Source organism: Streptomyces sp. NPDC033131 (genome assembly GCF_055578365.1).
On sequence record NZ_JBVIPA010000005.1, the window covers coordinates 115344 to 171392 of the forward strand.

Here is a 56049-nt window from a genome sequence, read left to right on the forward strand (position 1 = left end):
CACAGCACGGTCTGGGTCTCGGCCATGTTGTGCCCGTACAGGGCGATGACGTCGGCGTGGTCGATGTCCTCGTAGGAGCCGGGCTGCCCGTCACAGCCGAACGTCTGTTCGAGGGCTTCGGCGGCGGTGGCGGTGCACAGGCGGGTGTTGCCGTCCAGGTGGTTGGTGCCGATGCCGGCCCGGGCGAGCACCGCGAGCGTGTAGTACTCCTCCAGGAACAGCTGCCCGGTGGTGTAGAAGCCGATCGAGCCCGGCCCGTGCCGCCCCAGCAGATCCTTCGAGCGGGCCACTATCCGGCCCATCGCGGTGTCCCAGTCGGATTCGACGAGCCGGCCGCCCTCGCGCACCAGCGGCCGGGTCAGCCGGTCCGGCGAGGCGTTCGCCTGCCATCCGTAGAGGTCCTTCGGGCCGAGGCGGCCGCGGTTGACCCGGTCGCCGGCACGGCCGCGTACACCCACGATCCGGCCGTGCCGCACGGCGATGTCCATGGCGTCACCGTTGGAGTGCAGCAGCGAGGCGGACGGCACCCACCGCTCCACCTCGTCCTCGGCGACTGTGTCCGCCAGATGGGCGTCGGTGCGTGGGGGCCACGGAGCGCCCGGGCCGTAGGGGGTACGTGCGCCCCACGGGTTCCTGATCCGATCAGCCTCGTCCACCACGATCACACCTCCACCGGGCAAGCCGCTGGACCAACTGCTGGACCCCTGAGTACCCCGCACGCACGACTCGCACCACGGGGCGCCCGCGCCGTCACGAGCCGGCACGTCCGGGAACCGCCACGTCCGGGAACGTCCGAGGACGGCGGAAGGGATCCCGCCCGGATGCCGGGCAGGATCCCCCTGTACGAGCGGCTACTTGTCGGGCGTCTCCCGCCACACCTGTGCCGCCATCACTTCCGCTTCGGCCTGTGGCGTACCGGCCCTGACCAGGATGATTCCCCGAGACCCGTCCGGAAACGTCACCGCGCGCATCGCCGTGCCCAGCGGGCCCGGCGTCGACTGCTCCGACATGACGACCCCAATCATTGGACGAACCGTCAGCGTAACGGAACCGCCCCGCCGAGCCGCTGGACGTCTCCGGCCGGGGCCGTTGTCAGGGCAGCTCGTTCACACGGTCGGTGCCGGGCGGGGCGACCGGGCTGTGGGCGGTGAGGTAGTCGGTGAGTGCCGCGAGGTCGTCCCCGCCGCCGACGGTTTCGGTGCCCTCGGCGAAGGTGGTGAATCCGTCGCCGCCCGCGGCGAGGAAGGTGTTCGCGGTCACCCGGTAGGTGGCGTCCGGCTTCAGCGGGTCGCCGTCGAGCGTGATCGACGCCGGGTCGATGCGGTCCCCGACCGGGGCGCCGCGTGAGAAGGAGTACGTCAGGCCCTTGGAGACGCCGAGCATGAGGGTGGGTGCCCGGGTGCCGGAGTCGTTGAACTGCTCCTCCAGGATCTTCTCGATCTGCGCCCCCGTCAGGTTCACGGAGACCAGCGACCCGGCGAAGGGCTGCACGGCGAAGGCCTCCGCGTAGGTGATCTCGCCGGGCGCCTCCCCTCCCGTCGACGACGCCTGCACCAGGTCCGCCCGTACCCCGCCCGGGTTCATCAGGGCGATCCGGGCCCCGCCGCGCTCCGGTGCCGAGGTCGCGGCGAGTTGGGCGTCGGCGACGAGGTTGGCCAGGTCGGATTCGGCGTCGCGGGTCTCGGAGCGGGTGATGTCCGCGGTGACGCTGCCGACGACCCGGTTGGCCAGCGGGGCGGACAGGGCCTTCCACTTGTCGATGACGGCGCTCTGGTCGGCGTCCTTGGCGCCGGTGCGGGTGACGAGGTGGTTCATCGCGGCGACCCGGTCCCGTACGACGTCCCCGGTACGGCGGTCGACCGGCAGCCGGGTCTCGGTGACCACCCGGCCGAACGACGACGCCGAGGTGACCAGGCGGGGGTTGCCGGCCGGGTCGGGCAGGGAGCAGATGTACGGCTGGTGGGTGTGACCGGTCACCACGGTGTCGATCGCAGGGTCGAGGTGCTTGGCGATGTCGACGATCGGCCCGGAGATGCCGTCGCACTGGCCGTACGATCCGGCCTGCACGCCGCCCTCGTGCAGCAGCACGACGATCGCCTCCACGCCTTGCCGGCGCAGTTCGCGGGCGGAGGCGTTGGCGGTCTCGACCTCGTCGAGGAAGCGCACGGCCTTGATGCCGGACTGGCCGGTGACCTCGGGCGTGCCCTCCAGGGTCATGCCGATGAAGCCGACCTTCACCCCGTCCGCCTTCTTCACCCAGGTGGGCGCCAGCAGGGGCTTGCCGGAGACGCGGTCGATGACATTGGCGGCCAGCCAGGGGAACTCGGCGCCGTCGTACGGCTCGTCCTTGATGAAGCAGCCGTCCTCGGGGTGGCAGCCGCCGTGCTGCATGCGCAGCAGTTCCTCGGTGCCCTCGTCGAACTCGTGGTTGCCGACGCTGGTGACGTCCAGGTGCAGCTTCTCCATGGCTTCGACGGTGGGTTCGTCGTGGAAGAGGCCGGACAGGAAGGGACTGGCGCCGATGATGTCGCCGGCGGCGACGGTCAGCGAGGTGTCGGTGCCCTGTCTCAGCTGGCCCAGCCGGGCCGCGAGGTGTTCCGCGCCGCCGACCGGGGTGGACTTCGGGTCGAGTTTGGAGCCGAGGTTGGCGTCGCGTCCGGTGGGCGGCTCCAGGTTGCCGTGGAAGTCGTTGAAGGACAGCAGCTGGACGTCGACGGTGGACGGCGGCTTCAGCGCCGTGGGGAAGGCGCGGGTGTACGAGATCCAGAGTTTCACGTCGGCGGAGTCCGTACGGCCGTCGCCGTCGAGGTCTCCGGCCGGGCCGGCGGTCGGGACGGCCGCCAGGTCCCTTGCGTCGACGGCACCGTCACCGTCGACGTCCGGCGTGCGGTGGGCCAGCAGCCCTGAACGAAGGGACAGCAGATGGAACTTGGTGACGCTGCCGTTGAAGCCGAAGTTGTCGTCGGCGACGAGGACGAGCGAGCGGGAGCCGTCGGGCAGCCTCGGTCCCCAGGTGATGCCCTCGACGTTGTCGGCGTCGGTGCCGGAGGTGGTGAAGTCGTACAGGAGCTTCTTGGGCATGGGCTTCTCGGTGCCGGACAGGGCTTCCTTGCCGCCCACGTCCGTCGCGCCGATGGTGCTGGTCCAGTAGAGGCGGATGGAGAAGCCGACACCGGAGGCGAAGGACCGTTCGACGGTGAGGTAGTCGGTCTCGTTGACCGCGAGGATCTCGGAGACTCCCCGGTCCGCCGAGTACGTGCCGACGGGGGCGGGCAGCGGCGCGGTGGGCGCGTCGGAGATCGGGTCGACCTCGTAGACGTGCTCGGCCTCCGCCTTCCCCGTCCGGCGGTCCATCAGCAGCAGGCGGGACGGGCTCTTGACCGTCAGGCCGGCCGCGGGGCCGTCCTGGACGAGGGCGTTCTCGGTGATGGTGGCCACCGTGCGCCCGTCCGGGGAGAGGGTGAGCCCTTCCAGCGCCTGGTTGTTGCGCACCCCGGCGGTGAGGGTGCCCGAGGCCGAGCGGACGGGGGCGTACGCCTGGGGCAGCGGCAGTTCGCGGACGTAGCCGCCTGAGGTGGCCGCCTCACGGACGAAGGCGGGCTGCCCGGCGGAGGAGGCGCCCTCGCTGGTCCACAGCAGGCTCTCGCCGCCGGGCGTCCAGCGGATCGCCTCGGGGTCGACCGCCTTGGGGGCGAAGGGTTCGCCGGTGGTGTCGGCGAGCACGTTCAGGGTGTCGAGGTCGGGCTTGTCACCGGCGAAGGCCGCCCCGTCGAGCGGGAGCCGGAGGCGGTAGAAGCGGGCCTTGCCGTTCTCCGAGCGGTCGTCGCTGACGGCGACGTACTCGCCGGACTTCTGGTCGTAGTCGATGCCGGACAAGCCGCCGAACGGCATGCCGAACTCCGTCGTCCCGGCGGGCACCGTGAGGGTGTCCAGGAGCCGGACGTCCGGTGCCTTCCCGGAGGCATCCGCCTCCGGTTCCGCCGCGAAGCCGTTCGTCAGGGCCAGGCTGCCGAGGAGTCCGGTCGCGGCGAGGGAGGCGAGGAGCGCACGTCTGCGGCGGCGCGAGGGTGGTCTGTGTCGCATGGGTGTCCTTCCAAGGGGAGGCACAGGGGCGTGCGGGCACGGCTCGCCGACCCGCACGCCCGGCGAGGGCGGGCGGGTGGGAGAGCCCGGAGAGGGGTGACGAGGCGTCAGAGTGAGGCGGCGGCCGGCACCGCTCGGCCCCGGCGCTTGCGGCGCCACGCGTACAGGGCGAGGGCGACCAGCGTCATCGCGTACGGGATCGTCGACACCAGCTGCGGTGGTACGTCGAGCGAGCCGAGCTGCACGGCCAGGGCCTCCGCCGCGCCGAAGCCGAGCGCGGCGAGGAACACGCCCCACGGCCGCAGGCCGCCGAGGAACACCGCGGCGAGGGCGATGAAGCCGCGGCCGGCCGTCATGTCCCGTACGAAGAAGGAGACGTAGCCCATGCTGAGGAAGACCCCGGCGAGTCCGGCGAGGGCCCCGCTGAGGGCGAGTCCGGTGTACTGGACGCGCCGTACGGCGATGCCGACCGAGGCCGCCGCGTCGGGCATCTCGCCGACCGCGCGCAGGTGGAAGCCGAAGCGGGTGCGGTAGAAGAGCCAGGCGACGAACGGCGCGGCCAGGAAGGCCAGCCAGGTGATCATGTTCTGGCCGCTCAGCACGTCGCCGACCACCGGGATGTGCTCGACGCCCGGCAGGGTGACCGTGGGCAGGCTGCCGCTCTTCAGGCCGGAGGTGCCGCCCTTGTCGTCGAGAAGGCTGTAGACGGCGTAGGCGGTGCCGCCGGAGGCGAGGAGGTTGAGGCCGATGCCGGCGATGATCGCGTCGGCGCCCAGTTCCAGGTGCAGGGCGGCGAGCAGCAGGCCCAGGAGCGTCGCCATCGCGACGCCGCTGACCGCGCCCAGCGCGACGGAGCCGCTGTACCCGGCGACCAGCGCTCCGGTGCAGGCCGCGCTCAGCATCTGGCCTTCCAGGGCGATGTTGCTGATGCCGGCGCGTTCGGCGACAAGGCCGCCGAACGCGGCGAGCAGGTACGGCGTGGCGATCCGCAGCGCGGCGGCCAGGAAGGCGCTGCTGAGGACGACGTCGAGCACGGAGCTCATCGGACGCCCACCTGCCTGCGCGCGATCCGCCGCTTGAGGAGGTCGGGCAGGGCCTGGGCGGTGACCAGCAGCACGATGACCGCCTGGATGACCACCACGATCTCGGTGCCGACGTCCGTCTGCTGTTCCATGATGTCGCCCCCGGCGCGCAGGTAGGAGTAGAAGAGCCCGGCGACCACGACGACCAGCGGGTTGTTCCGGGCCAGCAGGGCGACCACGATCCCTTCGAAGGCGAGGCTTCCGGCGAGTCCTGGTTCGAGCCGTCCGTACACGCCCTGGACCAGGTGGGCTCCGGCCAGGCCCGCGACGGCGCCGCCGATGACGAAGCTCCACTCGATGACGCGGGGCACGCGGATGCCGCCGTAGGCCGCGAAGTCGGGGTTGGCGCCGGTCATGCGGATGCGGTAGCCGAGCGGGGTGCGGGTGATGAGCAGCCACAGCGCGACGGCGGTCAGCAGCATCACCCCGAAGCCGATGTTGGCCCGGCCCAGCGGCACGCCGAACCAGTCGGTCAGGGGCGTGAGCACGGAGTCCTGCTGGATGTTCTTCGAGTGCACGGCACTGCTGCCCGGCTCCTTCAGCGGGCCGTTGACCAGGTAGTCGTAGACGCGGACGACGATCGCGTTGAGCATCAGCGTGGCCACGATCTCGTTGGCGCCGAGGCGCGCCTTCATCGATCCCGGAACCAGGCCCATCCCGGCGCCCGCCGCGGCGGCCGCGGCCATCGGCACGATCACGGCGACGACGGGCGGCAGCGGCAGGAAGACCGCGACGGTCGCGGCGGCCAGCGCCCCGGCGTAGACCTGGCTCTCGGCGCCGAGGCTGATCTGCCGGGCGCGGAAGGGGATCGCGACCGACAGCCCGAGCAGGGTGAGCGTGGTGGCGTCCTCCAGCCAGCGGCCGACGCGGAAGGAGCGGTCCAGCGGGCCGGTGAGCATCACCTCGTAGGCGCGGACCGGGTCGTTGCCGGTGGCGAGCATGACGAGGAAGCCGATCGCCAGGGCGGCCAGGATGGTGGCCAGGGCCATGCTGAGGTCGACGGCGAGGTCGCGGCGCCGGGTCGCCCGGTACTCGCGGCGGTCCTCGGTTTCGATCGCCGTCATCGGGGCGGTGGTCACGGGGCCTCCTCCCCCACGGTGTCCAGACCGGCCGTGAGCCGGTCGCGTTCGTGTTCCTCGACGCCGAGCATGTACAGCCCGACCCGCTTCTCGGTGAGGCCGGTCGTGTCGTCGAACCGGGCGACCAGGCGGCCCTCCTTGAGGACGAGCAACCGGTCGGAGAGGGCGAGGAGTTCGGTGAGGTCGGCGGAGATCAGCAGGACGGCGGCGCCCGTGTCGCGCGCGTCGACCAGGCGCTCGTACATGAAGCGCATCGCGCCGATGTCCACTCCGCGGGTGACCTGGGAGGCGATCAACAGGCTTGGCCCGGCGGAGAGTTCGCGGGCGACGATCACCTTCTGCATGTTGCCGCCGGACAGTGCCCGCACCGGGACCGACGGGTCGGGCGTGCGGATCGCGTACTGGTCGATCAGCTGCTCGGCGTGGGCGCGTACGGCGCCCGGGTGCAGGACGCCCCGGCGGGCCAGGGGCGGGCGGTCGTGGCGGTCGACGACGAGGTTGTCGGCGATGGACGCGTCGAGGGCGGCGCCGTTGTGCAGCCGGTCCTCCGGTACGTAGCCGATGCCGGCCCTGCGGTGGCCCGCCACGTCGAGACCGGCCGTGTCGGTGCCGTCGATGTGGACGGTGCCCGTGGTGGGGCGGCGCAACCCGGCGAGGATCTCGGCGAGTTCGCTCTGACCGTTGCCCTCGATGCCGGCCACGCCGACGATCTCCCCGGCGGCCACGTCGAAGTCGAGGTCGTGCAGCCACTGGCCGGTCGCGGCCTCGTGGCCGAGGCCGCGTACCCGCAGGGTGGTCTTCGTGGGACGGGCGGGGGTGCGGTCCACGTCCAGGGACATGTCCCGGCCGACCATCATGGAGGCGAGCGAGCGTTCGGTGGTGTCGGCGGTGGGGACCGTCCCCACCAGGGCGCCGGCGCGCATCACGCTCACCTGGTCGCTGATCTCCCGTACCTCGCGCAGTTTGTGCGAGATGAACAGCACGGTCATCCCGCCGTCGCGCAGCCGGCGCACGGCGGCGAACAGGTCCTCGGTCTCCTGCGGGGTGAGCACGGCGGTCGGCTCGTCGAGGATCAGGACGCGGGCCTGCCGGTGGAGTGCCTTGAGGATCTCGGCGCGCTGACGCATGCCGACCGACACCTCCTCGACGCGGGCCCTGGGGTCGACGGTGAGTCCGGACTCCTCCGCGAGCCGGGCGGTCGTCTCCACGGCCGCCTTCGGGTCGACCAGGCCGCGGCGGCCCGGTTCCACGCCGAGGACGACGTTCTGGGCGACGGTGAAGGACGGCACCAGCATGAGGTTCTGGTGCACCATGCCCACGCCCAGGGCGATCGCCGAGGCGGGGCCCCGCAGTACCCGGGGCCGTCCGCCGACCAGGATCTCGCCCGCGCTGGGCTGCTCCAGGCCGTAGAACATCTTCATCAGCGTGGACTTGCCCGCGCCGTTCTCCCCGACGACCGCCCGGATCTCGCCCCGCCGGACCTCCAGGTCCACGGCGCGGACCGCGCGCACCCCGTTGGCGTAGGTCTTGGTGACCTGGCGGGCGGCGACGGCCGGTCCGTCCTTGCCCCATGGCTCGTTCATCATCAAGGCCGTTCGATTAGAGGGCGCTGGGCACCGTGACGGAGCCGGACTTGACCTTGTCGGCGGCTTCCTGGACCTCGGTGCGGATCGTCTCGGGCACCAACTCCTTGAAGTGGTCGTCGTTCACGTAGCCGACGGCGTCCTCGGCGAGGCCGACGGTGGAGACGGCGCCGTACTTCAGGGTGTCCTTCTGGTCCTCCTGCGCGGCCTTGTACAGGGCGTTGCCGACGTTCTTGAGGATGGAGGTGACGACGGTGTTCTTCTGCGCCTGGTCGGCGAGGGTCTGGTACTGGTCGGAGTCGACGCCGAACGCGTACCGCTTGGCGCTGACGGCCGACTCGAAGGTGCCGAGCCCGGAGAGCCCGGCGACCGGCCACACCAGCGCGGCACCCTGGCCGTACATGGCGGTGCTGATCTCCTTGCCCTTGGCCGGATCGCCGAACGGCTTGTCGCCGCCCACGTACTGGACGAGGACGTCGGACTTCTTTCCGCCGGCCGCCTGGAAGCCCGACGTGAAGCCGACGACGAAGTCCTCGATCAGCGGGATCTTCACGCCGCCCATGACGCCGACCTTCTTCTGCGATTCGGTTCCCTTGAGGGCTTTCGCGGCCACCAGCTTCTCGGCCAGGAATCCCGCGAGATAAGCGCCCTCGTTCTGCTTGAAGGTGACGGAGTAGACGTTCTCGCACTTGTTGGAACAGGCGCCGTTCTTGCCGCTGTAGTCGACCGGTGCGTCGAAGACCCAGAACTTCTTGTCCGGGAATTCCGGGGCGAGTTTGCCGATGTAGTCGGTGACGTCGAAGGTGCCGGCGGCGAGGATGTCGTAGTCGTCGGCCGAGGCCGCGTCCTCGAAGCCGGGCTCCCACTTGGTGCGGTCGGAGCCGAGCTCCACGACCTTGAGCTGGTAGCCGAGGTCCTTGGCGGCCCGCTGCAGGCCGGCGTGGGCGGAGTCGAAGAACGACTTGTCGCCCAGCCCGCCGTTGATCACCAATTTGATGCGCGGCTTGCCGGAGGACGCTGCCCCGGAATCGTCCCCGCCATCCGATCCTCCGCATGCGCCGAGGGCGAGCATCCCTGTCACCGTGACCACGATGGCGGCGCTTCTTCCGTATCTCATGTTCGATCTCCTGATCATTTCTTTGCCGAGTGGGTGGCTGCGTTGACAGTAGAAAGTGCAAAACGTTTTGGCTACGTCACCCGGTTTCTGTTTCATTTCCGGTGTGGGAATTTCAGGCGTCGCTGAGCAGCGCGGTCGCGGCGATGCGCAGCGCCCGGTCGAAGTCCGCCTCGCGTTGCTCTGCGGTGAGGGCGTCACCGGTGCGGAGGTGGTCGGACACGGTCAGCACCGCCAGCGCCTCGCCGCCCTCGGCACACGCCACGGCGTAGAGTCCCGCCGCCTCCATCTCGACGGCGAACGTGCCGCGGCGCTCCAGGGCGTCGAAGAGGGCGGGGCGGTCGAGGTAGAAGTGGTCGCTGCTGAAGACCGGTCCGACGTGCACGGCCTCGCCGCCGGAGAGCTCGCGCCCGGCGGCGTCCGCGGCGGCGCGCAGCAGCCGGTAGGAGGGAGCGAGGGAGAGGGTGAGGCCGTCGACGAGGAGGCGGCTGAGGCTGGAGTCGGTGTGCGCGGCGGAAGCGATCACCACGTCCCGCAGGGACACCGAGGCGGGGATCGCGCCGGCTGTTCCGACCCGGACGATCCTGCGCACGCCGTAGTGGCGGAACAGTTCCGTGGCGTAGATCGTCACGGACGGGATGCCCATGCCGGAGGCGAGCACCGACATCGCCGCGCCCCGGTGGGTTCCGGTGTAGCCGAGGATGCCGCGTACGTCGGTGACCTGCCGCGCGTCCTGAAGGAACGTTTCGGCGATGCGTCGGGCGCGGCGCGGATCCCCTGGCATCAGGACGAGGGGCGCGAAGTCTCCCGGCCGAGCCCCGATGTGCGGTGTGCCGGTGACGGCCGTCCTCACGTCTTCGACCGTCACAGCTCCTCCCCCGCGAGCCAGCGCACCAGCCGGTCCCACAACTCGGGATACCCCTTCCAGTCCAGGAAGGGCGGCGGTGCCCAGTGCGGTGCCACGTCGGAGGTGAACGCGGCGGATCTGCCCGCGCCGTGGCCGCCGACGACGAGCAGGGGGTGCCCGGCACACTCGGCGAGCAGCGACGCCTCCGGCCGCGCGGTGACCTCGTTGAGGCCGAGCAGCGCGGGCCAGGACCGCTCCAGCCCCCGTACGACGGCGTGCTCGCCCACCACTTCGGGGAGTGCACCGGCCGGCAGCTCCACCCGGTCGTCGCGGTCCAGGATCGTCACCGGCAGGGCGGCGGCGAGCGGGGACCGTCCCCAGCGTGCGCGGGCGTCGATACCGCTGAAGGTGAGATAGCCGCCGATCATCAGCACCCCGCCGCCCCGCTCCACGAAGCCGCGCACCAGCTCGGACCGGTCGGGTGAGGGCACGGAGCTGGTGAAGGTCTCGGGCGGGAGCTGGAAGCTGTTGGCGCCCACATCGCTGATGACGACGACGTCGTACGCGTCGAACCCGTCGGCGGTGAGAGGGAGACGGGTCGGGATCTCGTGCGAGGGCACGTAGGTCACGTCGTGGCCGCGTGAGCGGAGCGCGTCCAGGAAGGCGCCTCCGCCCTCGGTGTACTCGGAGGTGTGGAAGGCGTCGAAGCCTTTCTGGTGGACCGTGTAGGTGAACCAGGACTCGCCGACAACGAGCACTCTGGGCATGGCGAACCGCCTTTCGGGGGCAGGGGGCATCGACACGGGAACTCCGTGCGGGGCGACGGCAGTTGCAGTGGGGTGAGATCAGCGGGCGGCGGGTGCCGTGCTGCCGCGGACCTTGAGTTCGACGGGAAGGGTGTGCCGGGACGCGGGCGGGACCTCGCCCCGGGTGACGTACTGGAGGAGCTGGGCCGTGGCGGTGCGGCCCACGTCGTAGGCCGGCTGGTGGACGGTGGTCAGGGGTGGATGGGCCAGCGAGGCCGCCCGGATGTCGTCGAAGCCGACCACCGAGACGTCGTCCGGCACCGAGAGCCCCGCCTCCCTCAGCGCCAGGAGGGCACCGAAGGCCATCAGGTCGTTGGCCGCGAACACGGCCGTGCAGTCCTCGAGGCGGCCGCACTCCTGGAGGAGTCCGGCGACCAGGCCGTATCCGGAGGTCTCCTTGAAGTCGCCGACGCGTTCGACGACCTCGCCCCGGAAGGCCCGGACGAACCCGTGCGCACGGGCGTTGCTGCTCTTCAGGGCGCGCGGGCCGGTCAGCATCAGGGCCCGGCGGTGGCCGAGCGCCCGCAGGTGCTCGCCGACCAGCCGCCCGCCCGCCTCGTGGTCGGCGGTGGCGATGAGGGCGCCTTCGAGGCCCTCGACCTCCTCGTCGGCGAGCGCGATGGGGAACTTGCCCATCAGTGCCTCCAGCCTTCGCCGGGACGGCGCTGACCCCGAGGCGTACACCATGCCGTCGATGAACCGGCTGCGGATCATGCCGAGGTAGCGGTCCTCGCGGTCGGCGTCGAACTCGGTGTTGCACAGGATCAGGCCGTAGCCGAGGTCGTGGGCGGCGTCCTCGGCGCCCTTGGCGAGCTCCGCGAAAAAGGTGTTGCTGATGTCCGGGATCAGCAGGCCGATCACCGAGGTGGACCCGGCCTGGAGGCTGCGGGCCAGCGACGCCGGAACGTATCCGAGCCGGTTGACGACACTGCGGACCCGGGCGGCGGTGTGCTCGTTGACCGGCCGGTTGCCGCTGAGGACGTGCGAGACGGTGGTCGCGCTGACGCCCGCCGCGGCGGCCACGTCCTTGATGGACGCGGGGCGCCTGACGGCCGCCCGGTTGTACGGCTCAGGGGTCATAGTGCTGCACCGCCCGCCCGTGGGAGGTGTCGAGGATCCGGGCCACCCGGGCGTCGGCCTCGGCCAGCAGCGCGGACTCGTCCACGGTGAGCAGCCGGCCGTCGCGCATCAGCACCCGGCCGTCGACGACGACCGTCCGGACGTCACTGGCGCGGGCGCTGTAGACCAGCGCGGCGCGCGGGTCGTGCAGCGGACGGCAGTGCAGCCCGGACAGGTCCGTCAGGACGATGTCCGCGCGCATACCCGGCTCCAGCGCCCCGATCTCCCGCTGCAACCCGAGGGCCCGGGCCCCGCCGCGCATGGCCATGCGCAGGGTGTCGGAGACGGTCATCCAGGTGGCGTCCCCCACCGCCTGCTTCTGCGTGAGGGCGACCAGCCGCAGCGCCTCCCACACGTCGAGCGTGTTGTGGCCGGCTGCGCCGTCCGTGCCGACGGCGACCGTGACGTGGGCGGCGAGCAGGTCGCGGACCGGGGTGAGCGGAGACAGCGCGTGCTTGAGGTAGACCTTCGGGCAGCAGGCCACGGCGGTCGTGTCCGCGTACTCGGCCAGCAGCGGCAGGTCGTCCTCGACGATCCCGCAGCCGTGCGCGATCAGCGCGCCGGCCTCCAGCACCCCCGTCTCGTGCAGGACCCGGACCGGGGTGATGCCGCGCCGCTCCAGGCTGGACCGGGTCTGCTCCAGGTGCTCGGCGGCGTGGACGTGCATCCGCAGGCCGAGCCGCCGGGCGTGCCCGGCGAGGGTCCGCAGGTCGCCGTCGTCGACCGTGTACGGGGCGTGCGGCCCGAGCGAGACGGTGACCCGGCCGCCGGCACCGCCGTGCCAGGTCTCGGCGAACGTCACCGTGTCCTCCAGGGCTTCCCGGCCCCGGCTGCTGAAGTACGTGGGCGCGATGTCGGCCCGCAGGCCGGTCTCGGTGACCGCCGCGGCGATCTGCTCGGGGAAGAAGTAGTGGTCGGCGAAGGTGGTGACACCGGAGCGGATCATCTCCGCGCAGGCGAGCCGGGCTCCGGCGCGTACGTCTTCGGGAGTGAGGTTGGACTCCATGGGCCAGACGCGGTCGTTGAACCAGCCCTCGACCGTCACGTCCTCGGCCGCGCCGCGCATCAGCACCATGGGACTGTGCGTGTGCGCGTTGACCAGGCCGGGAACGGCGAGCAGTCCGCGCCCGTCGATCACCTCGGCCGCGGGGTCCGAACCGGAGGGGCCGCCCGTCGGCCGTACGTCCTCGATGACGCCGTCCGCCACCACGATGTCCTGCGCCCGCAGGATCTCGCACTCGCCCTGCGGCGGGACGCGCAGCACATCGCAGCCGCTCACCAGGAGGCGGTCGGTCGGCGGAGGCGTTCTGTGGCTCATGCGGCACAAGCTAGATATCCAAAACGTTTTGCACAACAGCCACCGGCCAGGTCTCTTTCCCGGTGGCCCGGCGCTCGGCCTCGGCGCTCCGCACGCCGTCTGACATCATGGGGCTCGATCGTGCGGTCACCGGGAGACACCATGACGCGAGGAGCAGGGCGGGGCGGAAGTGCCGCCGCGCCGGCGCCACGGAGCGTGGACGTGGCCCGCCTGGCCGGGGTCTCGCAGAAGACGGTGTCGAGGGTCTTCAACGACGAACCGTACGTCTCCGCCGAGGTGCGCCGACGCGTCCTGGAAGCCGCCGAGCAGCTCGGCTACCGGCGCAACAACGCCGCCCGGGCACTGGCTTCCGGGCGGACCCGCTCGATCGGCGTGATCACACTGGGCACCGCCCTGTACGGGCCCGCCTCGCTGCTCATGGCGGTCGAGCGAAGTGTCCGGGACACGGGCTACGCGCTCCGCGTGGTCAACACCATGGAGGGCGACCCGGCGGGCCTCGCCGGAGCCGTGGACTCGCTCCTCGACCAGGGCGTGGACGGCATCTTCGTCTCCGAACCGATCGACGAAGACGGAGCGGACCCAGACGTCACCCTGCGGGCGGACGTTCCGGTCCTCGTCCTCGGTGCGCCGCCGCTCACCACCGCGACGACGATGCTCACCGCGGGGGACGGCGCCGACGCGATGGCCCGCACGGCCACCGGGCACCTGCTGGACCTCGGCCACGCGACGGTCCATCACCTGGCCGGTCCGCAGCGGTGGTTCGCCGCCCGGGGCCGCCTGGAGGGATGGCGAGCCACGCTGACGGCCCACGGCAGGGACGTGCCTCCTGTCGTCGAGGGCGACTGGTCGGCCGCCTCCGGGTACCGGGCGGGACGCCTGCTGGCCGAGGACGGTCACGTCACCGCGGTGTTCGCCGCCAACGACGACATGGCCATCGGCCTGATCCGCGCGCTGACGGAGGCGGGGCGGCGCGTGCCGGAGGACGTCAGCGTCGTCGGCTGCGACGACATCCCGGTCGCCGCCTACGTGACTCCGCCCCTCACCACGATGCGGCAGCCCTTCGACGCCGTGGCGCAGGAAGGACTCAAGCGTCTGGTGCACTCCATCGAGAACCCGGACGCGGCCCCCCTGCCGTCCAGCGACCCACCGGTCGACCTCGTCATCCGCGCCTCGACCGCGCCACCACCCGACCGGACCACCCCGGCGCGCGGACGGCGTACGCCCTCCCCTTCCGGCGAGGACCCGCCCGGTCCGCAGGTCCCGGACTGAGCGCGGCGCCTCGACCCGGAGCGGCATCCTGCCCCGCCCCGGACAGCCCGGCCGCACCTACCCGAACTCGCCCGCCGAGGCCCGCAGTTCACCGCCGGACCGCCCGTCGCCGGGCTCGAACCGGACGCGCACATCGCGATAGTCTACCAATCAGCTAAGTAGTTCAGTGGAACTCGACCCCTCGCACAGCACGGCCGGCATCCCTTGGGTACTGTCGGTCGAGCAGATTCAGAACGCCAGTGACGGAGTCCGTGTGAAGGTCAGCCGGTATGTACGCGCGGGGGGCGCCCTCGGGCACCTTCTGCTCGTCGTCGTGCTCGCCCTCGGCATCTTCGCGATGCACGGCATGGGCCACCCCGGCGAGTCGGCCCACTCCACCATGAGCGGCGCGTCCCACTCGACAGCGATGGACACGGCCGCTGCGGGCCACGCCCCGATGAGCGCTCCCACCGGCCGGGGCGCGGGCGGTCACGCCGCGGAGACGGCGGACGTGCCGTCCTCGGACGAACCCGCCATGGCCATGGACATGCTGTCGCTGTGCGTGGCGGTCCTGTTCGGCGCGTGGGCGCTCATCGCGCTCCTCAGGTCGGCGTTCACCCGTCGCCCGGGACAGCCGGCGGAGCTTCTTTCCCAGGTCACCTCGCTGCTGAGGCCCGGTCCCCCGCCACGCGGACCCGATCTCACCCGTTTGTCAGTTCTGCGGCTGTAGGCCGAACGCTCTCGTGGTGCGCGCACCAGGCGCGAACCCGCGATTCCGCGTACGCCCGAACAGCCGAAGTACCGACAACACGAGGTGAATCGACCATGACTGCCTTCACGCATGCCCCGCGCCGCGGGCCTGTCCGCCGCACCGCCGCCGTAGGCGTCGTCGCAGCCGCCGCGCTGCTTCTCTCCGCCTGCAGCGACGACGGCGACATGAGCGGCATGGACCACGGCAGCGGCAGCAGCAGCTCGGCGTCCGCGTCGGGAACCGCCGAGCCCGGCTCCGCCGGCTTCAACGACGCGGACGTCACGTTCGCGCAGATGATGATCCCGCACCACCAGCAGGCCCTGGAGATGGCCGGGCTCGCCGACCGCAGGGCCTCCGACGCGGAGCTCAAGGACGTCGCAGCGAAGATCGAGAAGGCTCAGGACCCGGAGATCAGGACGATGACGGGCTGGCTGAAGTCGTGGAACAAGCCGACGTCCGCGGGCTCCATGCCCGGAATGGACCACGGCAGCGGCGACGGCATGATGTCCGACGCGGACATGAAGCACCTCACGTCGATGAAGGGTGCCGAGTTCGACAAGATGTTCGCCGAGATGATGATCGAGCACCACAACGGCGCGATCAGCATGGCCGAGAGCGAGCAGAAGAGCGGCAAGAACGCCGACGCCGTGAAGATGGCGGGCGACATCGCCAAGGGTCAGTCCGCAGAGGTCAAGCAGTTGCAGAGCATCCTCGACCGGCTCTGAGCACGGCCGGCGCGAGCCGAGCGTCCGGCTCGCGCCGCCGCCCCGGCCGTCCGGGCTCCGCGGCGTTCGCGCCGGAGCCCGGACGGCCGCTCCCCCTGACACCCCGGCCGCTCCGCCCAACCGCGCCGGCCCGGGAGCAAGACGGCAATCCGCAGATGAGGGGAAGTCTGCGCGCGCCCCGAAACAGCGACCGACGCGGGGGATCATCTCCCTTGAGGAATACCCCTAGGGGGTATATGGTTGGTGACCGTGAAGCTCGGAGAACGGGCCACACCGGACGGGAATGGGGAAGAAGGTCATGGACCACACCGCTCACGAAACCGGCAAGGCGCACCACGCCCACGAGAGCCACCACGGCCACACCGGCCACGACACACCGGGCGGAGCATCCTGGGGAACGGCCGCCAAGGCGACACTTCACTGCCTGACCGGCTGCGCCATCGGCGAGATCCTCGGGATGGTCATCGGCACCGCCCTGATGTGGGGCAACGTGCCCACCATGGTTCTGGCGATCACACTCGCGTTCCTCTTCGGCTACTCCTTCACCCTGTTCGCGGTCCGACGGGCCGGCCTGGACCTGAAGGCGGCGATCAAGGTCGCGCTCGCCGCCGACACCGTCTCCATCGCCGTGATGGAGCTGGTCGACAACGGCATCATCGCCCTCACCCCCGGCGCGATGGACGCCCACCTGTCCGACGGACTGTTCTGGTCGGCCCTGCTGGGCGGCTTCGTGGTCGCCTTCCTGATCACCACGCCGGTCAACAAGTGGATGATCGGCCGCGGCAAGGGCCACGCGGTCGTCCACGCCTACCACTGACGCCTTCCGGACGCGCTCGGGACGCCCCGCACCCCGGGGGCGGCCCGAGCGCGTTCATGTCGCTCGACGCGCGGAATGTGACCCACACCACAACAGAAACGCCACCGTTTCGATAGACGCCAGGACTAGCCTTTTCGCATCTGAACGAAACCGTTTCGTTCAGATGATGAGAGGGGCATGCCCGGCATGACTTCCGTACTCGTGGTCAACAACCAGGCGCTGCAGCGCCACGGCTTCCGGATGCTCCTCGCGGCTCAGCCCGACCTCACGGTCGTGGGCGAGGCGTCCGGCGGATTCGAGGCGGTCCGCATGAGCGCCGAACTGCGTCCCGATGTCGTCCTGATGGACGCCCGCCTTCCGGAGAGCGGCGGCATCGAGGCCATCCGCCGCATCACCCGGCCCCCCGCCCTCCCCCACTCGTCCGATGCCGTCAGAGCCGTCCGCAACCCCCCGCAGGTCCTGACGCTGACCACTGCGGGCCGCGAAGAGCAGGCCCAAGCCGCCCTGCGCGCCGGAGCCCGCGGGTTCCTCCTCGAGGACGCCACCGCGGACGAACTGACCGCGGCCGTCCGCATCGTCGCCACCGGGGAGGCCGTCATCACGCCCGGCCTGACACGCGCCCTCATCGACGCGGTACGTCAACAACGCCCCTCGCACCCCACCAGGCGGGAGGCCGGCCTCAACCGCCTCACCGGACGCGAACGCGACGTGCTGATCGCCGTCGCCTCCGGCTGGTCCAACGCGGAGATCGCCGCACGGTTGTCGATCGCCCCCACCACGGTGAAGTCCCACGTCAGCAACATCCTCGGCAAGATCGGCGCCCGCGCCCGGGTCCAGGCCGTGGTGTTCGCCTACGAGTCCGGCCTGGTGCGGCCGGCCTGACACCGGTCCCGTTCCGGCCCGAAGCATCCCAACCATCCCCTGCCACCCACTCGTTCGGTCTGTCGGACATCGTTCGAAACCTCTTGACGCTGCGCCACACCCCGATTGACACTCTCGCAACACGACGTCACACAGCCGAAACAGCGGGGCGCCCCTGGCCGAGGCCCCTTCGTCAACCGTGTCTCAGCAGGGGAACTCCACATGACGCACATCGCACGACTGCGCGCCCGCGCGAGACGTTGGGCGGGCCCTCTCGCCGGGCTCACCGCCGCGTCACTGCTGCTGGGCCTCGCCGGTCCCGCCGGCCCCGCTCAGGCGGCACCGACAGCGGACGCCGCGGAGATCACCGACGGCCTCGCCCTCTGGTATCCGCTCGACGCCGCCTCGGGCGCCACCGCGGCCGACGCCTCCGGCAACGGCCGGAACGGCACGGTCAACGGCTCGGCCGGCTGGTCGTCCTCCGGTCAGGGGCTCGCCTTCAACGGGTCCGACACCTACATCAAGGTGCCGGACAACGTCATGCAGGGCATGAACGCGATCACCGTCTCGATGGACGTACTGATCGACTCCGCCCAGAGCACCCCGTACTTCCTCTACGGCTTCGGCAACTCCAGCGGCGGCAACGGCAACGGCTACCTGTTCACCACCGGCAACTCCTTCCGCACCTCCATCGCCACCGGCAACTGGTCGACGGAGCAGACCACCAGGCCCGCCGACTCCCACAATCTGACCCGCGCCGCGTGGAAGCACGTCACCTACACGCAGACCGGCAGCACCGGCGTCCTCTACGAGGACGGCGTCGAGGTGGCCCGCAACACCTCGGTCACCATCACCCCCGGTGCCATCGGCTCCGGCAACACCACCGCCAACTACGTCGGCAAGTCCGTGTACTCCGGCGACAAGCTGTTCAAGGGCAGGATCCGCGACTTCCGGGTGTACGACCGGGCGCTCGCCGGCACCGAGGTCGAGCAACTCTCCCTCCCCGTGGCCACCCAGGGCGTCGCCGACGACAAGGCCGCCCTCACGCTCGGCGACACCAGCGCGGTCACCGCCGACCTCGACCTGCCGAAGACCGGCCCGGCCGGCGGCTCCGCGGTCGGCTGGGCGAGCGACAACCCTGCCGTGGTGTCGGAAACCGGCAAGGTGACCCGCCCCGCCGCCGGTGAACCGGACGGCCACGCCACCCTCACGGCGACCCTCAAGAAGGGCGCCGTCACCGACACCAAGTCCTTCGACGTGACGGTCCTCGCCGCCTTCGACGACGAGTCCGCGACGCGGCAGGCCGCCGAGGCGCTGACCGTCCACAACCTCGACGACGTACGGGGCAACCTCACCCTCCCCGCGGACGGCGACCACGGCACCCGCGTCACCTGGACCTCCGCGCAGCCGGACGTCGTCGCCGCCGACGGCACGGTCCACCGCCCCGCGCACGGCGACGGCTCCACCACCGTCGACCTGACCGCGACCGTCACCAAGGGCGCGGCCACGGCGACCCGCACCTTCACCGCCAAGGTCCCCGAACTCCCCGCGAAGCAGGCCCTCAAGGGCTACATGTTCAGCTACTTCACCGGCGAGGGCACCTCCGACGGCGAGCAGCTCTACGCCGCCCTCAGCAAGGGCAACGACCCGCTCAAGTGGCGGGAGTTGAACGACGGAAAGCCCGTCCTGACCTCCACGCTCGGTGAGAAGGGCCTGCGCGACCCGTTCATCATCCGCTCCCCCGAGGGCGACAAGTTCTACCAGATCGCCACCGACCTCAGGATCTACGGCAACGGCGACTGGGACGCCTCCCAGCGCACCGGCAGCAAGTCGATCATGGTCTGGGAGTCCACGGACCTCGTGCACTGGACCGACCAGCGCCTGGTCAAGGTCTCCCCCGACAGCGCGGGCAACACCTGGGCGCCGGAGGCGTACTACGACGCGAAGCTCGGCGCGTACGTGGTCTTCTGGGCGTCGAAGCTGTACGACAACGAGGCGCACTCCGGCGACACGTACAACCGCATGATGTACGCGACCACCCGCGACTTCCACACCTTCAGCGAGCCCAAGGTGTGGATCGACCGCGGCTACTCGGTCATCGACTCCACGGTGATCCAGCACGACGAAACGTACTTCCGCCTGTCGAAGGACGAGCGGAACAACACCTCCTCCACGCCGAACAGCAAGTTCATCTTCGAGGAGAAGAGCGACTCGCTCCTCGACACGTCCTGGACGGCGGTCGCCGAGGGCATCGGCAAGGGCGCGATGAGCGCCGCCGAGGGGCCCCTGGTCTTCAAGTCCAACACCGAGGAGAAGTGGTACGCGTTCCTCGACGAGTTCGGCGGCCGCGGCTACATCCCGTTCGAGACGACGGACCTCGGCTCCGGCACCTGGACCCCGTCCACCGGCTACGACCTGCCCGCCAAGCCCCGCCACGGCACCGTCCTGCCGGTCACCCAGGCCGAGTACGACCGCCTGCTGCGCGCCTACCAGCCCGACCAGCTCGTCGAGAGCGTCGAGGACATCGCCGTGAAGACGCGCACCGGTGAGGCGCCGGTCCTGCCGGCCACCGTGATCGCGACGTACGCCGACGGCGTCGAGCGTCCCGTCTCCGTCGACTGGGCGGACGTACCGGAATCCGCGTACGCCCAGGCCGGCACCTTCACGGTGACGGGCACCCTGCCCGAAGGAGCCACCCTGAACGCCGGGGTCACGGTCTCCGCCGAAGGCCCCGACGTACCGGCCGACCTGCTGCTGGACTACGACTTCGACGAGACCGGCGGCAACATCGCCCGCGACTCCAGCGGTCACGGCTACCACGGCACATACGTGCGGACGCCCGACTTCGGGACCGGCGTGGACGGCGGCTCGTTCAAGATGTCCGGCGGTACCAGCAGCTCGACCACCTCGCCGTACGTCAGAATCCCGGGCGGCGTCCTGAAGGACGCGGCCAGCGTCACCGTCTCCACCCACGTCAAGTGGAAGGGCGGGGACAATTTCCAGTGGCTCTTCGGCCTGGGCCCCGACAGCAACAAGTACCTCTTCGCCTCCCCCTCCAACGGCGGCGGCAAGCTCTTCTCCGCGATCACGAAGGCCACCTGGTCGGGCGAGAAGCAGATGACGGCGGGCAGCCGGCTCACCCCCGGAGAGTGGCAGCACGTCACCGTCACCGTGGACGGCGCGACCGAGACCGCGGTCCTCTACGTGGACGGCGTCCAGGCGGCCCGGGCCACCGGGGTCACCATCAAGCCGTCCGAGCTCTACGACCCCGCCAAGGGCTACTCCGGCTACATCGGCAAGTCCCTGTACTCCCCCGACCCCTACTTCGCCGGCGAGGTCGACGACTTCCGGATCTACAACCGGGCCCTGTCGCCCACCGAGGTCCTGGAGCTCAGCGGCAACACCACGGGCATCGCCGCGGCGACCCACCCCGCGCTGAAGACCGACGCGATCATCGACGACGCGGGCAGCAGGATCACCCTGCCGCTGGCCGAGGGCAGCGATCTCACCGCCCTGGCACCGGAGTTCGCCCTCGCCCACGGCGCGTCCATCAGCCCCGCCTCCGGCACGCTGCACGACTTCACCGAGCCGGTGGCGTACGAGGTGACCGGCTCGGACGGCGCCAAGCGCACCTGGACGGTCACGGCGCTGGTGATGAAGAGCCCGGTCCTGCCGGGGCTCAACGCCGACCCGAACATCGTCAGGTTCGGCGACACCTTCTACCTCTACCCGACCACCGACGGCTTCCCGGGCTGGAGCGGCACGCAGTTCAAGGCGTACTCCTCCACCGACCTGGTCCACTGGAAGGACCACGGCGTCATCCTCGACCTGGGGCCGGACGTCAGCTGGGCCGACAGCCGGGCCTGGGCGCCGACGATGGCCGAGAAGAACGGGAAGTACTACTTCTACTTCAGCGCCGACGCCAACATCGGCGTCGCGGTCTCCGACTCGCCCACCGGCCCGTTCAAGGATCCTCTGGGCCGACCGCTGCTCAAGGCGGGCCAGTTGACCGGCCAGATGATCGACCCGGCGGTCTTCACGGACGACGACGGCACGTCGTACCTCTACTTCGGCAACGGCCGCGCCTACGTGGTCCCGCTGAACGACGACATGACGTCCTTCGACGCCACGAAGGTCAAGGACATCACCCCGAGCGGGTACAACGAGGGCTCCTTCGTCATCAAGCGCAAGGGCACCTACTACTTCACGTGGTCGGAGAACGACACCCGCGACGAGAACTACCGCGTCGCCTACGCCACCGGCCCCTCGCCCACCGGACCGTGGACCAAGCAGGGCATCATCCTGGAGAAGGACCTCTCACTCGGCATCAAGGGCCCCGGCCACCACTCCGTGGTGGACGTCCCCGGCACCGACGACTGGTACATCGCCTACCACCGCTTCGCGATCCCCGGCGGTGACGGCACCCACCGCGAAACCACCGTCGACAAGCTGGAGTTCGACGCGGACGGCCTGATCAAGAAGGTCGTCCCGACCCTGACGAGCATCGACCCGGTCACCGTCGTCCACGCGGGTGCCGACGCCGAAGGCACCGAGGGTGACGCGATCCGGATCGACGGCACCGTCTCGGGAGCGGGCGGCCCGAAGTGGACCGTCGAGCAGGGTGCGCCCTGCACGTTCGCGGACGCCGGAGCGGCCCGGACCACGATCACCTGCACGGACAACGGCAGCTACCAGGTCACCCTCACCGGCGGCCGCAGCAGCGACACCGCGACCGTCACCGTCACCAACGCCGCCCCGGCGATCACCTCCGCCGAGGGCCCGCAGTCACCCGTCGCGGCGGGCCGCCGTACGGACGTCACCACCACGTTCGGCGACCGGGGCACGAGTGACACCCACACCTGCACCGTCGACTGGAAGGACGGCACCGAGCCGACGGAGGGCACCGTCACCGCCTCCGGCTGCACGGCATCCCACACCTACACCTCGGCGGGCATCCGCCGGCCCGTGGTCACGGTGACCGACGACGACGGCGGCACGGACCGCAGGACCCTGCCCGACCTGGTCGTCTACGACCGGAGCGCCGGCCCCGCGGCCGGAGTCGGTGTCATCACCTCGCCCGCGGGCGCCTACCCCGCCGGGCCCGCACTGACCGGCAAGGCCGCCTTCTCCTTCGCCGCCGACTACAAGAAGGGCGCCACCGTCCCGTCCGGGACCGCGACCTTCGACTTCGGCGCGGCCCGGCTGAAGTTCCGCTCCACCGGCTCCGACTGGCTGGTGGTCACCGGAACCCGGGCCGTCTACCAGGGATCCGGCACGGTGGGCGGCACGGCTGGCTACGGTTTCCGTGTCACCGCCACGGACGGCCCGGACACCTTCCGTATCGAGATCTGGAAGAAGTCCACCGGCGTGGTGGTGTACGACAACACCACGGCGGCGAAGGCCATCGGCTTCGTCACCGTCGGAGGCCTCCGGCCGTAGGCCCACCAGGAGAGGACGCCCTCATGACCGGACCACAGCAGCAGACCGGGACGACCGTCACGGACGTGTTCAGCGCGGGCTCCGAGGAGTTCCACCGCTGGTCGCCGCTGCTGTGGGATCCGGTCGGGGAGGCGACGGTCGCCATGGCGGCGCCCGGCCCCGGGGAGCGGGTACTGGACGCCTGCTGCGGGGCCGGGGCGTCGGCGCTGCCCGCCGCGCGTGCCGTCGGCCCGGCCGGCGCGGTCGACGGGGTCGACCTGTCCGGGGCGCTGCTGGACATCGCCACCGACCGGGCCCGGCGGGAAGGGCTGGGGAACGTCCGCTTCCACCGTCACGACATCACGGCCTGGCCCGCTCCCGACGGCGGCTACGACCTGGTGCAGTGCGCGCTCGGGGTGTTCTTCCTCCCCGACATGGACCGGGACACCGCGGCCCTGGCCCGCCTGCTGCGTCCCGGGGGGCGGCTGGCCGTGACGGTGTGGGAGAGGGGCGCCCTCGCCGGCTGGTGGCAGGCGCTCAGGGGCGCGGTGGAGACCCAGCGGGCCTGGCCGGACTCCCGGCAGACGGCCCAGCGCGCCCGCATCGACACCACCGACACGCTCACCGCCTGGCTGCGGGGCCTCGGCCTCACCGCCGCGCACGTCGAACCCCGGCGGCGGGCCGTTCCCCTGACACCCGGCACGGCATGGGACCTGGTCGTGGGCAGCGGCACCCGGGTCCTGCTGCAGGGGCTGGACCCGGCCGCCGTCGAGAGCCTGCGCACGGAGTTCACGGCCCGTCTCACCGCCGCCTCGGTGACCGATCTGGACGTACGCGTCCTCACCGCCAGGGCCACCGCGTGACGGGCCCGCACCCCTTCGCCGCCGACGGGGCCGAGTCGGTCAACGCCGACGCCTGGCACGCGTACGGAACCCATCACCTGCGCCGCGGCACCGTGTTGCCGGAGGTGGAGCGGATCGACTGGGGCTTCTGGGGCACCGGGCCGGGGGACGAGATCCTCGGCGAGCTGTCAGGCCGGCGGGTCCTCGACCTCGGCTGCGGCCCCGCCCGGCACGCCGCGCACCTCGTCCGTGCCCATGGCGCCCGCGTGGACGCGGTCGACTCCTCACCGAGTCAGTGCGAACGGGCCCGCGCCCGCTACGGCGCGCTGTCCGGCCTGCGGCTCGTCCGGGCGGACGCCGTCGAACACCTGCGTGCGGCCGAGCCGTACGACGTCATCTACTCCGTCAACGCCGTGCCGTACATCGATCCGCGTCGGCTGCTGCCGGCCCTGGCCGGCGCGCTCAGGCCCGGCGGGACGCTGTGTTTCACCGTGCTCCACACCAACTCGCACGGCGACGGCCCCTCGTCCGTCGTCACGTCCCGGCCCGAGATCCTGCCGCTCGCCGGCGGCGGCGAGACGACCGTGCGGATGTGGGTCCTCACCCCGGAGCTCTGGTCCGACCTGCTCGCCGAGCACGGCCTGCGGGTCGAGCACGTCGACGTCCTGGACTCGCCGGACGAGGGCAACAAGGCCTCCTACCGCGTCTTCCGGGCCACCCGCCCCGTCCGCGTCTCGTCGCGCCCCCGCACCTCCCGGCCGCCGGTCCCGCACGCGGCGATCGGTGTCGGCGCCATCCTGTACGGGCCTCGCGGGCTGCTGCTGGGCCGGCACCGCAGGGGCACCTGGGAGCTGCCCGGCGGCACGGTGGAACCCGGCGAGTCGCTTCCCGAGACGGTCGTGCGGGAACTTCGTGAGGAGACCGGTATCGACGCCCGCCCGGCCGACGTACGGCTCCTCGGCACGCTCCTGGACGACGTCGGCGGTGTCGTACGGCTCACGGTGGCCGCCCGCGTGACGGCGTGGCGCGGCGAGGCGGGCGACCAGCCCGGCGAACGCGTCGGCGACTGGCGCTGGTTCCCGCTGGACCGGCTGCCGGAGAACCTGTTCGTGTGCAGCGCCCAGGGCCTCACCGCCTGGCGCCCGGACCTGCCGATCGACCACACGCCGGCGCACTTCACGCCGTACGGCGACTGACCCGCAACCCCCTCGCAACCTTCGCCGTGCTGCACTCGGTGACCATGCCCGAAGAATCCGCACCACTCGTCCACGACGAGGCCCCCCGCGTCCAGCTCACCCCCGCCGCGGCCGACCTGCTGCGCCGGCTGCGCGAGACGCACGGTCCGCTGATGTTCCATCAGTCCGGCGGCTGCTGCGACGGCAGCGCCCCCATGTGCTATCCGGCCGGCGAGTTCCGCACCGGCGGCTCGGACGTGCTGCTCGCGGAGCTGCACGTGGCCGGGGTGGACGAGCCGGTGACGTTCTGGATGTCGCGGAGCCAGTACGAGGTGTGGAGCCACACGCGGCTGATCGTGGACGTCGTCGAGGGCCGGGGCAGCGGGTTCTCGCTCGAGGCCCCCGAGGGGGTGCGTTTCCTCACCCGTTCGCGGGTGATCGGCGCCTAGCGCCACCCCGGTAACCCTCGCCGTCTGGTGAACTTCCCCTGAGTCCTGGGACAGTTGACGAGACCTCGGGGGGACTGTGACGCATCGTCAAGGGCGGTTCGGCGCGGGCAGATCGGCACTGACGCTGCTCACGGCACTCGGCACGCTGGCCGGTGCGGCCCTGGTGGGGGCGGCACCGGCCGGCGCCGGGCAGACGCACACCCGGATCGCGGAGGGTGTCGGGTACCAGGAGTTCGACATCGCGGCGGCCAAGGGGCCCGCGCACGCACACCTGCTGACCGTCGACCTGCGCAACCCGCGCGTCCGCGTGGACCTGCTGTACCCGGGGGCGGTCGCCGCGCGGGCCACCGTCTCCGCACTGGCCGACGCGACGGGCGCCGTGGCGGGCGTCAACGGCGACTTCTTCAACATCACCGAGGCGCAGCACCCGGGCGTCGAGGCCACCGGTGCGAGCGTGGGACCGGCGATCGCCAGGGGCCACACCCTCAAGGCGGCGGTGCCGGACGGGCAGCGGTTCGGTCCGGCGCTGCCGCCCGGCACGAGCACCGAGGACGTGATCGGCGTCGGTATCGACCGCCGGGTCCGGATCGGCGCCCTGGCCCTCGACGGCTCGGTCAGCACCCCGCAGGGACGGCTGCCGCTCGGCGGGCTGAACCAGTACGCGCTGCCGGTCGGGTCGGTCGGGGCGTTCACCTCGGACTGGGGCAGCGCCTCACGGGTCCGGGCGACCTGCGGCACGGACACGGAACGGGCCGCCCCGTGCAGTACCGACACCCACGAGGTGACGGTCCGGGGCGGGCGGGTCGTGTCGGCCGCGGCCCGCCCGGGCAGCGGGCCCGTCGCCGCGGGTACCACGGTGCTCGTCGGGCGCGAGGCGGGCGCGCAGCAGCTGCGGAAGCTGTCCGCGGGCGAGGCGGTGACGGTACGGCACCGGCTGGTGGCGTCCCCGTCGCGGATTCCGTTCCGCTTCGCGCTCGGCGGCTACCCGGTCCTCAGGTACGGCCGGCCGCTGCCGGGCCTCGACGCCGGCACCTCGGCGGTACGCACGGCCGTGGGGGTCGCGGACGGCGGGCGGCGCCTGCTGTTGCTCGCGCTGGACGGGGCGCCCGAGTACCGCTCCGGTCTGACGATCGCCGAAGTGGCGCGCGTCCTGCGGGAGCTGGGTGCGGCGCACGGCTTCAGCCTGGACGGCGGCGGCTCGTCGACCCTGGTCACCCGCAGGCCGGGCGCCACCGCCGTCGCCGTACGGAACAACCCCTCCGGCGGTGCGGAACGCCGCGTCCCGAACGGCATCGGGATCTTCTCCAGGCCGTAGGGGCCGTAGGGGCCGTGGCAGCCGCGGCGTCAGGGTCTCAGGCTGCTGACGATGCCCGCCGTCGCCGTGAGGCCGCTGCTGATCGTGGGGGCGATGCTCGTACTGGCCAGCGAGAAGCCGAGCAGCAGGCACACCAACGCGTGCGAGACCTTCAGCCCGCCGTTGCGCAGGAAGATCACCGCCAGGATCAGCAGCAGCATCACCACAGAGATGGAAATCGCCATCGTCAACCTCCTCCACCACGCCCGGTTCACGGCTTTCGGCCGCAAGTGTGGCGTAGTGGAGGCTTCGTCCGGGCAGCTGACCTGTCCGCCGAACGTGTGATGTCCGTGCCTACCGGTGGGCGTCCAGGAAGGCTTCCAGTCCGGCGAGGTCGTCGGTGTTGAGGTGGTCGACGTCGGCGGCGAGCAGTTCGGCCCACAGGGCGTCCCGGGCGGGGCCGGCCACGTCCGGGGTGGCCCAGAACCGGACCCTCTGCCCGCGTGCGTGGGCCGTCCGCACGATGGTCCGCAGCTTGTGCCGTTCGGTGTCCGGGAAGGCGCCCACGCCCCGCCAGGTGAAGTTGAGCGTCCAGTTGTCGCTGATCAGCGGGACGAAGGAGGCGGGTGCCGAGGTGCCGAGGTCGGCGAGCCGGCCGTCGTAGAAGGCGCGCCGGACGGTCTGCGCCTCCATGGGTGCACGGGCGGCGCGGTCCCCGGAGATCACGGCGGTGACCGGGCCGGGCAGGACGCGGCCGTGGACGTAGGTCGTGAACAGGTGCTTGTAGCGCCCAAGATGCCGGTCGAGTTCGAGATACGTCGACGAGCCCTCGGTCTTGATGTCGATGAGCAGTTGCAGCGGCTTGCGGTGACCCCGGTACACGGAGCCGTGGTTGGCCCTGACCCGGGCGGCGAGCGGGTCGAGGTAGAGGGATTCGAGGGTGCGGGCCGGGTCGAGGTCGACCGGGTCGTGGGCGACGAGGAGTTCGTCGCCCACGAGGAAGATGTCGGCCTCGAGACTGCCGAAGCGGTGGTCGAGGGCGTCGAGGAGGGGGCGCGGGTGCTCGTAGTCGTTGTGGGCGTGGGCGCGCCACAACGGCCGCGGGCGGTGCTTCTGTTCGCCGGCCAGCGCACTGGCGGCGGGCAGGGCGACCGTGCCCGCGAGGGCGGCGCCGAGAGTGGTGAGGGCTCTGCGACGGGTGGTGAGGGCCATGCTCTGCCTCCCTGGTAGGCCTTACGGGACCGCAGAGAGTATGCGTTCCACAGGGGCCCAAGGAGCAGTGCCGGGAGAGGAGTTGGCCGGACTGCCGCTGTCCGTTCACTTCGTCCGGGCGGAGCACGCGAAAGAGCCCGCCCCAGGTGGGGCGGGCTCTTTCCGGTGGATGTCAGGGGGCTTGGAGGCCGACGAGTTCGGCCACCGCCTCCCGGTGCGCGCCGGCCGTCCCGTACGCGATCGAGTCGGCCTTCGACCGCTTCAGGTACAGGTGGGCCGGGTGCTCCCAGGTCATGCCGATCCCGCCGTGCAGCTGGACGGCTTCCTCGGCCGCGTGCACGGCGACGGAGGCCGCGTACGCCTGGGCGACGGCGACCGCCACGTCCGCGTCCTCGCCGGTCGCGAGCGCGTCCGCCGCATGGCGAGCGGCGGCACGCAGGTTGACGACCTCCAGCCACAGCTGGGCGAGCCGGTGCTTGAGCGCCTGGAACCCGCCGACGGGCCGGTTGAACTGCTTGCGCTCCTTGAGGTACCGGACCGTCTCCGTCAGCGACCATTCGGCCAGCCCCAGTTGCTCGGAGGCGAGCAGCCCGGCTCCGGCCCGCAGCGCCCGTCGTACGGCCGGCTCGGCCTCCCCGACGCGACGGGCCGAAGCCCCGTCGAGGGTGACGGTCGCGAGCGGCCGGGTCAGGTCCAGCGAGACCTGCCCGGTGACGGTCACCGCGTCCGCGCCGACCTCGTACAGCCCGCCGTCCTCGGCGGGCACGAGCAGCACATCGGCTGCCGCCGCGTCCGCGACGCCGGTCAGCTCCCCGTGCAGGGTGCCGCCTTCCAGGCGTACGGCCTTGTGGGCGCCGCCCGGGGCGACGCTCAGGGCGACGGCGAGGACCCCGATGCGCCGGCCGGAGGCCAGCTCGGCGAGCAGGTCGTCGGCCCCGCACGCCAGCAGTGCCTCGGTGGCGACGACGGCACTGGTCAGGTAGGGCACGGGGGCGACCGCGCGCCCCAACTCCTCCAGGACGACGGCGGCTTCGCGGTGCGAGGCGCCCTGGCCGCCCTGCGCCTCGGGCACCAGGAGCCCGGCGAGGCCCATGCCGTCGGCGAGCGCCTTCCACAGCGAGCGGTCGTGCGGTGCGTCGGTCTCGGTGCGGGCGATCACGCCCGCGGCGTCGCAGTGGTCCGTGAGCAGGTCGCGGACGGCGGCGCGCAGCGCGTCCTCCTCCTCCGAGTAGAGAAGATCTGTCATCGGGCCAGGTCCTTCCAGGCGACGTCCTTGTCGGTGCGCGGCTCGGAGGGCAGGCCCAGGACGCGCTCGGCGACGATGTTCAGCAGGACCTCGGTGGTCCCGCCCTCGATGCTGTTGCCCTTGGAGCGGAGGTAGCGGTAGCCGGCGTCGCGTCCCGTGAAGTCGACCAGCTCCGGTCGGCGCATGGTCCAGTCCTCGTACAACAGGCCCTCCTCGCCGAGGAGTTCGACCTCAAGGCCGCTGATCTCCTGGTTGAGGCGGGCGAACGCGAGCTTCATGCCGGAGCCCTCGGGGCCGGGCTGGCCGGCGACGAGCTGCTGGCGCAGCCGTTCGCCGGTGAGGCGGGCGACCTCGGCCTCGACCCAGAGCTTGAGCAGTCGCTGGTGGAGGTCGTGGGTGCGCAGTTCGGGGCGTTCGCGCCAGGCCTTGGAGACGGGGCCGATCATGCCGCCCTCGCGGGGCAGCCGCATGCCACCGATGGCGACGCGTTCGTTGTTCAGCGTGGTCTGCGCGACCCGCCAGCCGTCGCCGACCTCGCCGAGGCGGCGGGAGTCGGGGATGCGGACGTCGGTGAGGAACACCTCGTTGAACTCGGCCTCGCCGGTGATCTGGCGCAGCGGCCGGACCTCGACACCCGGGTCGGTCATGTCGCAGATGAAGTACGTGATGCCCCGGTGCTTGGGCACGTCCGGGTCGGTCCGGGCGATGAGGATGGCCCACCGGGCGAGGTGGGCGCTGGACGTCCACACCTTCTGCCCGTTGACCACCCAGTCGTCGCCCTCTCGGACGGCCCGGGTCCCGAGCGCGGCGAGGTCGGATCCGGCGCCGGGCTCGCTGAACAGCTGGCACCAGACCTCCTCCCCCACCCACAGGGGCCGCAGGTACCGCTGCTTCTGCTCCTTGGTGCCGTAGCCGAGGATCGTCGGCGCGGCCATCCCGAGGCCGATGCCGATGCGCCGCGGGTCGTTGTCGGGGGCGCCCGCGGCCTCCAGCTCGGTGTCCACCACGGCCTGGAGGGAGCGCGGGGCGCCGAGCCCGCCGAGGCCCTCCGGGTAGTGCACCCACGCCAGTCCGGCGTCGAAGCGGGCCTTCAGGAAGTTGGTCCGGTCGGTGGTCGCGGGCGGGTACGCGGCCAGCAACTCCTCGCTGCGGCGCCTGAGTTCGGCTGCGTCGGTCATGCCGCGCCTCCTTCGGCGAGTCCGGGGACGACGACGACCCGGCCGGTGGTGACACCGTCGCCGACCCGCTGCACGGCCGCCGCGGCGCCGCCCAGCGGCACGCGCTCGCTCACCAGCGGCTTGATCGCGCCCCGGGCGGTCAGCTCGGTGAGCTGTTCGTGGCAGTGCTGGACCAGTTTCGGGTTCTTGGTGTTGTACAGGCCCCAGTGCAGGCCGAGGACCGAGTAGTTCTTCACCAGCGGGTGGTTGAGCGACGGGCTGGGGATCGTCCCGCTCGCGAAGCCGACGACGACGATCCGGCCCTCGAAGGCGACGACCTTGGCCGACTGGGCGTAGGCCTCGCCGCCGACCGGGTCGTAGATCACGTCGGCCCCCCGGCCGCCGGTGGCCTCCTTCACGGCGGCGATGACGTTCTCGCTCCGCCGGTCGATCACCAGGTCACAGCCCGACTCCCGGGCGACGGCGGCCTTGTCGGCGCCGCCCACGACACCGATCACGATCGCGCCGGCCGCCTTGCCGAGCTGCACGGCCGCGCTGCCGACCCCTCCGGCGGCAGCGTGGACGAGCAGCGTCTCGCCGGCTTCCAGGCGGGCCCGCCGGTGCAGACCGAACCAGCCCGTCTGGTAGCCGATGTGCAGGGCGGCGGCCTCGGCGTCGTCCAGCGAGTCGGGGGCGGCCAGCAGGGCGGCGGCGTCCGCGACGGCGTACTCGGCGAAACCGCCGTACGGCAGCGCGGGGTTGGCGATGACCCGCCGCCCGTCCTCGGTCTCGCCGCAGATCTCCACGCCCGGCGTGAACGGCAGTGGCGGCCTGACCTGGTAGTGGCCCCGGACCATGAGCACGTCCGGGAAGTTGATGTTCGCGGCACGCACCTTCAGCAGGACCTGGCCGTCACCGGGCGTGGGCCGCGCCACGTCCGCGAGGCGCATCACCTCGCCCGGCTCGCCGTTCTCGTGCACTTGCCATGCCTGCATGCGGGGCCTCCACGGGACTCACGGGACTGTGTTTGTTTCGTTCGCCTCAGGAGCGCCTCAGCCGGTGTCGGGAGACCGACCGTGCTCAGCCCTTCGGGCCTCCGCGCGCTCGGCCTCCCGACACCGGCGCGCCCATTCGGCTCACGTGTCGTCTGACCGGGTCCCCCGCATACTAAGCGGTCGCTTGCCGATCAGGGAACAGTCGGATGCGTCACGACCGCTTGGGCCGCGCCCGTACGTGGATCCGCTCGCCCTGCGGTCCGAACAGGCTGAGGAACTCCGCCGGCCCCTCCCCCGTCGACCCGAACCAGTGCGGCACCCGGGTGTCGAACTCGACGACCTCCCCGGCCGTCAGCACGGCATCATGCCCGCCCAGCACCAGCCGGAGCCGCCCCGACAGCACGTACAGCCACTCGTAGCCCTCATGGGTCCGCGGCTCCGGTTCCTCGTTCGCCCGCGGCACCAGCACCTTGAAGGCCTGGAGTCCGCCGGGCTGGCGGGTGAGCGGCCAGTAGGTGCGCCCGTGCCGGGAGATCGGTGCGGCCCGCACCCGTGGATCACGCACCGACGGCGCGCCCACCAGCTCGTCCAGCGCCACCTCGTGGGCCCGCGCGATCGGCAGGAGCAGCTCCAGGCTGGGCTTGCGCAGCCCCGACTCCAGCCGGGACAGCGTGCTCACCGAGATGCCGGTCACCTCGGACAGCCCGGCCAGCGTGGCCTGCCGCTCCTTCCGGATCCGCCGCAGCCTCGGGCCGACCTCGGCGAGGACCTCGTCCATGTCGTCGTCACTCATGGCTTCCATTGCAGTTTCGGCAAACACATTTGTCAATGTGGCAGCGGGAGGGCGACTGTCTCGGTGGAGGTGGTCACCAATGACCGAGAACTACGAAGTGATCGTCGTCGGCGGCGGCGCGGCCGGGCTGTCCGCCGCGCTGGTCCTGGGCCGGGCCCGGCGCCACACGCTGGTCGTCGACGCGGGCGAGCCGCGCAACGCTCCCGCCGCGCACATGCAGGGCTATCTGTCCCGGGACGGCATGTCCCCTGCCGACTTCCTGGCGGCCGGCCGCGAGGAGATCGCGCGGTACGGCGTCGAGCTCGTCCGGGACCGGGTGGCCGACGTCGCCGAGGGCTTCACCGTGGACCTGGCGAGCGGGCGCACCGTGCGCGCCCGACGGCTCGTGATCGCCACCGGTCTCAAGGACGAACTGCCGGCCGTCCCTGGCCTCGCCGAGCGCTTCGGGCGCGATGTCCTGCACTGCCCGTACTGCCACGGCTGGGAGGTCCGCGACCAGGCGTTCGGCGTGCTCGCCACCACCCCGATGAGCGTGCACCAGGCGTTGATCGTGTCCCAGTGGTCGAAGGACGTGACCTTCTTCCTGCACACCGTCGCCGAGGAGGAGCTGTCGGACGACGACCTGCGCAGGCTGGCGGCGGCCGGGGTCGGGGTGGTCCCCGGCGAGGTCTCCGGGCTGGTCACGCGGGACGACCGGCTCACCGGCGTCCGGCTCATGGACGGCACCACGCACGACCGCGAGGTGCTGTTCGTGGCGCCCCGGGCCGTCCCGCAGACCGGTCTGCTCCGGCGCCTGGGCGCCGAGCTGCGTGAGACCCCGTTCGGCGCGTACCCCGTGGTCGACGAGACGGGTCTGACGACCGTGCCCGGTGTGTGGTCCGCGGGCAACGCGACGGGCTTCGCGGAGCAGGTCGTGAACGCGGCGGCCGGCGGCTACCGGGCGGGCGCCACGATCAACGGCGAGCTGCTGATGGCAGACCTGGACCAGGCCGTCGCGGCCGTCGCGGCCGTCGCGGCCGTCCGGGTGTAGAGCGCCCGCCTCCGGTGCACCATGGCTGCATGCTGCTGACCCGGCTGGCCCAGGTGTCCCAGGAGGTCGCCGCGACCTCGGCGCGCTCCCGGAAGATCGCGCTTCTCGCCGAGCTCTTCCGGGACGCCGAGGCCGCGGACGTGCCGATCGTCATCCCGTATCTGGCGGGCCGCCTGCCGCAGGGCCGGCTCGGCGTCGGCTGGAAGGTGCTGAGCCGCCCGGTCGCCCCGGCCGCCGAGCCGACCCTGACGGTGCGCGAGGTGGACGCCCTGCTCAGCGCGCTCGGCAAGGTCTCGGGCGCCGGCTCGCTGGCCGAGCGGGCCCGGCTGGTCGGCGAGCTGATGGGCGCGGCCACGGCGGACGAGCAGCGGTTCCTGCTCGGGCTGATCAGCGGCGAGGTCCGGCAGGGCGCGCTGGACGCGGTCGCGATCGAGGGGCTCGCCCAGGCGACCGAGGCACCGTCGGCGGACGTCCGGCGGGCCGTGATGCTCGCGGGCTCGCTCCAGACGGTGGCCGAGGCCCTGCTCGCGGACGGTCCCGCCGCCCTGGACCGGTTCCGGCTGACCGTCGGCCGCCCGGTCCTGCCGATGCTGGCGCACAGCGCCTCCTCGGTGGCCGAGGCGGTCGAGAAGCTGGGTTCCTGCGCGGTCGAGGAGAAGCTGGACGGCATCCGCGTCCAGGTGCACCGGGACGGCAGCGCCGTACGGCTGTACACCCGCACCCTGGACGACATCACCGACCGCCTGCCCGAACTGACCTCGGCCGCCCTCCAGTTGCGGGGCGAGCGCTTCATCCTGGATGGCGAGGTCATCGCCTTCGACGCGGACGGCCGCCCCCGCTCCTTCCAGGAGACCGCGGGCCGTGTCGGCTCCCGCGTGGACGTGACGACGGCGGCCGAGGCCGTCCCCGTCTCCCCCGTCTTCTTCGACGCCCTGTCCGTCGGCGACCGCGACCTGCTCGACCTGCCGTTCGCCGAACGGCACGCGGAACTGGCCCGGCTGGTGCCCGAGCCGATGCGGGTGCGCCGGACGCTGGTGTCCGGGCCCGAGGACGTGCACGCGGCCGAGGAGTTCCTCGCCGGGACACTGCGGCGCGGTCACGAGGGCGTCGTCGTGAAGTCCCTCGACGCGCCCTACAGCGCGGGCCGGCGTGGCGCGTCCTGGCTGAAGGTCAAGCCCGTCCACACCCTCGACCTGGTCGTCCTGGCCGCCGAGTGGGGCCACGGCCGCCGCTCCGGCAAGCTGTCCAACCTGCACCTCGGCGCCCGCACGGCGGACGGCTCCTTCGCGATGCTCGGCAAGACCTTCAAGGGCATGACCGACGCGATGCTGACCTGGCAGACCGAGCGGCTCCAGGAGCTGGCCGTGGACACCGACGGCTACGTGGTGACCGTGCGCCCCGAACTCGTCGTCGAGATCGCCTACGACGGGCTGCAGAGGTCCACCCGCTACCCGGCCGGCGTCACCCTCCGCTTCGCCCGCGTGGTCCGTTACCGCGAGGACAAGCGCCCGGCGGAGGCGGACACCGTGGAGAGGCTGCTGGCGGCCCATCCGGAGGTCACGCCGTGACCGGGAAACGCAGCGCGGGCCTGCTGCTGTTCCGCCACACCGAGCACGGCCCCCAGGTGTTGCTCGGCCACATGGGCGGCCCCTTCTTCGCGCGGCGCGACGCGGGAGCGTGGACCGTGCCGAAGGGCGAGTACGACCCGGACGAGCCCTCCTGGGAAGCGGCCCGCCGCGAGTTCCAGGAGGAGCTGGGGCTGCCGCCGCCCGACGGCGAGGCCGTACCGCTCGGCGAGGTCCGGCAGACCGGCGGCAAGGTCGTCACGGTGTGGGCGATCGAGGCGGATCTCGATCCGGCCGCCGTCACTCCGGGCACCTTCCGGATGGAGTGGCCCCCGAAGTCCGGGCAGACCCGGGAGTTCCCGGAGCTGGACCGCGTGGAGTGGTTCGGCCTGGACCGTGCGCGGGCCGTGATCGTCAAGGCGCAGGCCGCGTTTCTCGACCGGCTGGCGGAGCACTCGGCCTGAGCGGAGGCCTCCGCGTTGCGGTCCCCACCGCCGCGCGGGAAGGTCGGAAACACAGTTCGTCCCCAGGAAGGTCAGCCATGCCCATCGCAACGGTCAACCCGGCGAACGGCGAGACACTCAAGACGTACGAGGCCATGGGCGAGGAGGAGGTCGAGCGCCGGCTCCAGCTCGCGCAGGCCACCTTCCGCACCTACCGGGCGACGCCCTTCGCCGAGCGCGCCCGCCTCCTGCACCGGGCCGCCGATCTCCTCGACGAGGACCAGCAGGACATCGCCCGTGTCATGACCACCGAGATGGGCAAGCCGGTCAGGCAGGCCCGCGCCGAGGCCGGGAAGTGTGCGAAAGCGATGCGCTGGTACGCCGACCACGCCGAGGAGCTGCTCGCCGACGAGGAACCCGCCGCCGCCGACGTCAAGGACTCCGGTGCCTCCCGCGCCCTGGTCCGCTACCGGCCGATGGGCCCGGTGCTCGCGGTGATGCCCTGGAATTTCCCGCTGTGGCAGGTGGTCCGGTTCGCGGCACCCGCGCTGATGGCGGGCAACGTGGGCCTGCTCAAGCACGCCTCGAACGTGCCGCAGACCGCCCTGTACCTGGAGGACCTGTTCCACCGGGCGGGCTTCCCCGAGGGCTGTTTCCAGACCCTCCTCGTCGGCTCCGCGGCGGTCGACGAGATCCTGCGTGACGAGCGGATCAAGGCGGCCACCCTCACGGGCAGCGAGCCCGCGGGCCGGGCGGTCGCGTCCACCGCCGGGGACATGGTCAAGAAGACGGTGCTGGAGCTGGGCGGCAGCGACCCGTACGTCGTGATGCCGTCCGCGGACATCGACCGCGCCGCCCAGGTCGCGGTGACCGCGCGGGTGCAGAACAACGGGCAGTCGTGCATCGCCGCCAAGCGGTTCATCGTGCACACGGACGTGTACGACGCCTTCGCCGAGCGGTTCGTCGAGGGCATGCGGGCGCTGCAGATCGGCGACCCCCTGGAGGACGAGACGGAGGTCGGACCGCTCGCGAGCGCACAGGGCCGGGACGACCTGGAGGAACTCGTGGACGACGCCCGGCGCGGTGGCGCGGACGTGCTCTGCGGGGGCGAGCGGCCCGACGGGGCCGGCTGGTACTACCCGCCGACCGTCCTCGCCGGCATCAACCGCGAGATGCGCATCCACCGTGAGGAGGCGTTCGGGCCGGTCGCCACGCTGTACCGGGCCGCCGACCTGGACGAGGCCGTGTTGATCGCCAACGACTCGCCGTTCGGGCTGAGTTCCAACGTGTGGACGCGGGACGACACCGAGGTCGACCGCTTCGTACGGGACCTGGAGGCGGGTGCCGTGTATGTCAACGGGATGACGGCGTCCCACCCGGCGTTCCCGTTCGGCGGGGTCAAGCGGTCCGGGTACGGGCGTGAGCTGTCCGGGCACGGAATCCGGGAGTTCTGCAACATCACCACCGTATGGCACGGAGCGTGAGGCTTCCGCAGCTACGATCCCCTTTGTGAACCGCGAAGTGACTCTGCCTCTGATCGTCGACGACCGCGGGACCTTGCAGGTGGCTGCCGCCGACGTCAGCAAGTTGTTGCGGACGGTGGGCGGCCGGTGGCTGCATCTCGTCGAAGCCGGGGAGGACGGGCTCGACGAGGACACGGTGGCCGCGCTGACCATCGAGTTGGCCAAGCTGGCCGACCGTATCGACGTGGCGTGCATCGCGCACAGCAGCGGGCAGACCGGATAGCGATCGCCTTCCGCAGCGCCTCGGGTCCCCGATACGGAGCAGTTCCGCGCGAGATCGTCGCCCCCTCGGGGGATCGTGAACGGGGACCACACCTGGGCCGCTGGCAGCGCCCCGACGAGACGGCGTGAGATGACCGAAGAGACGATCACCGAGTTCCTGCCCCCCATCCGGCATTGGCCCGCGCTCGACCTGCCCGGCGTGGACTTCGACCCCGTCCTGACCGAGCTGATGCGCGAGGGCCCGATCACCCGCATCCAACTGCCCGACGGCGAGGGCTGGGCCTGGCTGGTCACCCGCCACGAGGACGTGCGCATGGTGGCCGACGACCCCCGGTTCAGCCGCGAGGCCGTCCTGGAGCGGCCGGTCACCCGGCTCGCCCCGCACTTCGCCCCGGCCCGTGGCTCGGTCGGTTTCCTGGACCCGCCCGACCACACCCGGCTGCGCGGATCGGTCGCCGCCGCGTTCTCGGCGAAGGGCGTGGAGCGGATGCGTGAGAAGTCCCGCCGGATGCTGGACGAGCTGGTCGACAAGCTGCTTCAGGACGGCGCGCCGGCCGACCTCTCGGCGGCCGTGCTGACCCCCTTCCCCGTCGCCGTGATCTGCGAGGTGCTGGGTGTCCCGGCGGCCGACCGGTACGGCATGCACACCTGGACCCGGCTGATCCTGTCCTCCTCGCACGGCGCCCGGGCCGGCGAGAAGGCGAGAGCCGAGATGGGCGCCTACTTCTCGGATCTCATCGCCCTGCGGGAGGGCGGCACCGGCGAGGACGTCACCTCGCTGCTGGGCGCCGCCGTGGGGCGTGGCGAGGTCACGCTGGAAGAGGCCGTGGGACTCGCGGTGCTGCTCCAGATCGGCGGCGAGGCGGTCACCGACAACACCGGCCAGATGTTCTACATCCTGCTGACCCGCCCGGACCTGGCCGAAAGGCTGCGCCGCGAGCCGGAGGTCCGCCCGCGGGCCGTCGACGAGCTGCTGCGCTACATCCCGCACCGCAACGCGGTCGGACTGTCCCGGATCGCCCTGGAGGACGTGGGAATCAGGGGCGTACGGATCCGGGCGGGCGATGCGGTCTACGTGTCGTACCTCTCCGCGAACCGGGATCCGGACGTCTTCCCCTACCCGGAGACGATCGACTTCTCCCGCAGCCCGAATCCCCACGCGTCCTTCGGTTTCGGCCCGCACTCCTGCCCCGGCGGCCTGCTCGCCCGGCTGGAGTCCGAGCTGCTGGCCGACGCGCTGCTGGACCGCGTGCCGGGGCTGAAGCTGGCCGTACCGCCGAACGAGGTGCCCTTCAAGAAGGGCGGGTTGCTCCGCGGGCCGGAAGCCCTCCCCGTCACCTGGTGAGCCGGTCACCTCAGAGGCGCACGGCCCACTACGGCGCTACCGGATCGGCATCCCCGACAGGGTGCGGGCGATCACCAGGCGCTGGATCTCGCTGGTCCCCTCGAAGATCGTGTAGATCGCGGCGTCCCGGTGCATCCGCTCCACCGGGTACTCCCGCGTGTAGCCGTTCCCGCCCAGGATCTGAACGGCCTGAGCCGTCACCGTCTTGGCCGTCTCGCTGGCGAACAGCTTCGACATCGAGCCCTCGGCGGCGGTGAACTGCTTGCCGTTGATCGCCATCCAGGACGCCCGCCAGACCAGCAGCCGCGCCGCGTCGATGGACGTCCGCATGTCGGCGAGCTGGAAGGCCACGCCCTGGTTGTCGATGATCGGGCGGCCGAACTGCTCACGCGTCTTGGCGTAGTCGAGGGCCACCTCGTACGCGGCACGGGCCGTACCGACGGCCATCGCACCGACGGCCGGACGTGAAGCCTCGAACGTGGCCATCGCCGCGTTCTTCACCCGCTCCCCGCCCGCCTTGGCCCGCTCGCGGGCGCGCGCCAGCCGCTCGTCCAGCTTCTGCTTGCCGCCGAGAAGGCAGGAACCGGGCACCCTGACGTCCTCCAGGACGACCTCGGCGGTGTGCGAGGCGCGGATGCCGTGCTTCTTGAACTTCTGGCCCTGGGAGAGGCCGGGGGTGGCCGGCGGGACGATGAAGGAGGCGTGGCCCTTGGAGCCGAGCTCCGGGTCGACGACGGCGACGACCACGTGGACGTTGGCGATGCCGCCGTTGGTCGCCCAGGTCTTGGTGCCGTTGAGGACCCACTCGTCCTTGGCCTCGTCGTACACCGCACGGGTACGCATCGAGGCGACGTCGGAGCCGGCGTCGGGCTCGGAGGAGCAGAACGCGGCCACCTTGACGTCGTTGGCGTCGCCGTACATCTGGGGGATCCAGGTGCCGATCTGCTCCTCGGTGCCGTTGGCGAGGACGCCGACGGCGGCGAGACCGGTGCCGACGATGGACAGGGCGATGCCCGCGTCGCCCCAGAACAGCTCCTCCATGGCCATCGGGATGCCGAGGCCGGTGGGGTCGAAGTACTGCTGGGCGTAGAAGTCGAGGGAGTAGATGCCGACCTTGGCGGCTTCCTGGATGACCGGCCAGGGAGTCTCCTCACGCTCGTCCCATTCGGCGGCGGCGGGCCGTATGACGTCGGCGGCGAAGCCGTGCAGCCAGTCCCGCACCTCCTTCTGTTCGTCGTTGAGCTCCATGGTGAACTCGGCCATGTCCCCTCCAGCGGCGTTGCACGTGCGTGTTACTTACGGTAACCCGAGTCTGTTACCCGCGGGTAGGAAAAGTCAACTCCCGGAGACCGCTCGGCAGCCCGTTCGATGCCCCCGGCATGCTGGGTGTTAGTTTGCGCAGGCGTTACCTAAATAAGCACGGGTGGGGAGAGCTCATGGACACCACGCAGCGGACCGATCAGCAACGGTCCGCCGACCGCCGTCGGCGTGAGCTGCTGGAGGCCGCGGACAGAGTGGTGCTGCGCGACGGCCCGCAGGCCTCTATGAACGCCATCGCCGCGGAGGCCGGCATCACCAAGCCGATCCTTTACCGCCACTTCGGCGACAAGGGCGGACTTTACGCGGCCTTGGCCAAGCGGCACACGGACGCGCTGCTCGATTCGCTCCGCGCGGCGGTGGACGCTCCGGCGGACCGGCGGGACCGGGTCGAGGCGACGCTGGACACGTATCTGGCGGCGATCGAGGCGCGGCCCCAGGTGTACCGCTTCCTGATGCATCCGGCGGACGGCGGCCAGGTCGGCGACCCGGGGTTCGACGTCAACAAGCACAGTGCGCCGCTGCTCCGCAGGATGGGCGAGGAGTTGGCGCAGGTCATCGAGGAGCGGGTGGACCTGGGGCCGGGGGGCCAGCAGCTGGCCCGGGTCTGGGGGCACGGGATCGTCGGGATGATGCACGCGGCCGGTGACTGGTGGCTGGTGGAACGGCCCTGCTCACGGGCCGAGTTGGTGCGGAGCCTGGCCGACCTGTTGTGGGGGCGGCTCGCCGCGGCCGGGGACAAGGTGGGGGGTCCGGGGTTCTGACGGTCGTGTGTCGCCTGCGGGCCGGTGGGGGCTTGTCACACAGGTCCCCGCGCCCTCAGGGGAATACTCACCGGCGCCAAGAGGCTCGGGACGCCTGCCGCATCAAACGCCTGTGGCGCCAGCCGCTCAGCCTGTCCGCGTAGATGCGGCCCTCCAGGTGGTCGTACTCGTGCTGCAGGCATCTCGCGAAGAACCCCGTGCCGTGGACGGTGATCGGCTCGCCCCGCACCGTGTACCCCTCGATCACCGCGTGGTCGTGGCGTTCCGTTCCCGCCTCCAGGCCCGGCAGGGACAGGCAGCCCTCCGGGCCGCGCAGGACGACGCCGTCCGTCTCGACGAGAGTGGGGTTCACCACGTGGCCCACGTGGCGCATCTCTTCGTCGTCCGGACAGTCGTGGACGAACACCCGCAACGGCACGCCGATCTGGTTCGCGGCCAGACCCACGCCCTGCGCGGCGTACATGGTCGCGAACAAGTCCTCCACGAGGGCCGCCAGTTCGGGACCGAAGTCGGTGACCTCCTCGCAGGGGGCGTGCAGAACGTCGTCGCCGAGCAGCGTGAGGGGCCGGACGCGCCCGTGGGCGCCCGGGATCGGGCCGTGTCGCATGGCGGCAAGGGTACGGTCCTCCCAGAGACGCGCATGTCGCGCGGGCGACGCGATTCGGGAGTGCGAATGGATCTCGATAGGCTGAGGCCCACACCACGTTGCCGAAGGCAGGGGCGCGGCGCGTACGCAAGGAGGATCGAGAACTGATGGCAGGCCACTCGGACCCGCTCTCGCCGCGGGCCAAGATCGCCGTGACCGCGGGCAAGGCGGTCGCGGCGGCGTCGCGCGCCGCGGGGCGCGGCAGCGGTTCGGTGATCGGCGGCCGGGTGGCACTCAAACTCGACCCCGACCTCCTCGCCCGGCTCGCCCAGAACCTGGACGTCGTCCTGGTGTCGGCGACCAACGGCAAGACCACGACGACGCGTCTGATCGCCGAGGCGCTGCGTGCCGCGGGTCCGGTCGTCTCCAACGCGCTCGGCGCCAACATGCCGGCCGGCATCACCTCGGCACTGGCGGGCAGGTCGGAGGCCCGGTACGGCGTCATCGAGGTCGACGAGAAGTACCTCGCCGGTGTCGCCCGGGACACCGACCCCAAGTGCATCGCCCTGCTCAACCTCTCCCGCGACCAGCTCGACCGCGCCGCCGAGACCCGGATGCTCGCCGAGAACTGGCGGGAGGGGCTGGCCGGTTCCAAGGCCGTCATCGTGGCCAACGCGGACGACCCGCTGATCGTGTGGGCCGCGTCCTCCTCCCCCAACGTGGTGTGGGTCGCCGCCGGGCAGATGTGGAAGGACGACGCCTGGTCCTGCCCGTCCTGCGGTGGCGTGATGCAGCGCCCGGGCGACGACTGGTTCTGCGGCGAGTGCGGCTTCCGCCGGCCGACGCCGAGCTGGGCCCTGTCCGGTGACCACGTCCTGGATCCGCACGGCTCCGCCTGGCCGATCCACCTCCAGCTGCCGGGCCGCGCCAACAAGGCGAACGCCGCCTCCTCGGCCGCCGTCGCCGCCGTTTTCGGCGTACCGCCGCAGGTCGCCCTGGAGCGCATGTACCAGGTGCAGGCCGTCGCCGGACGCTACGACGTCGTCCAGTTCATGGAGCGCGACCTCAGACTGCTGCTCGCGAAGAACCCGGCCGGCTGGCTCGAAACGTTCAGCCTGATCGATCCGCCTCCGACCCCGGTGATCCTCTCGGTGAACGCGCGCGGCGCCGACGGCACCGACACCTCCTGGCTGTGGGACGTCGACTACACGCGGCTGACCGGCCACCCGATCTGCGTGGTCGGCGACCGCAAGCTGGACCTCGCGGTCCGCCTGGAGGTGGCGGGCCAGCACTTCCAGGTGTGCGAGAACCTCGACCAGGCGGTGCAGCAGTCCCCGCCCGGCCGTATCGAGGTCATCGCCAACTACACCGCCTTCCAGGACCTGCGCCGCCGCGTCGGCAACTGAGCCACGGACTTCAGGGGACTTTTGTGAGCGACAACCAACTGCGCATCGTCTGGATCTATCCCGACCTGCTGAGCACGTACGGCGACCAGGGCAACGTCCTCGTCGTGGAACGCCGGGCCCGGCAGCGCGGCCTCGACGTGGCCCGGCTCGACGTGCGCAGCGACCAGCCGATCCCGACCTCCGGCGACATCTACCTGATCGGCGGCGGCGAGGACCGGCCGCAGCGGCTCGCGGCCGAGCGGCTGCGCCGGGACGGCGGTCTGCACCGGGCCGTCGAGAACGGCGCGATCGTCTTCTCGGTGTGCGCCGGCTACCAGATCCTCGGCCACGAGTTCATCAACGACCTCGGCCAGCGCGAGCCCGGCCTCGGCCTGCTCGACGTGGTCTCCACGCGCGGCGAGGGCGACCGGTGCGTCGGAGACGTACTCGCCGACATCGACCCGCGCCTCGGCATGCCCCCGCTGACCGGCTTCGAGAACCACCAGGGCGTCACCCACCTGGGCCCCACCGCCCGCCCCTTCGCCCAGGTCCGCCTCGGCAAGGGCAACGGCACGGGGGACGGCACGGAGGGCGCGTACAACGACACGGTCTTCGGTACGTACATGCACGGGCCCGTGCTGGCACGGAACCCGCTGATCGCCGACCTGCTGCTGAAGCTGGCGCTCGACGTCAACGCGCTGCCGCCGACCGACGACCGGTGGTACGAGGCGCTCCGCAGCGAACGCATCGCCTCTGCGCAGCAGCCGGCGTGACCCGCGTGGCCCGCGCGCTCCGTGCGACCGCTTGACCTGCGCGTACACCTTCCCTCCAGCCGGGCTTCAGCAGCCCGTCTGACAATGGGTCCGCACAGGTGAGCGGCCTCGTCCAGCAGGCGGACGCACGGTACGGCCCCGCCCCCTCCTCCCGTTAGGGTGGCGGGGATCGAGCCGGACAACGTGGTCCGGATCCGGCCCACGTCGAGAAGGTTTCGGGCTATGCGCATTGGTGTCCTCACGTCCGGCGGCGACTGCCCCGGCCTGAACGCCGTCATCCGGTCCGTCGTGCACCGCGCCGTCGCCGACCACGGCGACGAGGTCATCGGTTTCCGGGACGGCTGGAAGGGCCTCCTGGAGTGCGACTACCTCAAGCTCGACCTCGACTCGGTGAGCGGCATCCTGGCGCGCGGCGGCACGATCCTCGGTTCCTCCCGGGTCCAGCCCTCCCACCTGCGGGACGGCGTGGAACGGGCCCGGGGCCATGTCGAGGAACTCGGCCTCGACGCCATCATCCCCATCGGCGGTGAGGGCACGCTCAAGGCGGCCCGGCTGATGTCGGACAACGGTCTGCCCATCGTGGGCGTGCCGAAGACCATCGACAACGACATCGCCGTCACGGACGTCACGTTCGGTTTCGACACGGCCGTCGGTGTCGCGACGGAGGCGCTGGACCGGCTGAAGACCACCGCCGAGTCCCACCAGCGGGTGCTCGTCGTCGAGGTCATGGGCCGCCACACCGGGTGGATAGCGCTGCACTCCGGCATGGCGGCCGGCGCGCACGCCATCGTCGTACCGGAACGGCCCTTCGACATCGAGGAGTTGACGGCGAAGGTCGGCGAGCGGTTCGCGGCGGGCAAGCGGTTCGCGATCGTGGTCGCCGCGGAGGGGGCCAAGCCGCGGCCCGGCAGCATGAGCTTCGACGAGGGCGCCAAGGACGTCTACGGTCACGAGCGGTTCGCGGGGATCGCGCGGCAGCTGTCGATCGAGCTGGAGCAGCGGCTGGGGAAGGAAGCCCGGCCGGTGATACTCGGTCACGTGCAGCGGGGCGGAACGCCCACCGCGTACGACCGGGTGCTGGCCACCCGGTTCGGCTGGCATGCGGTGGAGGCCGTGCACCGGGGTGAGTTCGGGAAGATGACCGCCCTGCAGGGGACCGACATCGTGATGGTGTCGCTGGCGGATGCCGTGAAGACGCTCAAGACCGTCCCGGTGGAGCGGTACGACGAGGCCGAGTGCGTTCTCTGACGCGCGGGTGACCGACTGCCCCCGGTGACAGCGGTCGCCGGGGGCAGTTCTAGTCTGTCTGCGGACAGACACGCACAACCCCCACGAATCAGGAGCCGTTGGATGGATCACAGCGGGCACGGCATGACCATGGATCTGCCGCCGTTCACGCTGGGGCGGGGTCTTCAGTGGTCGGCGGACCCGTTCTTCCTGGTGGCCTGTGTGGTGGGGCTCGCCCTGTACGGGTGGGGGGTCGTGCGGCTCCGGCGGCGCGGGGACGCCTGGCCGGTGGGGCGGACCATCGCGTATGTCGTGGGCGTGCTGTCCATAGGGCTCGTGATGTGCACCCGGCTGAACGACTACGGAATGGTCATGTTCAGCGTGCACATGGTGCAGCACATGGTGATCAGCATGCTGTCGCCGATCCTGCTGCTGCTGGGCGCCCCCGTCACGCTGGCGCTGCGCGCGCTGCCGCCCGCGGCCAGGGGCAGCAAGGGACCGCGCGAGCTGCTGCTGATGTTCCTGCACAGCCGGTACATGCGGATCATCACGCACCCCGCGTTCACCATCCCGCTGTTCATCGCGAGCCTGTACGCGCTGTACTTCACGCCGATCTTCGATTTCCTGATGGGCTCCAAGACCGGGCACATCGCGATGATGGTGCACTTCCTCGCCGTCGGCGTCGTGTTCTTCTGGCCCATCATGGGCGTGGACCCGGGCCCCAACCGGCCCGGCTACCTGATGCGGATGCTGGAGCTGTTCGCGGGCATGCCGTTCCACGCGTTCTTCGGCATCGCGCTGATGATGGCGTCCGAGCCGATGGTCGAGACGTTCAAGAACCCGCCCGCCTCGCTCGGCATCGACGCGCTGTCCGACCAGAACGCCGCCGGCGGCATCGCGTGGGCGTTCAGCGAGATCCCCTCCGTGCTGGTGCTGATCGCACTGCTGTTCCAGTGGTATCGCTCCGAGCAGCGACAGGCCAGGCGGACGGACCGGGCCGCCGACCGGGACGGCGACAAGGAACTCGAGGCATACAACGCCTATTTGGCCTCATTGAACGCACGCGGGCGTTGAAAGGCTTCTTGTTCAGTAGCATGAAGCGCGATGGGGGAACCGCCGGGGGGAGCGGTGATGACACTTCGCGCATTTATGCAAGGTGCCGGGAAAAGGGTTGCGTGCTTCCTGGTTTTCGTTCTCACGCTGAGCGGATGCGACAGAGAAACACCCTTGGCCGTGGTGAAGGCGGTCGCGGCGGGCGTGCCCTCACTGGCGCCGTTCTTCGACGAGGACAGCGGGCTCGGCAAGGATGCCCAGGTCCGGTCGCAGGCCGTGCACGGCGGTTTGCAGCAGGGGGACACGCCCGGCCTGTACGGGGGTTCCAAGCAGCCGACGATCTGTGACGTCGACCGGCTCGAGCAGTTCCTCACCGATCCCGCCCATGACCGGAAGGCTAAGGCGTGGGCGCGTGCCCTGGAGATCTCGAAGAACGGGATTCCGGATTATCTGGAACGACTGACGCCTGTTCTCCTGCGTCACGACACTCTCGTGAAGAACCACGACTACAAAAAGGGAAAGGCCGTCCCCTACGACTCGCTGCTCCAGGCGGGAATCGCGATTCTGGTGGATCGGCAGGGACAGCCGGCCGTGAAGTGCTCGTGCGGAAATCCGCTGCGTCCTTTCAGGGGTGACACGAGCCGGATCTCGGTCGAGTTCGAGGACGGCAACGAGGAGTGGCAGGGCTACGAGCGGTCCCAGGTGGTGGCCGTGCGGCCCGCGCCCCGGACGCTGGAGCGGATCGCCCTCGTCGACGTCGAGGAGCCCGGTCGGGGCATCAGCCGGCCGGTCGGCACGACGGGCGAGGACGACTCCACGTTCGACGCACGGAAGCGACGCGCGGTGCCGGACCTCGCCGGGACGACGTTCGGGCAGGCGAGCCGGCGGCTGGCCGACTCGGGTCTGGCGGCCGGGTACGACGGGAAGGGGCTGCCGCCGAACGGTGCCCGGGTCACGGCGTCCGATCCGCCGGCGGGGACCGAGCTGCGGTTCGGGGAGTACGTGACGCTGAGCGTGGCGGGGGGCGAGTCCGGCGGGGGCGGCCCCGGAGGTGCGTCGGCGGGCACGTCCGACGGTAGGTCCGGTGGCCCGTCCGGTGGTACGTCCGGTGGGCCGACCGCTCCCCCGGCACCGCCCGGGTCCTCCGGGGCCTCCGGGGCGACCACCACACCGCCGCCGTCGAGCAGCGGGAGCGGGGCGTCGCCCTCGGCACCCTCGTCCGGTGCGTCGGGCGGTACGTCGTCCGGCTCGGGGTCGCCCGGGTCGAACCCGTCTTCGGGGCCGCCGCCGGGCTCCGCGCCGCCCTCGGCGAGCCCGCCGGCCAGTTCCGCGCCGGACACGGCCGCCCCGTCCAGCCGGCCGCCCGGTTCCGCGCCGCCTTCGACGAGCTCGCCTCCCCCGGCGCCTCCGACCGGTTCGCCGCCGCAGGTGACCGGCTCCGCCCCGGCCAGTGCCCCGGTCACCGGCAGTGCGCCGCCTCCGAGCAGCGCGCCCGTCACCAGCGGACCGGCGGGCACCGAACCGGCCACGAGCGCCCCGGCGGGCAGCGGATCCGCCGGTGCGACCACGTAGCGCAGAACCCGGGAGTGACCGGATGCCTTCAGGATCACCGACATCGGGAGTGGGCCGGGTCATCGCCGGCCGTTATCAGCTGCTCAACCAGCTCGGCAGCGGCGGCATGGGCCATGTGTGGCTCGCCCACGACCGGAGACTCGCCTGCGAGGTCGCGCTCAAGGAGATCGTGTTCCGGGACCCGGTCGAGGCCGGTCAGGAGCGGGACGCGCGGGTCGCCCGGGCGCGTGCCGAGGCGCGGTACGCGGCCGGGCTGCGCGGCCATCCGCATGTGGTGACCGTGCACGACGTGCTGGAGCACGAGGGGCTGCCGTGGATCGTCATGGAGTACGTGGCGGGCGCCGTCGACCTGCGTGAGCTGGTCCGGACGAGGGGACCGCTCGCCCCTGCCGAGTGCGCCCGGGTCGGCCTCGCCGTGCTCGACGCGCTGACCGCCGGGCACCAGCGGGGCGTCATGCACCGGGACGTGAAACCGGCGAACATCCTGCTCGCGCCGGACCGCACCGGGGCTCCGTACGGTCGTGTCCTGCTCACCGACTACGGCATCTCCGTGCAGCCGGACGCCGGTGAGACGCGGTACACGCTGGCGTCCGTGCTCGTGGGGACCGCCGGCTATCTGGCGCCGGAGCGGGCCACGGGCGGGGCGCCCACGGCGGCCGCCGACCTGTTCTCGCTGGGCTGCACGCTTTACCACGCCGTCGAGGGCCGGGGGCCCTTCGAGCGGGAGTCGCACCTCGCCGAGGTGACCGCGGTGGTCATGGAGGAACCGCGTCCGGCCGTACGCGCCGGGGCGCTGGGGCCCGTCCTGGCCGCGCTGCTCGCGAAGGAGCCCGCGCAACGGTTGTCGGCGGCGGAGGCGGAGGCGGCGCTGTCGCGGATCGTCACCCCGCAGGCCGAGGCGTACTCCCGGACGCAGACCGACCTGGGGTCGCAGCCGCCCTGGGCGGAGGTGACCGCGCCGCCGACGGGCCCGCCCGGCTCCGGATTCGGGCCGGTGGCGGACTCGCGCGGATTCGGGTCGCCGACGGCCGATCCGCGCGGGATCAGGCCGACCGCTGATCCGCGGGGCCTCGGTCCGACCCTGGATCCGCACGGGCCGGGCCTCTCCCCGGACCCGCACGGGTTCGGGCCGTCCTTCGCGCCCTCGCCGCCGGCCGCGCCCGTCAGGCGGCGGCGGGAGCGCTCGCACGCTCTGCGGGCCGTCCTCGCCTGCGGTCTCGGTATGGTCCTCGCCCTGGGCGGTGTCTGGTACGCGCTGGCGGACCGGACCATCACCCCCGGCGGCGACGGGAGCGGACCGCCGTACGGGGAGAGCGTCGGGCTGGCGAAGCCGCTGCGGGACGGTGACTGCGTGCTCGCCGACTGGGCGGGCGGCGGGCCCTTCCAGGGCACGCCCCGGCTGGTGCTGGACCCGGGCTGCGGGACCGGGGCGGCACCGGACGGGCAGGTGATGGCGTTCGTCGCGGCCGCGTCGGCGGACGAGGCGCGGCGGCTGGGGCCCGCCCGGTGCGAGGAGCGGACGCGGGAGGTCCGGGACAGGCTCGCGGACGTGCGGAGCTTCGCGGTCGTGCCGACCGCGGGCGGTTTCGAGGCCGCCGGGCGGCGCACGGCCTGTCTGGTGCTGGGTGCGCACGGTCCGGTGTACGGGCCGGTCGGCCGGCACCGAGAGCTGGGCTCGGCCTTCGCGGACACGGCGACCATGCAGAAGCGGGACTGTCTCGACGTCCGCTCCAACCGGGACGCCCGGCTGGTGTCCTGCGCGGGGGCGCACGACGAGGTGGTGCTCGGGTTCACCCGGTTGGACGCGGACGTCACGCCGGCCGAGGCGCGCACCGAGTCGGACGTGGCGTGCGGCCGTGCGGTGCCGCCGGCCGACTACGGCTTCGATCCGTCGGTGTACACGGCGGGCTCCTGGACGAGCGAGGGGGCCTGGAAGAACGGCACGCATTTCGTCGTATGCACCGTACGGAAGCAGAACGGGGGCACCATGGAGAAGGACGAATCATGAGGAGGGTGTTGCGATGCCCGGTTCCACGGACGGCTCGACCAGAACGATGGGGGTGCTCACCGTAGGCGGCCTCGTCGCGGTGACCGCCTACACGGTGGCGCTCGGAAGCAACGGCTGGCTGTGGTTCGGCTGGGTCGTGCTGGGGCTGATCACCCTCGGAATGGTGGCCACGCGCAGCACCTGATGCCTGCCTCGGGGCACTAGCCGCCGCTGAGGCGGCCCGCCGAGTGCACCCCCGGCTGGTACTTCGGCAGCCGGGCGGTGATTTTCATGCCCGCGCCGACGGCCGTCTCGATGACGAGGCCGTGATCGTCTCCGTAGACCTGGCGGAGCCGGTCGTCGACGTTGGACAGCCCGATGCCGCCCGAGGGACTGACCTCGCCCGCGAGGATGCGGCGCAGCAGGCCGGGGTCCATGCCCGCGCCGTCGTCCTCGATGACCACCAGGGCCTCGGCGCCGGTGTCCTGGGCGGTGATGCTGATGTGGATCTTGCCGGCGACCGCGGCCTTGCCCTCCAGGCCGTGCTTGACGGCGTTCTCGACGAGCGGCTGCAGGCACAGGAAGGGCAGGGCGACCGGCAGCACCTCGGGGGCGATCTGCAGGGTGACGGAGAGGCGGTCGCCGAAGCGTGCGCGGACGAGAGCCAAGTAGTGGTCGATGGCGTGCAGTTCGTCGGCGAGGGTGGTGAAGTCGCCGTGCCTGCGGAACGAGTAGCGGGTGAAGTCGGCGAATTCCAGGAGCAGTTCACGGGCGCGCTCGGGGTCGGTGCGGACGAACGAGGCGATCACCGCGAGCGAGTTGAAGATGAAGTGGGGGGAGATCTGGGCGCGCAGGGCCTTGATCTCGGCCTCGATGAGGCGGGTGCGGGACTGGTCGAGGTCGGCGAGTTCGAGTTGTACGGAGACCCAGCGGGCGACCTCTCCGGCCGCGCGGACGAGGACCGCGGACTCACGGGGCGCGCAGGCGACGAGGGCTCCGTGGATCCGGTCGTCGACGGTGAGAGGGGCGACGACCGCCCAGCGGACCGGGCAGTCGGGGACGTCGCACGTCAGGCGGAAGGCCTCGCCGCGGCCGGTGTCCAGAGGGCCGGTGAGGAGCTCCATGATCTCGGTGCGGTGATGGTCGCCGACGCCGTCCCAGACCAGGACCTGCTCCTGGTCCGTGAGACACAGCGCGTCCGTACCGAGCAGGGTGCGCAGCCGGCGGGCCGACTTGCGCGCGGTCTCCTCGGTGAGTCCGGCCCGCAGCGGGGGCGCGGCGAGGGAGGCGGTGTGCAGGGTCTGGAAGGTGGCGTGTTCGACGGGGGTGCCGAGTCCGCCGAGGTTCTGGGGGCGCGCGGTGCGCCTGCCGAGCCAGAAACCGGCGGCCAGCAGAGGCAGGATCGCCACACACAGCCCGGCGAGGAATCCGCTCAAGCCTTCACCTCTTCGCGCAGTTCTTCCCGCAGTTCCTCCGGCAGATGGAAGCGGGCCAGGATCGCCGCAGTCCCCGCCGGCACGCGCCCCGGCGTCGCCAGGGACACCAGCACCATGGTGAGGAAGCCCAGCGGCACCGACCAGAGCGCGGGCCAGGCGAGCAGGGCGTGCAGCGGGCCGGTGCCCGGGAAGCCCGCCATGGTCGCGGCCACGGCCAGGAACGCGGAGCCGCCTCCCACCAGCATCCCGGCGGCCGCGCCGGGCGGGGTCAGCCGCCGCCACCAGATGCCGAGGACGAGCAGCGGGCAGAAGGACGAGGCCGAGACAGCGAAGGCCAGCCCCACCGCGTCGGCGACGGGCAGACCGCCGACCAGCGTGCTCGCCGCGAGCGGCACGGCCATGGCGAGGACCGTGCCGAGCCGGAAGTGCCGTACGCCGCGCGAGGGCAGGACGTCCTGGGTGAGGACGCCCGCCACGGCCATGGTCAGGCCCGAGGCGGTGGACAGGAACGCGGCGAAGGCCCCGCCGGCCACCAGGGCGCCGAGCAGGTCGCCGCCGAGGCCGCCGATCATGCGCTCGGGCAGCAGCAGGACGGCGGCGTCCGCGTCGCCGGTGATGGTGAGTTCGGGGGCGTAGAGGCGGCCGAGGGCGCCGTACACGGGCGGCAGCAGGTAGAAGGCGCCGATCAGGCCGAGGACGGCGACCGTGGTGCGGCGGGCGGCGACTCCGTGCGGGCTGGTGTAGAAGCGGACCACGACGTGCGGCAGGCCCATGGTGCCGAGGAAGGTGGCGAGGATCAGCCCGTAGGTGGCGTACAGCGGGCGTTCCTCACGGCTCGCGGCCAGGGAGGTCGACATGCCGCCGTTGCTGCCGCGGTCGGCGGCCGGGACGGTGGCGCCCTTGGCGAAGGTGAGGCGGGTGCCCTGTTCGATGCGGTGGGTGCCGGCGGGCAGGCGCAGCCGCTCGTCGTCGTGCGGGCGGCCGTCGACCGTGCCGCTCACCGTGACGGTCAGGGGCGCGTCCAGCTTGAGGTCGAGGCTCGCGTCGACGCGGACGACCCGCTGTTCGCGGAAGGTGGCCGGTTCCTCGAAGGCGTGGCGGGGGGCGCCGTCGCCCTGCCACGCGAGGACCAGGAAGAGGGCGGGGACGAGCAGAGCGGTGAGTTTGAGCCAGTACTGGAAGGCCTGCACGAAGGTGATGCTGCGCATGCCGCCGGCGGCGACGGTGGCGACGACCACGACCGCGACGATCACTCCCCCGAGCCATTCGGGCGCGCTCGTCAGCACGGTCAACGTGAGTCCCGCCCCCTGGAGTTGGGGCAGCAGATACAGCCAGCCGACGCCCACGACGAAGGCGCCGGCGAGTCGCCGTACCGCCTGGGAGGCGAGCCGGGCCTCGGCGAAGTCGGGGAGCGTGTAGGCGCCGGAGCGGCGCAGCGGGGCGGCGACGAACAGCAGCAGGACCAGGTAGCCGGCGGTGTAGCCGACCGGATACCAGAGCATGTCCGGGCCCTGGACCAGGACCAGTCCTGCGATGCCCAGGAAGGAGGCGGCGGAGAGGTACTCGCCGCTGATGGCGGCCGCGTTGAGGCGGGGGCCGACGGTGCGGGAGGCGACGTAGAAGTCCGAGGTCGTACGGGATATGCGCAGGCCGAAGGCGCCGACGAGGACGGTCGCCACGACGACCAGGGCGACCGCGGGAACGGCGTAGCCGGAGTTCATCGGTCTTCTACGAGGCGCACGAAGTCCCGTTCGTTGCGCTCGGCGCGCCGCACGTACCAGCGGGCGAGCAGGACCAGGGGGAGGTAGAGGCCGAAGCCGAGGACCGCCCATTCGAGGCGGCGGGCGTCCGGCAGCGCCGCGAAGAGCAGGGGCAGTGGGCCGATGAGCAGGCCGAGGAACGCGAACACGGCGAGGCCGGCGCGCAGTTGGCTGCGCATCAGGGAGCGGACGTAGGTGTGGCCGAGGGTGGTCTGTTCGTCGATCTCGGTGCGCGGACGGTAGGAGCCGGAGGCGTGGGGGTACCGCCCGCGCGAGCGAAGCCGAGCGTGCGGGAGGGTGCGCCGGGGCGGGCCGGTGACGACGACTCGGCGGTCGGCGGGGTCCTGGGGCACGTCACGGCCTCCTCATCAGCAGGTCCCGCAGCTCACGGGCGTGGCGGCGGCTGACCTGGAGTTCCTCGGAGCCGACGACGACGCTCACCGTGCCCGCGTCCAGCCGCAGTTCGCCGACGTGGCGCAGCGCGACCAGGTGACGGCGGTGGATGCGGACGAAGCCGCGGCCCCGCCAGCGGTCCTCCAGGGTGGACAGCGGGATCCGCACGAGGTGGCTGCCCTTGTCGGTGTGCAGCCGGGCGTAGTCGCCCTGCGCCTCGACGTGCGTGATGTCGTCGACGGAGACGAAGCGGGTCACGCCGCCGAGTTCCACGGGTATGTGGTCCGGGTCGGGTTCGTGCACGGGGATGCGCGGGCCCAGGTCGCTGCGTTCGGCGGCGCGGCGGACGGCCTCCGCGAGGCGTTCCTTGCGGACGGGCTTGAGCACGTAGTCGACGGCCTTGAGGTCGAAGGCCTGTACGGCGAAGTCCTCGTGGGCGGTGACGAACACGACGAGCGGCGGCTTGGCGAAACCGGTCAGCAGCCGGGCGAGGTCCAGTCCGTCGAGGCCGGGCATGTTGATGTCGAGGAAGACGACGTCGATCGCCTCCGGCCCGTCGGGGCCGGACTCCAGGGCACGGTTGATGCGGCGCAGCGCCTCGGTCGCGTCGCCGGCGCCCTCCGCGCTGTCGATGCGGGGATCGGCGTTCAGGAGGTAGAGCAGTTCCTCCAGCGAGGGGCGTTCGTCGTCGACAGCCAGGGCGCGCAGCATGAACCCGGAGTGTAGGAGTTATTCGTACGCCTGCACACGTGGAGGGGTCAGGACCTTTCCGCTGGATACAGTGCCCGCATGAGCAGCAGGCCCGCGCCGTTCGACGAGCTCGACCGGAAGATCGTCACCGCTTTGATGGCGAACGCCAGGACCAGTTTCGCCGAGATCGGCGCGGCCGTGGGGCTGTCCGCGACGGCGGTCAAGCGGCGCGTGGACCGGATGCGGGACACGGGCGTGATCACCGGGTTCACGGCGACGGTGAAGCCGTCGGCGCTGGGCTGGCGTACGGAGGCGTACGTCGAGGTGTACTGCGAGGGCGCGGCCCCGCCCCGGCGGCTCGCGGAGGTGATGCGCAACCACCCGGAGATCACCGCGGCGATGACGGTGACCGGCGGGGCGGACGCGTTGCTGCACGTGCGGGCGCGGGACGTCAAGCACTTCGAGGAGGTGCTGGAGCGCATCCGGGTCGAGCCGTTCATCCGCAAGACGATCAGCGTGATGGTGCTGTCGCACCTGCTGCCGGAGAGCCCGGAGGCGGGCGCCAGCCAGCCCGCACCGGAGGAAGCGCCGGGACGCGCACGAGACGAGCGCTGATCCGGCCGAAGACGCAGCATTCCTGCGCGAACACGCAATTCTTGTTTCTTGTCGGCCGTATCGCTCCCTTCCTACCGTGGTGTCAACCCTCAGTCGACACCGCAGGAAGCGGAGGAACCCCTCTGTGACCGATTCCCGTGTGCCGTGCCGGCGGCGCTTCCTCGTCTGCGAACCCAGACACTTCGCCGTGCAGTACGCGATCAACCCCTGGATGCATCCCGACACCCGCGTCGACGTCGATCTGGCCCACGAGCAGTGGCAGGCGCTGATCGGTGCCTATCGCACGCACGGCCACGACGTCGACACCCTGGATCCCGTCCCCGGGCTCCCGGACATGGTCTTCGCCGCGAACTCGGCGGTCGTCGTCGACGGCCGCGTCTTCGGCTCCCTCTTCCACGCCCCCGAGCGCCGCCCCGAGTCCACGCACTACGACACCTGGTTCCAGGCGGCGGGCTACGACGTCCACCGCCCGCGGTCCGTCTGCGAGGGCGAGGGCGACCTGGTGTGGACCGGCCGGTACATGCTGGCCGGCACCGGCTTCCGGACGACCCGGGAGGCGCACCGCGAGGTGCAGGAGTTCTTCGGCCATCCGGTGATCAGCCTGACGCTGGTGGATCCGTACTTCTACCACCTCGACACGGCCCTGTTCGTGCTGGACGCCGGGCGCGAGGGAAACATCGTGTACTACCCCGAGGCCTTCTCCCCCGGCAGCCGCGAGGTGCTGGCCCGGCTGTACCCGGACGCGGTGCTCGCCACCCGTGACGACGCGATGGCCTTCGGCCTCAACTCCGTGTCCGACGGCCGGAACGTCTTCATCGCGCCGCGCGCCGAGGCGCTCGCCTCCCGTCTCTGTGACCACGGCTATGTCCCCGTCCCCGTCGACCTCTCCGAGTTCCAGAAGGCCGGCGGCGGCATCAAGTGCTGCACCCAGGAGATCCGCTCATGACAGCTCCCGCCCGTGTTCCTGTCCGTACGCGTACCTCCGCCGACCTGATCCGCGCCGAGGAGCCGGTCCTCGCGCACACCTACCACCCGCTGCCCGTGGTCGTCGCCCGCGCCGAGGGCACCTGGGTGGAGGACGTCGAGGGCCGCCGCTACCTCGACATGCTGGCCGGCTACTCGGCCCTCAACTTCGGCCACCGCCACCCCGCGCTGGTCGAGGCGGCCCACACGCAGCTCGACCGCCTCACCCTCACCTCGCGCGCCTTCCACAACGACCGGCTCGCCGAATTCGCGGAGCGTCTGGCCGAGTTGACGGGGCTGGACATGGTGCTGCCGATGAACACGGGCGCGGAGGCGGTCGAGAGCGGCATCAAGGTGGCCCGCAAGTGGGCGTACGAGGTGAAGGGCGTCCCGGCCGATCAGGCGACGATCGTGGTCGCCGCGGACAACTTCCACGGCCGTACGACGACGATCGTGTCGTTCTCCACGGACGAGACGGCAAGGTCCGGCTTCGGCCCGTTCACGCCGGGTTTCCGCGTCGTCCCGTACAACGACCTGGCCGCGCTGGAGGCGGCCGTCGACGAGACGACGGCGGCGGTGCTGATCGAGCCGATCCAGGGCGAGGCGGGAGTCGTCATCCCCGACGAGGGCTACCTGACCGGCGTACGCGAGCTGACCCGCCGCACGGGCTGCCTCTTCATCGCCGACGAGATCCAGTCGGGGCTCGGCCGCACGGGCCGGACGCTCGCCGTCGAACACGAGAGGGTCGTCCCGGACCTGCTTCTGCTGGGCAAAGCGCTGGGTGGCGGGATCGTGCCGGTGTCGGCGGTGGTGGGCCGCCGGGACGTGCTGGGAGTACTTCGGCCGGGCGAGCACGGCTCCACGTTCGGCGGCAACCCGCTCGCCGCGGCGGTCGGCACGGCGGTCGTGGAACTGCTGGAGACGGGTGACTTCCAGCGCCGGGCGGCCGAGCTGGGCGAGGTGCTGCGCGACGGCCTCGCCGCACTGGTCGGCCAGGGCGTGGTCGGCTTCCGCTCCCGCGGCCTGTGGGCGGGCGTCGACATCGACCCGGCCATCGGCAGCGGCCGCGAGATCGGCCGGGGGCTCCTCCGTGAGGGCGTCCTGGCCAAGGACACGCACGGCTCGACCATCCGGCTGGCCCCGCCGCTGACGATCACGGAGGCGGAGCTGATGTCGGCGCTCGGGGCGCTGCGCAGGGTGCTCGGGCGGGACTGAGGGGTCCTTTCACTAGGAGCGTCCGATCAGGTCGCGTCCGGTGCCGTGCATCGCAAGGCGCCGGAGCGGCCGCGATGGAGGTCCCCCCGCGCGAGGTTGTTCGAGCCTGGGGGAGGAGCCACGTGGGCGTTTCGGCAACGCGGCGAGGTGCGGTGCCAGGCCGCGCGACCC

At 71.7% G+C, this 56049-nt stretch carries 50 protein-coding genes and 1 pseudogene (1 of these 51 cut by a window edge); 27 read left to right on the forward strand and 24 right to left on the reverse strand.

What is annotated here, in order from left to right; all coding sequences use genetic code 11:
* The 11 genes and pseudogenes from ACZ5XS_RS09260 to ACZ5XS_RS09310 all read right to left on the reverse strand — a co-directional run.
* Positions 1-659 (reverse strand): annotated as a pseudogene (locus ACZ5XS_RS09260) (molybdopterin-dependent oxidoreductase); its annotated part reaches 238 nt to the left of the window's first position; the annotation flags it as partial.
* Between the two features lie 192 nt (positions 660-851).
* A complete protein-coding gene (locus ACZ5XS_RS09265; RefSeq protein ID WP_217242163.1) occupies positions 852-1025 on the reverse strand; it encodes a hypothetical protein in 174 nt (57 codons plus the stop codon).
* Between the two features lie 67 nt (positions 1026-1092).
* Entirely contained in the window at positions 1093-4083 is a 2991-nt protein-coding gene (locus tag ACZ5XS_RS09270; RefSeq protein WP_468649332.1) for an esterase-like activity of phytase family protein, read from the reverse strand.
* A gap of 107 nt (positions 4084-4190) precedes the next feature.
* On the reverse strand, positions 4191-5126 hold the full coding sequence (locus ACZ5XS_RS09275) for an ABC transporter permease (protein ID WP_468649334.1): 936 nt from the start codon (positions 5124-5126) through the stop codon (positions 4191-4193).
* Positions 5123-6244 (reverse strand): ABC transporter permease, encoded by a 1122-nt coding sequence (locus ACZ5XS_RS09280; protein ID WP_468649336.1) that lies wholly within the window; start codon positions 6242-6244, stop codon positions 5123-5125. The genes ACZ5XS_RS09275 and ACZ5XS_RS09280 overlap by 4 nt, the downstream gene beginning before the upstream one ends.
* Positions 6241-7830 (reverse strand): ABC transporter ATP-binding protein, encoded by a 1590-nt coding sequence (locus ACZ5XS_RS09285; RefSeq protein ID WP_468649338.1) that lies wholly within the window; start codon positions 7828-7830, stop codon positions 6241-6243. The genes ACZ5XS_RS09280 and ACZ5XS_RS09285 overlap by 4 nt, the downstream gene beginning before the upstream one ends.
* Positions 7831-7843: 13 nt before the next feature.
* Positions 7844-8944, reverse strand: a complete 1101-nt coding sequence (locus ACZ5XS_RS09290) for a BMP family lipoprotein (RefSeq protein WP_468649341.1) — start codon at positions 8942-8944, stop codon at positions 7844-7846.
* A gap of 112 nt (positions 8945-9056) precedes the next feature.
* Complete coding sequence (gene deoD, locus ACZ5XS_RS09295; RefSeq protein WP_468649343.1) at positions 9057-9809, reverse strand: purine-nucleoside phosphorylase; 753 nt, start codon at positions 9807-9809, stop codon at positions 9057-9059.
* Entirely contained in the window at positions 9806-10555 is a 750-nt protein-coding gene (locus tag ACZ5XS_RS09300) for a glutamine amidotransferase (protein WP_468649345.1), read from the reverse strand. The genes deoD and ACZ5XS_RS09300 overlap by 4 nt, the downstream gene beginning before the upstream one ends.
* A 78-nt stretch (positions 10556-10633) precedes the next feature.
* Positions 10634-11674 carry a LacI family DNA-binding transcriptional regulator gene (locus tag ACZ5XS_RS09305; protein WP_468649347.1) on the reverse strand — a complete coding sequence of 347 codons (1041 nt, stop codon included), beginning with the start codon at positions 11672-11674 and terminating at the stop codon, positions 10634-10636.
* Positions 11664-13031, reverse strand: coding sequence for an amidohydrolase (locus tag ACZ5XS_RS09310; RefSeq protein ID WP_468649349.1), 1368 nt, complete (start codon positions 13029-13031; stop codon positions 11664-11666). The genes ACZ5XS_RS09305 and ACZ5XS_RS09310 overlap by 11 nt, the downstream gene beginning before the upstream one ends.
* Before the next feature lie 141 nt (positions 13032-13172).
* On the opposite strand from ACZ5XS_RS09310, the gene ACZ5XS_RS09315 reads away from it, so the two are divergent.
* The 10 genes from ACZ5XS_RS09315 (at position 13173) to ACZ5XS_RS09360 (ending at position 26632) form a co-directional block, all read left to right on the forward strand.
* Positions 13173-14300: a LacI family DNA-binding transcriptional regulator gene (locus ACZ5XS_RS09315; RefSeq protein ID WP_468649351.1), complete on the forward strand. Its 1128-nt coding sequence runs from the start codon at positions 13173-13175 to the stop codon at positions 14298-14300.
* Positions 14301-14553: 253 nt separating this feature from the next.
* Entirely contained in the window at positions 14554-15009 is a 456-nt protein-coding gene (locus tag ACZ5XS_RS09320; protein WP_468649353.1) for a DUF6153 family protein, read from the forward strand.
* A 95-nt stretch (positions 15010-15104) separates the two neighbouring features.
* Positions 15105-15755, forward strand: coding sequence for a DUF305 domain-containing protein (locus ACZ5XS_RS09325; protein ID WP_468649355.1), 651 nt, complete (start codon positions 15105-15107; stop codon positions 15753-15755).
* Positions 15756-16053: 298 nt separating this feature from the next.
* A complete protein-coding gene (locus ACZ5XS_RS09330; protein WP_468649357.1) occupies positions 16054-16572 on the forward strand; it encodes a DUF4396 domain-containing protein in 519 nt (172 codons plus the stop codon).
* 186 nt (positions 16573-16758) lie between these two features.
* Positions 16759-17454, forward strand: coding sequence for a LuxR C-terminal-related transcriptional regulator (locus tag ACZ5XS_RS09335; RefSeq protein WP_468649359.1), 696 nt, complete (start codon positions 16759-16761; stop codon positions 17452-17454).
* Positions 17455-17655: 201 nt separating this feature from the next.
* A complete protein-coding gene (locus ACZ5XS_RS09340) occupies positions 17656-22872 on the forward strand; it encodes a family 43 glycosylhydrolase (protein WP_468649361.1) in 5217 nt (1738 codons plus the stop codon).
* 23 nt (positions 22873-22895) lie between these two features.
* Positions 22896-23714, forward strand: coding sequence for a class I SAM-dependent methyltransferase (locus tag ACZ5XS_RS09345; RefSeq protein WP_468649363.1), 819 nt, complete (start codon positions 22896-22898; stop codon positions 23712-23714).
* 92 nt (positions 23715-23806) lie between these two features.
* On the forward strand, positions 23807-24889 hold the full coding sequence (locus tag ACZ5XS_RS09350) for a bifunctional class I SAM-dependent methyltransferase/NUDIX hydrolase (RefSeq protein WP_468649672.1): 1083 nt from the start codon (positions 23807-23809) through the stop codon (positions 24887-24889).
* Positions 24890-24933: 44 nt separating this feature from the next.
* Complete coding sequence (locus ACZ5XS_RS09355) at positions 24934-25317, forward strand: DUF779 domain-containing protein (protein ID WP_468649365.1); 384 nt, start codon at positions 24934-24936, stop codon at positions 25315-25317.
* A 76-nt stretch (positions 25318-25393) separates the two neighbouring features.
* A complete protein-coding gene (locus ACZ5XS_RS09360) occupies positions 25394-26632 on the forward strand; it encodes a phosphodiester glycosidase family protein (RefSeq protein ID WP_468649367.1) in 1239 nt (412 codons plus the stop codon).
* A gap of 29 nt (positions 26633-26661) precedes the next feature.
* Here ACZ5XS_RS09360 and ACZ5XS_RS09365 read toward each other — a convergent pair whose 3' ends face one another.
* The 6 genes from ACZ5XS_RS09365 to ACZ5XS_RS09390 form a co-directional block, all read right to left on the reverse strand.
* On the reverse strand, positions 26662-26856 hold the full coding sequence (locus tag ACZ5XS_RS09365) for a hypothetical protein (RefSeq protein ID WP_217242001.1): 195 nt from the start codon (positions 26854-26856) through the stop codon (positions 26662-26664).
* Positions 26857-26965: 109 nt separating this feature from the next.
* Positions 26966-27823: a phosphatidylinositol-specific phospholipase C/glycerophosphodiester phosphodiesterase family protein gene (locus tag ACZ5XS_RS09370; RefSeq protein WP_468649369.1), complete on the reverse strand. Its 858-nt coding sequence runs from the start codon at positions 27821-27823 to the stop codon at positions 26966-26968.
* 172 nt (positions 27824-27995) lie between these two features.
* Positions 27996-29069 (reverse strand): acyl-CoA dehydrogenase family protein, encoded by a 1074-nt coding sequence (locus ACZ5XS_RS09375; protein WP_468649371.1) that lies wholly within the window; start codon positions 29067-29069, stop codon positions 27996-27998.
* Positions 29066-30247, reverse strand: coding sequence for an acyl-CoA dehydrogenase family protein (locus tag ACZ5XS_RS09380; RefSeq protein WP_468649373.1), 1182 nt, complete (start codon positions 30245-30247; stop codon positions 29066-29068). The genes ACZ5XS_RS09375 and ACZ5XS_RS09380 overlap by 4 nt, the downstream gene beginning before the upstream one ends.
* Positions 30244-31221 (reverse strand): NADPH:quinone oxidoreductase family protein, encoded by a 978-nt coding sequence (locus ACZ5XS_RS09385; protein ID WP_468649375.1) that lies wholly within the window; start codon positions 31219-31221, stop codon positions 30244-30246. The genes ACZ5XS_RS09380 and ACZ5XS_RS09385 overlap by 4 nt, the downstream gene beginning before the upstream one ends.
* 211 nt (positions 31222-31432) lie before the next feature.
* The gene (locus tag ACZ5XS_RS09390) at positions 31433-32023 is read right to left on the reverse strand and encodes a helix-turn-helix domain-containing protein (protein WP_468649377.1); all 591 of its coding nucleotides are present in this window, start codon (positions 32021-32023) and stop codon (positions 31433-31435) included.
* Positions 32024-32093: 70 nt separating this feature from the next.
* Here ACZ5XS_RS09390 and ACZ5XS_RS09395 point away from each other — a divergent pair, with 70 nt between their 5' ends.
* The 6 genes from ACZ5XS_RS09395 (at position 32094) to ACZ5XS_RS09420 (ending at position 38142) form a co-directional block, all read left to right on the forward strand.
* The gene (locus ACZ5XS_RS09395) at positions 32094-33044 is read left to right on the forward strand and encodes an NAD(P)/FAD-dependent oxidoreductase (protein ID WP_468649379.1); all 951 of its coding nucleotides are present in this window, start codon (positions 32094-32096) and stop codon (positions 33042-33044) included.
* Between the two features lie 29 nt (positions 33045-33073).
* Positions 33074-34612 carry an ATP-dependent DNA ligase gene (locus ACZ5XS_RS09400; protein ID WP_468649381.1) on the forward strand — a complete coding sequence of 513 codons (1539 nt, stop codon included), beginning with the start codon at positions 33074-33076 and terminating at the stop codon, positions 34610-34612.
* Positions 34609-35073, forward strand: coding sequence for an NUDIX hydrolase (locus tag ACZ5XS_RS09405; RefSeq protein ID WP_468649383.1), 465 nt, complete (start codon positions 34609-34611; stop codon positions 35071-35073). Before ACZ5XS_RS09400 ends, ACZ5XS_RS09405 begins: the two co-directional genes overlap by 4 nt.
* Positions 35074-35150: 77 nt before the next feature.
* Complete coding sequence (locus tag ACZ5XS_RS09410; RefSeq protein WP_468649385.1) at positions 35151-36536, forward strand: NADP-dependent succinic semialdehyde dehydrogenase; 1386 nt, start codon at positions 35151-35153, stop codon at positions 36534-36536.
* A 25-nt stretch (positions 36537-36561) separates the two neighbouring features.
* Positions 36562-36798, forward strand: a complete 237-nt coding sequence (locus tag ACZ5XS_RS09415) for a DUF6213 family protein (protein WP_053751099.1) — start codon at positions 36562-36564, stop codon at positions 36796-36798.
* A 129-nt stretch (positions 36799-36927) separates the two neighbouring features.
* Positions 36928-38142 carry a cytochrome P450 gene (locus ACZ5XS_RS09420; RefSeq protein WP_468649387.1) on the forward strand — a complete coding sequence of 405 codons (1215 nt, stop codon included), beginning with the start codon at positions 36928-36930 and terminating at the stop codon, positions 38140-38142.
* A 36-nt stretch (positions 38143-38178) separates the two neighbouring features.
* Here ACZ5XS_RS09420 and ACZ5XS_RS09425 read toward each other — a convergent pair whose 3' ends face one another.
* Positions 38179-39405, reverse strand: a complete 1227-nt coding sequence (locus tag ACZ5XS_RS09425) for an acyl-CoA dehydrogenase family protein (RefSeq protein WP_468649389.1) — start codon at positions 39403-39405, stop codon at positions 38179-38181.
* A gap of 173 nt (positions 39406-39578) precedes the next feature.
* On the opposite strand from ACZ5XS_RS09425, the gene ACZ5XS_RS09430 reads away from it, so the two are divergent.
* Complete coding sequence (locus ACZ5XS_RS09430) at positions 39579-40223, forward strand: TetR/AcrR family transcriptional regulator (protein ID WP_468649391.1); 645 nt, start codon at positions 39579-39581, stop codon at positions 40221-40223.
* Between the two features lie 67 nt (positions 40224-40290).
* Here the strand turns inward: ACZ5XS_RS09430 and def are convergent, their stop codons facing one another.
* Positions 40291-40830, reverse strand: coding sequence for a peptide deformylase (gene def, locus ACZ5XS_RS09435; RefSeq protein WP_468649393.1), 540 nt, complete (start codon positions 40828-40830; stop codon positions 40291-40293).
* A gap of 146 nt (positions 40831-40976) precedes the next feature.
* Between def and ACZ5XS_RS09440 the strand changes: the two genes are divergently transcribed.
* From ACZ5XS_RS09440 to ACZ5XS_RS09455, 4 genes are all read left to right on the forward strand, one after another.
* Positions 40977-42215 carry a MurT ligase domain-containing protein gene (locus tag ACZ5XS_RS09440; RefSeq protein ID WP_468649395.1) on the forward strand — a complete coding sequence of 413 codons (1239 nt, stop codon included), beginning with the start codon at positions 40977-40979 and terminating at the stop codon, positions 42213-42215.
* A 23-nt stretch (positions 42216-42238) separates the two neighbouring features.
* Complete coding sequence (locus tag ACZ5XS_RS09445) at positions 42239-42967, forward strand: type 1 glutamine amidotransferase (RefSeq protein ID WP_468649397.1); 729 nt, start codon at positions 42239-42241, stop codon at positions 42965-42967.
* Between the two features lie 222 nt (positions 42968-43189).
* Positions 43190-44215: a 6-phosphofructokinase gene (locus ACZ5XS_RS09450; protein WP_468649399.1), complete on the forward strand. Its 1026-nt coding sequence runs from the start codon at positions 43190-43192 to the stop codon at positions 44213-44215.
* 102 nt (positions 44216-44317) lie between these two features.
* On the forward strand, positions 44318-45268 hold the full coding sequence (locus tag ACZ5XS_RS09455; protein WP_468649401.1) for a cytochrome c oxidase assembly protein: 951 nt from the start codon (positions 44318-44320) through the stop codon (positions 45266-45268).
* Between the two features lie 189 nt (positions 45269-45457).
* Here ACZ5XS_RS09455 and ACZ5XS_RS09460 read toward each other — a convergent pair whose 3' ends face one another.
* A complete protein-coding gene (locus ACZ5XS_RS09460; RefSeq protein ID WP_468649682.1) occupies positions 45458-45634 on the reverse strand; it encodes a hypothetical protein in 177 nt (58 codons plus the stop codon).
* On the opposite strand from ACZ5XS_RS09460, the gene ACZ5XS_RS09465 reads away from it, so the two are divergent.
* Genes ACZ5XS_RS09465 through ACZ5XS_RS09475 form a run of 3 tightly spaced genes read left to right on the forward strand, consistent with a single transcriptional unit; the run spans position 45587 to position 49011 of the window.
* Positions 45587-46819: a DUF6777 domain-containing protein gene (locus ACZ5XS_RS09465; RefSeq protein WP_468649674.1), complete on the forward strand. Its 1233-nt coding sequence runs from the start codon at positions 45587-45589 to the stop codon at positions 46817-46819. The genes ACZ5XS_RS09460 and ACZ5XS_RS09465 overlap by 48 nt on opposite strands.
* 22 nt (positions 46820-46841) lie before the next feature.
* Positions 46842-48827 carry a serine/threonine-protein kinase gene (locus ACZ5XS_RS09470; RefSeq protein ID WP_468649403.1) on the forward strand — a complete coding sequence of 662 codons (1986 nt, stop codon included), beginning with the start codon at positions 46842-46844 and terminating at the stop codon, positions 48825-48827.
* 13 nt (positions 48828-48840) lie between these two features.
* Positions 48841-49011 (forward strand): membrane protein, encoded by a 171-nt coding sequence (locus ACZ5XS_RS09475; protein ID WP_030041537.1) that lies wholly within the window; start codon positions 48841-48843, stop codon positions 49009-49011.
* 16 nt (positions 49012-49027) lie between these two features.
* On the opposite strand, the gene ACZ5XS_RS09480 is transcribed toward ACZ5XS_RS09475, so the two are convergent.
* The 4 genes from ACZ5XS_RS09480 to ACZ5XS_RS09495 are packed head-to-tail and all read right to left on the reverse strand — an operon-like array spanning position 49028 to position 53106.
* Positions 49028-50242 carry a sensor histidine kinase gene (locus ACZ5XS_RS09480; RefSeq protein WP_468649405.1) on the reverse strand — a complete coding sequence of 405 codons (1215 nt, stop codon included), beginning with the start codon at positions 50240-50242 and terminating at the stop codon, positions 49028-49030.
* Positions 50239-51963 (reverse strand): sodium/solute symporter, encoded by a 1725-nt coding sequence (locus ACZ5XS_RS09485; RefSeq protein ID WP_468649407.1) that lies wholly within the window; start codon positions 51961-51963, stop codon positions 50239-50241. The genes ACZ5XS_RS09480 and ACZ5XS_RS09485 overlap by 4 nt, the downstream gene beginning before the upstream one ends.
* The gene (locus tag ACZ5XS_RS09490) at positions 51960-52355 is read right to left on the reverse strand and encodes a hypothetical protein (protein WP_217242023.1); all 396 of its coding nucleotides are present in this window, start codon (positions 52353-52355) and stop codon (positions 51960-51962) included. The genes ACZ5XS_RS09485 and ACZ5XS_RS09490 overlap by 4 nt, the downstream gene beginning before the upstream one ends.
* Before the next feature lies 1 nt (position 52356).
* Positions 52357-53106 carry a LytR/AlgR family response regulator transcription factor gene (locus ACZ5XS_RS09495; RefSeq protein ID WP_217242024.1) on the reverse strand — a complete coding sequence of 250 codons (750 nt, stop codon included), beginning with the start codon at positions 53104-53106 and terminating at the stop codon, positions 52357-52359.
* Between the two features lie 78 nt (positions 53107-53184).
* Here ACZ5XS_RS09495 and ACZ5XS_RS09500 point away from each other — a divergent pair, with 78 nt between their 5' ends.
* The 3 genes from ACZ5XS_RS09500 (at position 53185) to rocD (ending at position 55878) form a co-directional block, all read left to right on the forward strand.
* Positions 53185-53700 (forward strand): Lrp/AsnC family transcriptional regulator, encoded by a 516-nt coding sequence (locus tag ACZ5XS_RS09500; RefSeq protein ID WP_468649409.1) that lies wholly within the window; start codon positions 53185-53187, stop codon positions 53698-53700.
* Positions 53701-53824: 124 nt separating this feature from the next.
* Entirely contained in the window at positions 53825-54646 is an 822-nt protein-coding gene (gene ddaH / locus ACZ5XS_RS09505) for a dimethylargininase (RefSeq protein WP_468649411.1), read from the forward strand.
* On the forward strand, positions 54643-55878 hold the full coding sequence (rocD, locus tag ACZ5XS_RS09510; RefSeq protein ID WP_468649413.1) for an ornithine--oxo-acid transaminase: 1236 nt from the start codon (positions 54643-54645) through the stop codon (positions 55876-55878). Before ddaH ends, rocD begins: the two co-directional genes overlap by 4 nt.
* Positions 55879-56049 lie beyond the last annotated feature (171 nt).

What these genes read in the sequence shown, in the direction of transcription:
- ACZ5XS_RS09380 (WP_468649373.1), bottom strand. Translation starts at nt 30,247, where the DNA reads ATGACCGACGCAGCCGAACTCAGGCGCCGCAGCGAGGAGTTGCTGGCC.
- ACZ5XS_RS09355 (WP_468649365.1), top strand. Translation starts at nt 24,934, where the DNA reads ATGCCCGAAGAATCCGCACCACTCGTCCACGACGAGGCCCCCCGCGTC.
- ACZ5XS_RS09285 (WP_468649338.1), bottom strand. Translation starts at nt 7,830, where the DNA reads ATGATGAACGAGCCATGGGGCAAGGACGGACCGGCCGTCGCCGCCCGC.
- ACZ5XS_RS09290 (WP_468649341.1), bottom strand. Translation starts at nt 8,944, where the DNA reads ATGAGATACGGAAGAAGCGCCGCCATCGTGGTCACGGTGACAGGGATG.
- ACZ5XS_RS09390 (WP_468649377.1), bottom strand. Translation starts at nt 32,023, where the DNA reads ATGGAAGCCATGAGTGACGACGACATGGACGAGGTCCTCGCCGAGGTC.
- ACZ5XS_RS09450 (WP_468649399.1), top strand. Translation starts at nt 43,190, where the DNA reads ATGCGCATTGGTGTCCTCACGTCCGGCGGCGACTGCCCCGGCCTGAAC.
- ACZ5XS_RS09395 (WP_468649379.1), top strand. Translation starts at nt 32,094, where the DNA reads ATGACCGAGAACTACGAAGTGATCGTCGTCGGCGGCGGCGCGGCCGGG.
- ACZ5XS_RS09265 (WP_217242163.1), bottom strand. Translation starts at nt 1,025, where the DNA reads ATGATTGGGGTCGTCATGTCGGAGCAGTCGACGCCGGGCCCGCTGGGC.
- ACZ5XS_RS09410 (WP_468649385.1), top strand. Translation starts at nt 35,151, where the DNA reads ATGCCCATCGCAACGGTCAACCCGGCGAACGGCGAGACACTCAAGACG.
- ACZ5XS_RS09305 (WP_468649347.1), bottom strand. Translation starts at nt 11,674, where the DNA reads ATGACCCCTGAGCCGTACAACCGGGCGGCCGTCAGGCGCCCCGCGTCC.
- ACZ5XS_RS09365 (WP_217242001.1), bottom strand. Translation starts at nt 26,856, where the DNA reads ATGGCGATTTCCATCTCTGTGGTGATGCTGCTGCTGATCCTGGCGGTG.
- ACZ5XS_RS09330 (WP_468649357.1), top strand. Translation starts at nt 16,054, where the DNA reads ATGGACCACACCGCTCACGAAACCGGCAAGGCGCACCACGCCCACGAG.
- ACZ5XS_RS09460 (WP_468649682.1), bottom strand. Translation starts at nt 45,634, where the DNA reads ATGGGCGGGATCGGTGAGGAACTGCTCGAGCCGGTCGACGTCACAGAT.
- ACZ5XS_RS09470 (WP_468649403.1), top strand. Translation starts at nt 46,842, where the DNA reads ATGCCTTCAGGATCACCGACATCGGGAGTGGGCCGGGTCATCGCCGGC.
- ACZ5XS_RS09375 (WP_468649371.1), bottom strand. Translation starts at nt 29,069, where the DNA reads ATGACAGATCTTCTCTACTCGGAGGAGGAGGACGCGCTGCGCGCCGCC.
- ACZ5XS_RS09400 (WP_468649381.1), top strand. Translation starts at nt 33,074, where the DNA reads ATGCTGCTGACCCGGCTGGCCCAGGTGTCCCAGGAGGTCGCCGCGACC.
- ACZ5XS_RS09370 (WP_468649369.1), bottom strand. Translation starts at nt 27,823, where the DNA reads ATGGCCCTCACCACCCGTCGCAGAGCCCTCACCACTCTCGGCGCCGCC.
- ACZ5XS_RS09340 (WP_468649361.1), top strand. Translation starts at nt 17,656, where the DNA reads ATGACGCACATCGCACGACTGCGCGCCCGCGCGAGACGTTGGGCGGGC.
- ACZ5XS_RS09475 (WP_030041537.1), top strand. Translation starts at nt 48,841, where the DNA reads ATGCCCGGTTCCACGGACGGCTCGACCAGAACGATGGGGGTGCTCACC.
- ACZ5XS_RS09420 (WP_468649387.1), top strand. Translation starts at nt 36,928, where the DNA reads ATGACCGAAGAGACGATCACCGAGTTCCTGCCCCCCATCCGGCATTGG.
- ACZ5XS_RS09455 (WP_468649401.1), top strand. Translation starts at nt 44,318, where the DNA reads ATGGATCACAGCGGGCACGGCATGACCATGGATCTGCCGCCGTTCACG.
- ACZ5XS_RS09430 (WP_468649391.1), top strand. Translation starts at nt 39,579, where the DNA reads ATGGACACCACGCAGCGGACCGATCAGCAACGGTCCGCCGACCGCCGT.
- ACZ5XS_RS09335 (WP_468649359.1), top strand. Translation starts at nt 16,759, where the DNA reads ATGACTTCCGTACTCGTGGTCAACAACCAGGCGCTGCAGCGCCACGGC.
- ACZ5XS_RS09310 (WP_468649349.1), bottom strand. Translation starts at nt 13,031, where the DNA reads ATGAGCCACAGAACGCCTCCGCCGACCGACCGCCTCCTGGTGAGCGGC.
- ACZ5XS_RS09385 (WP_468649375.1), bottom strand. Translation starts at nt 31,221, where the DNA reads ATGCAGGCATGGCAAGTGCACGAGAACGGCGAGCCGGGCGAGGTGATG.
- ACZ5XS_RS09300 (WP_468649345.1), bottom strand. Translation starts at nt 10,555, where the DNA reads ATGCCCAGAGTGCTCGTTGTCGGCGAGTCCTGGTTCACCTACACGGTC.
- ACZ5XS_RS09275 (WP_468649334.1), bottom strand. Translation starts at nt 5,126, where the DNA reads ATGAGCTCCGTGCTCGACGTCGTCCTCAGCAGCGCCTTCCTGGCCGCC.
- ACZ5XS_RS09495 (WP_217242024.1), bottom strand. Translation starts at nt 53,106, where the DNA reads ATGCTGCGCGCCCTGGCTGTCGACGACGAACGCCCCTCGCTGGAGGAA.
- ACZ5XS_RS09325 (WP_468649355.1), top strand. Translation starts at nt 15,105, where the DNA reads ATGACTGCCTTCACGCATGCCCCGCGCCGCGGGCCTGTCCGCCGCACC.
- ACZ5XS_RS09485 (WP_468649407.1), bottom strand. Translation starts at nt 51,963, where the DNA reads ATGAACTCCGGCTACGCCGTTCCCGCGGTCGCCCTGGTCGTCGTGGCG.
- ACZ5XS_RS09500 (WP_468649409.1), top strand. Translation starts at nt 53,185, where the DNA reads ATGAGCAGCAGGCCCGCGCCGTTCGACGAGCTCGACCGGAAGATCGTC.
- def (WP_468649393.1), bottom strand. Translation starts at nt 40,830, where the DNA reads ATGCGACACGGCCCGATCCCGGGCGCCCACGGGCGCGTCCGGCCCCTC.
- ACZ5XS_RS09270 (WP_468649332.1), bottom strand. Translation starts at nt 4,083, where the DNA reads ATGCGACACAGACCACCCTCGCGCCGCCGCAGACGTGCGCTCCTCGCC.
- ACZ5XS_RS09425 (WP_468649389.1), bottom strand. Translation starts at nt 39,405, where the DNA reads ATGGCCGAGTTCACCATGGAGCTCAACGACGAACAGAAGGAGGTGCGG.
- ACZ5XS_RS09315 (WP_468649351.1), top strand. Translation starts at nt 13,173, where the DNA reads ATGACGCGAGGAGCAGGGCGGGGCGGAAGTGCCGCCGCGCCGGCGCCA.
- ACZ5XS_RS09440 (WP_468649395.1), top strand. Translation starts at nt 40,977, where the DNA reads ATGGCAGGCCACTCGGACCCGCTCTCGCCGCGGGCCAAGATCGCCGTG.
- ACZ5XS_RS09345 (WP_468649363.1), top strand. Translation starts at nt 22,896, where the DNA reads ATGACCGGACCACAGCAGCAGACCGGGACGACCGTCACGGACGTGTTC.
- rocD (WP_468649413.1), top strand. Translation starts at nt 54,643, where the DNA reads ATGACAGCTCCCGCCCGTGTTCCTGTCCGTACGCGTACCTCCGCCGAC.